Below are 47,797 nucleotides of genomic sequence, written 5' to 3' on the forward strand. Positions count from 1 at the left end.
GGCGGCTGGAACCCGCTCCGCTCCGGCCTGAACCGACTTGAATCCCCCTTTGCCCGGAAAGGAGCTGGCCGTGGTCAGGATCCCTTCTGGAACCGCTTGCTCACATCCGCGCACGAAAGCTCGCGCCAGTTGCAAAGCAGATAGGGGATCCTCCGCCAAAGCCAGCTCCCCCAGTGGCTCTGCCACCGGGTTGAGCAGCCAATTGATGCCGATGGCTGCCGCCTCCCGCGCCGTAATCCGACCCCACTGTTCCGCCCAGCGTTCTGCCTCTGATCCCAGACGGCTCAACCCCAGGGGATGGGGAAAAGAGGTAGCCCCCTGTAGGGCCAGCCCACGACCGGCCTCGGCTGCCACCAAAAGGGGCAGAGCCGCCCAAGACTGGGCCTCCTCGATCAGCAGCAGGGCCTCGGCCACGTGGCCATCCGTGAGCCAGATGCCCCCGATCCCCACCTCCTGGATAAGCCGTTTGAGGATCTCTCGGGGAGGAGACTGGGATCCCAGACGGGCCGAGACCGGCACCACCAACAGTTGCGCCACCTGCCGGGCTAGGGACAAGGGTCGGTCAAGTTCCTCGAGCGGAGATCCGGAAACACTCATAGGCACAGCCGAAAGTTCGTCAGCAAGGGGAACTGCTCCCTTTGCAGAAACGCAGATCATGATAGCCACTCCTGCCGGTTGCGGCTCGCAGCGGGCTGTTGAGGGCTAACGAGAAAGCCGACAACGGTCACAGGTGCCACAAGGCAGGCCGGGCTGCTCCCCAGGGTAGCCAAAATAGGGCAAGATCGCCTGCCACCGACAGCCGCGAGTGTGGATCAGATCCTCTATACCCCGCCAGGGATCCTCTCGTCTTAAAGGCTGCCAACGGCGGTGTAACACCTGAAAGCGAAAGGGATCCGGCCACCGCAAACAGCCCATCTCCTGCAGCAGACCCAAGGCCACCCGTGCCTCTCCGGGGGGCAGATCGGCGTAGGATCCCTGCTGGGGTAGGGTTTGGAGCAGGTGGCGTGCTCGGGCCTGAAGGCGCTCCTGCTGGGAATAGAAATAGGCTTGGCGCCGGCGATCGCTGGGATCCAGCATGCCCGTCGGCTCCGAGACCAGCATCAGGGCCCGACAAGGGCCACCATCCCGACCGCCTCGTCCCACCTCTTGCAAATAATCCATCAAGGTGGGCGGGGGATGAAAGTGCAGTACCCAACGCACGTCCGGCTTGTTGATGCCCATGCCAAAGGCGTTGGTGCAGACCAGAAAGCGCAGTTCCCCCTGCAGCCAGGCCCGTTCCAGCCGACGGCGGGATCCCGCTTCCAGTCCCCCATGGTAGGTGGCGGTTTTTAGGTTCTGTCGGCCCAGCCACTCGGCCAGCTCTTCCCCATCCCGCCGGGTGCGCACATACACCAGACCCGAGCCGGGATTTTCCCCCAGGAATCGCAGCAGACGGCGACGACGATGCGCCGGGCTCCAGGCTATCGCGACATTGAGGGAGATATTGGCCCGCAGGGGATCGGCGCGAATGCACTCCGGATCCCGCAGCTCTAGGATTTGGCTGAGGCGGCTGCAGGTTTGGGGGTCAGCCGTGGCGGTAAAAGCGGCAATGGGAAAGGAGGACTTCACCGGGGCCAGAGCCGGGCGCAGCAATCCCAGACGGCGGTAGTCGGGCCGGAAGGATCCCCCCCAATGCACCAACGTGTGGGCCTCATCCACGATCAGGCCGTTGATTTGCACCTGAGGCTGTTGCAGCCGTTGCCAAACGGGGGGGCTGAATAGGGTCTCCGGCCCCAGATAGAGCAGGCGCAGTCGGTTTTCCTCAAGGGCCTTCAACACCCGCTTGCGCAGGGCTGGATCCAGTTCGCTGTGGAGACAGGCTGCCGGCAGCTTGCGTTTCCAGAGATCCTGAACTTGGTCTTCCATCAGGGCGATTAGGGGTGAAACCACCAGCATCACCCCCCTTTGCAGCAGAGCTACTAGCTGAAAGCACAGGGATTTGCCAAACCCCGTCGGCAACACCACCAGCGCGTCGCGCTTGTCCAGCAGAGCGCGGATCACCTGATCCTGGGGTGGGCGCAGCCTCTCGTAACCCCAGTGTTGCTTGAGGGCGCGCTGAATCTGCTGCCAATCTTGCAAACGGCAACCCCCTTTTCAACAATTTCCTTCAGCAATCTACAGCGATTTCGGGAGAAGCTGTCTTATAGGCTATTTCAAATCCCGCTGAACCTGCTAGCTCCCCTCTCCCAAGGGGTGAGGGCGCAGAGGATCGGCCCCACCGGCTTGCCTGTAGGGGATCCCTGTCACACCTATCCCCGTGTCCAGGGGGCTGGGATCAGGATCCCCGGCAGAGAAGGGATTCTCACCTGCTGCATGGGTGAAGGTGTCGATGGCGGCGGGCTTGTGCGATCCTAGAGCTGGGACTTCCCGCCTGCTTCGATACTTTTCCCATGACTGCCCTCGACTCCTCGCGCCTGCTCCAGCCCAGAACGGCCTCTGTTCACCGTCGCACTGGAGAAACGGATGTCCAAATTCATCTGAACCTGGATGGCAGCGGGCGCCATGAGATCGATACTGGGATCCCCTTTTTGGATCACATGCTGGCCCAGCTCAGCACCCACGGGCTGATCGACCTGCAGATCAAGGCCATAGGGGATCTGCACATCGACGATCACCACACCAACGAAGATGTGGGCATCACGCTGGGACAAGCCCTGGCGCAGGCTCTGCAGGATCGGCGTGGCATTCATCGCTTCGGCCATTTTTGGGCACCTTTGGATGAAGCTTTGGTGCAGGTGGTGCTGGATTTCTCCGGGCGTCCTCACCTCAGCTATGGCCTGGAGCTGCCCACGGAGCGCATTGGCCGCTACGAAACCCAGTTGGTGCGGGAGTTTTATCAGGCGGTGGTCAACCACGCCCAGCTTACCTTGCACATTCGCCAAGCTGCCGGTCTCAACGCCCACCACATTGTCGAGGCCAGTTTTAAGGCGTTTGCCCGTGCCCTGCGCATGGCTGTAGAACGGGATCCCCGCCGACAAGAAGGGATCCCCAGTTCGAAGGGAGTACTCTAGGCATGAACTGGCCACGGAGACTGTTGGCCTTGGCTCTGGGATTGGGGACAGTTTTCTTCGGTCTGGGCCAGATGGGGGGTGCAGAGCGCTTGGGGGTGTTTCTGCCGCCTTTGTTTGATTGAGTTCTCCTTGCCCGTGGAGGATCTGGCCCAGTTTGCTCACAATGGCACGGTGAGCCGGCAGTTGGATTTTTATCTGCGGCGGCTTACGCCAGAGCAGCAGGCAGCTTTGGCAGATTTGCTCACACGCGATTTTGATCCCAGCACCTCTGCGCACTACTTTGATTCGAGACCTGAGGCCAGAACAGATCCAACTGGCCTTGTCCGCAGCAGAGGTGCGGAACACTTTCCCGTGAGAAGTGTCTTGAGCTGAGGAGCTGAGAAGAGGGCTGGCTGCTATCTTTGTCGGATGGCCCTCCTTGGTCTTGTTGAATCTCTGCCCATGCTGCTGTTGCTGACCAATCTGATTGCCGTTTTGCTGTTTTTGCTCTGCCCCTGGTGGGTGCTGAGGCGGGAGTTCGGCGGCACAGGGGTGCTGGCAGGAACCTTTGGCCTCATCGACCCGCAGCAGTTGGGGATCCCGGATACTTTGGCGGTGGGTTGGATCCCAGGGTTGAGCTGGGCCTGGGTGCTGTTGGCGCTGTTGTCGTGTCTGGCCCTGGGGATCAAAGAGCGGCAAGTGCGGGCCCGCTGGCTGTACAGCTTGGGGGTGGGCGGTCTAGTTCTGTTTGGGCTGGGCTTGCTCTGGTTTTATGGGGCAGTGGGGGCGGTGAACAGGGCGGCCCTGGCGGAAGGGATCCCGCCAACTCGGTTGCCGTTGCGGCGGTTCAGCCCTTCTTTGGCCAGCTATGCCAGCTTTGCCTATGCCCTGCTGCTGTTGCTGCTGGGGCGGCTGCAGTTGCCGGGGGGAAAAGCCTTTTTGGTGCGGCGGCGGCAGATCATCGTCCCCCTGACTGCCTTGGGGGCGGCGGTGGCAGCAGGGGCGGTGGTGGTGGGGTTGCTGCGGCCCGGCCTGGGCTCCTCGCCCGATTCGCCTTTTTTTGTAAAGCTAAGCACCAAACTGGACTTGATCACCTACACCTTTCAGGTGCTGTTTAGCCCCATCACTCATCTGCCCGGGTTGTTCCAGAGTTTGCTGCTGGCCACTCCTCTGATTTTTACGGGGTTGGCGGTGGCCTTTGGCTTTCACGCGGGCTTGTTCAACATCGGCGCGCCGGGACAACTGACGATGGGAGCCATTGCCACCATGCTGGTGGGGGTATACCTGCCGGGGCCAGGTTGGCTGACTTTGCCCCTCTCGGTTTTGGCGGCGGCTGCCGGTGGAGCCCTTTGGGGTGGGATCCCCGGTTGGCTCAAGGCCCGCTTCGGCACCCACGAGGTCATCAACACGATCATGATGAACTACATTGCCGCCTCAATCTTCTTGTTTTTAATTTCGGCCAACCAGTACCGTTTTTTCGGCTATCCGGTCACTTTGCCCTTCAAGGCCCCCGGCCCAGAAGCCCGTAGCTACGAAATTCGCCCCGAATCGCGGCTGCCCTCGCTGCTGGAGTTGCTGGGGCTACAGGGATCCGGCCCCGGGACGCTGTCTTGGGCTTGGCCCTTGGCCCTGTTGGCCGGGGTGGGGTTTTACCTGCTCTGCAGAGGCTGGCCCCTGCAAAGACGATGCATCGGATCCCTGGCGGCAGGGCTGGGGGGATATCTGCTGGGGGGCATCTTGCCCGGTTGGCCGGTGGAGGTGCCCACAGGGTTGGCCGCCATCCGCTTGAACGGGGCCTTTTTGATTGCGCTGCTGGCGGTGGCAGTGGTGAATGTCTATCTGTGGGGAACCTTGGAGGGCTATGAGCTGCGGGCCATGGGCTTTTCTCCCAGAGCGGCAGAATATGCCGGGGTGGACTTGGGCCAAAAGCAAATCTGGGCCATGGCCATCTCCGGCGCCTTGGCGGGGCTGGCTGCAACCCACTATGTTCTGGGGGCCGGCCTCGAAGAATACCGCCTCAAGCAATCCTTGCCTGCCCAGGTCGGTTTTGATGGCATTGCGGTGGCCCTGATGGGGCAAAACTCTCCTCTGGGCATCGTCCTCACAGCACTGCTGTTTGGGGTACTCTTGACGGGGGGGCTGCGGCTCAATCTGGAATTGGGGATCAGCCGAGAATTGGTGACCGCTCTACAAGCTTTGATCGTCTTGTTCATTGCAGCAGGTGGCCTGTTGCCCGGCTATTTCACGGATCCCTTGCAGGCAGCCCAGGTAGAAATGGACTGCGATGAACGCTCAACTTGAGTACCCCTGAGCGGAGATCTCGCTTGCGCTGGCGTTGCAGAGCACTATGGCAACTCTGTTTTGGGCTTTGATCCCGGCTACCCTGCGCTCCACCACCCCTCTGTTGCTCACGGCCTTGGGGGGCATGTACTCGGAACGCAGTGGCGTGGTCAATATTGCCCTGGAAGGGATCATCTTGTTTGGGGCTTTGGCGGCGGCGGTAACCACCCAACGCCTGGAAGCTTCCCTTCTGGCCCAGACTCCAGCAGCTCAGGTGGGTTGGATCCCTTGGGTGGGTCTGTTGGCCGGCGCCTTAGGGGGGGTGGCCATTGCCTTTGTGCATGCGCTGATGTGCATCCGCTACAGAGCCGATCAAATTGTCAGCGGCACCGCCATCAACCTGTTGGCCATGAGCGTGCCTTCGCTGGTGCTGCAATCCTTCTACGGCAACACCACCAACTCTCAAGAAATTGTCAATCGGCTGCCGCTGTGGCATGGGTTTAGCCCCTTGGTGTACCTGGCCTTTCTGTTGGTGCCGATCTCCTGGTGGTTGCTGTTCAAAACGCCCTGGGGCTTGCGGCTGCGAGCGGTGGGAGAGCATCCTCAGGCTGCTGCCACCATGGGGGTGGATGTCCTGGGTATGCGCTACGCGGCGGTGCTGCTCTCCGGCTTGTTGGGGGGCCTGGCGGGGGCTTATCTTTCCATCGGCTTTTTGAACCAGTTTGTCCGCAACATGTCAGCAGGAAAGGGCTTTATCGCCTTGGCAGCGATGATCTTCGGCAAGTGGCATCCCTTCGGGATCTTGGGCGCAACGCTGTTGTTTGGAGCCACCGACGCCCTGGCCATCCAACTGCAGGGAGGAGATGTGATGCCGCCCGTGTTGATCCAGGCTTTGCCCTTTGTGTTGACGATGGGGGTTCTATCGGGAGTGCTGAGCCGCACCCGCCAAACCCGCCCGCCGGCTGCCCTGGGCAAAATCTACAGCAACTGAAAGAGAGCCGAGAGACAACCCTTTCTAGCGCACAGTCATGATGGTCATCTCGATTCAAACTAGGACACTGCACCCACACCTAAAACGTTGGTCGCGTCGGCGTTGCGGAACAGTAATGCACTCGGCCAAAGGCTTTCCTCAATGGCCCAGGCATCTCACCCTAGACTGAACACCGCAGTCTAGAAATGGTCTAGAAACAGCTTAGAAACCCTCGGAAAGGCAGAGGGGCGCCAAGATGGGCTCCGGGGAACTCCCCAAAACAGGGATCCTCTCATGGGCAGCAATATCAAACTGGCTCGGTTGCTGGCTTTGGCGGCAGTTAGCGGTTGATCGGGGTCGATTGTACGCCCCTGCTGGGTACGCTAGTTCTGGACGCGATTCTCGGTGTGGGCCTGTTGGCTCCCGCCTCAGCAGTCCAGATGGGGCAAAGTCTGTCCGGTAGGGATCCCCATTTAGGTTTATTCTGGACTTAGCCATCTTTCCAGAGTTGCACCTCAGCTTGTGCGGGATCCAGAGTCGAAAATGGTTTCACCCTATCGGGATTCCGGCAGTTGCCAACCCTGGAGGCTCTTGTTCCGAGCAGTCGGTAAATCTATGTTAGGGGGGGATGAAAACCATGGACATTGATCTTCGTCCGCTGATCGTTTTGTCGCCCATTGTTTTGGTGGTTGCCTGGGCTGCTTACAACATCATCAAGGCTGCCATCAAGGGGGAGGCCAAGCTCTTCGGCGAAAGAGGCAACAACCCCTTTGGCAGAGGCGGGAGCTGAACGTGCGGATCCGCTCACAGCCGGCAGGCTCAGTATGCTAGGTGAGGAGACCCAGGCAGCGGTAACGCCCTCCGAGGGGACAAGCCCAAAATCCGCTGATGTGATTGTTATTGGGGCCGGAGTGGCCGGCTTGGTGTGTGCAAGGCAACTGCTGCGGGCAGGGCTCCAGGTTCTGGTGCTGGAAAAATCGGCAGGCTTGGGCGGGCGCATGGCCACCCGTCGAGTTGAACATGCTGGACAAACGGTGCCGGTGGATCATGGAGCTCAATACCTGACCGCCGACTCGGATGGCTTTCATCGCTGGGTGAAGGAGCTGCTGGGCCTGGGGCTGCTGACGGAATGGACACGCTCGCTGCATGTGCTGGATCGAGAAGGGCTGCGCCCAGAGGATCCCAACGACGAGAAACCACGCTACGCTTGCCCCCAGGGCATGACAATGCTGGCCAAACACTTGGCTGCCCCGCTGTCGGTACACACCCAAACTCGTGTGGTCAGCCTCAAACCTTTGGCAACCACCTGGCAATTGAAAGCGGAGAACGGCCAATGCTACGAGGCTGCTGCCCTGGTGGCGACAATTCCGGCCCCCCAGTTGCTGCCCCTGCTCCGGGAAGGGATCCCTTCGGCTGAAAACCTGTTGCCTCTGCTGGAATCCGCCCAGTATCAACCCTGCCTTGCGGTTTTGGCGGGCTACTCCGAGAACATACCGCCACCGCCCTGGAAGGGGATCAAGTGCTTGGAAGATCCAATGTTGGCCTGGCTGGGACTGGACAGCAGCAAGCGCCTACAGCCACTCTCGCCCGTGGTGGTCTTGCATGGGGGGGCGGAGTGGTCATCTCTGTACCTGGAGGCCAGCCCACCTGAGCTGGAAAAGGCCGGTCGAGAATTGCTGGCCCACGCGGCCCAACGGCTGGATCCCTGGCTGGCTTCGCCACAATGGATGCAGGTGCACCGTTGGCGCTACGCATTGCCTTTGGAAACCACGGGATTGGCCAGCCTAAGCACCCGTATTCCCGCCGCTGAGGGATTGCCTTTGGTTTGTGCCGGCGATTGGTGCGCCGGGGGTCGCATAGAGGGGGCTTGGCTCTCAGGGCAAGACGCTGCCAAAACCCTGCTTGGAATGCTTTCCGGGAAATGAGGGGATGCAGAGGGTATGCACGGGCCGACTCGGTCGGCAGGGGAAATGCCTGGCCTGGCGCAGGACGGAGATGACGGCAAGACCACTGGGAGGGCAGGCTGAGGGCCGCCGAGAATTTCCACCCTCTGGGCCGGGGAGTGTGCCAAGCTGAAAGGGTGGATCCCCTGGCAGGTACTCTCCTCTCCATTTATGCCCAGAACCTGCACAATCTACCGTCGGGCGCAATTTGCCGCCAGCCACCGGTACTGGTTGCCCGAGCTCTCAGAAGCCGAGAACTTGGCCCGCTTTGGCCCCAATGCCCGTTTTCCCGGCCACGGCCACAACTACGTGCTGGAGGTGGGCATGAGTGGCGAGGTGGATGACTACGGGATGGTGCTCAACCTCTCGGATGTAAAGCAAGTGATCCGGCAGCGGGTGATTCAAGATCTCAACTTTGCCTATCTGAATCAAGCTTGGCCGGAATTTGCCCAAACCTTGCCCACCACCGAGTTTATCGCCTACGCGATTTGGCAACGCCTGGCCGAGGCTCTGCCCCTGACCAGCGTCCGTCTGTACGAGGATCCCGAACTTTGGGCCGATTACCGAGGAGAAGCCATGCAAGCCTACCTGACGGTTGCCACCCATTTCAGCGCTGCCCACCGTTTGGCTCTGGATCACCTGAGTTTTGAAGAAAACAGCGCCATTTACGGCCTCTGTGCCCGTCCCCACGGCCACGGCCACAACTACGGCCTGGAAATTACCGTCAAGGGATCCATCCATCCGCGCACGGGGATGATCGTGGACTTGGCAGCCTTGCAGCAGGTGATCGACGAGTGGGTGGTGAAGCCTCTGGATCACACCTTTTTGAACAAAGACATCCCCTACTTTGCCCAGGTGGTGCCCACCGCCGAAAACATTGCCCTCTACATCCAGCGGCTGCTGACTCTGCCCATTCGGGAGCTAGGGGTGCAGTTGCACCGGGTTCGCCTGCAGGAGAGCCCCAACAACAGCAGCGAGGTCTATGGGGAGTTTCCGCTGGAAGAGCTGCTCAACCCCTCAGCAGGGATCCTCCAGGGTGTGGCTCCCCCCGCTTCTGGCAGCCCTATTGCCACGCAACGCTGATGTGACCACCATGCTGGATCTGGTTAAGCTGAGCGGGCAAATTCCTGCCTTCACCCGGCACTTGCAACAGGAGTCGAAAGCCGGCCAAGAACGCCTGCGCCAAGCCTGGCAAGTTTTCGAGCGCTGGCAGCAGGAGCCGCAGGTTTGGCAGTCCCGCTGGGCCGAGTGGGGATCCCATCTGTCGTTTGTTTGCGCCAGCCCCGCCGAGCCGCCGGAAGCCTGGGGATCCCTGCCCAAGGTCGAGCCTCTGCAGGGGCGACACACGGTGGTGGCCACGGATGGATCCCAGATTTTGCCCAGTCACCACGAGATTGCCTACTGCTCGCTGATCAATGTTGGGCGCGTGGTTCTCCACTACGGCACCCAGGAGTGGCCGCTCCTGGACAGCCAGCCCCTGCTGCTGTATGGAGATGGGCCCCTTGCCCAGCAAAACCGCTCAGACTCCCCTCTCTCGGAACCGCGGGCAGAAGGGTTGCCGAGGGCCCCCCTTAACCGGCGAGACTCTCGCCCGCAGCGCGCTCCAGGTGAACGCAATCCTACCAGCGGCACGGAGTCCTCGTTGGGGCTGGAAGAGATACTGGCCTTACGACGCTCCCAAGCGGAACTGGAGGAGCTGGCTCGTTTGGCCCTGTCGGTGCCCCGTCGCCGCACCACGCTGGCGCTCCTGGATGGATCCCTAATCCCTTGGGGACTGGAGCCTCTGCCCCAGTCGGCCCGGCGCCCCTGGTTGGATCCCATTCTGGCGACCTTGGAGCAGTTGCGGGCGGCCCGCATTCCTCTCGTGGGTTACATCAGCGCCTCCCGCAGCAGCGAAACCCTCAACTACCTGCGCTTGGGGCTGTGCCCGTACCTGGGCTGTGACTGCTACCGCTACTGTCCCGGCGAGAAGTCTCCTCCCTGCCATCCCTTCGCCCCCCTGGCAGACCGCGTCTTTTGGGGATCCCTGCTGCAGCCGGGAGAGCGCAGCCCCCTTTGGCGCTGCGGAGCCAGCGTGCTGGACACCTTCGGGGAACACCACATCCACTGCTGTTATCTGAATGTCAGCGAGGGATCCCTGGGCGAACCCGAGGTTGCCCGCCTGGAGTTTCCCGCTTGGGTGGCCCAGGATGCGGAGTTGCTGCAGCGGGCCTTGGCAGGCGTGCTGAGCCAAGTGCACAAAGGCTTTGGCTACCCCATCGCCTTGGCAGAAGCCCATCATTTGGCGGTGGTGAGGAGCGGGGATCGGCAGCGGTTCTTTGCCCTGATCGAGCAGGAGCTGATCCGCACCGGCCTGCGCCACGTAGCCGTCTCTCGCAAGGAAGCCCAGAAGCGGAGTGGCATTGCCTGAGCCCGAGAAAGCCCGCACTGACCCTGGGGATCCCTGGCACCCAAGAAAAGGCTGTAGCCTATTGAGGGGATCCCCATTCAACGGTTAGGGTTGCCAAGGTGTCCCAATCCTGTCTCTGTTGCCAGCATGATGATCCGAACCCCTCTGCGCAGCATCATCTCCCCCCTCACCCACAACCCCCTCTGGTACAAAGACGCGATCATCTACGAGCTACCGGTGCGGGCTTTTGCCGACAGCGATGGCGACGGCGTGGGAGACTTCCAGGGCCTGACGGAAAAGCTGGACTACCTGCAGGATCTGGGCATCACGGCCATTTGGCTGCTGCCCTTTTTCCCCTCGCCCCTGCGGGATGACGGCTACGACGTCTCCGATTTCACCAACGTTAACCCCACCTTGGGCACCCTAGAAGACTTCAAAATCTTTCTGGATGCCGCCCATCAACGGGGGATCCGCGTCATCATCGAGCTGATCCTCAACCACACCTCAGATCAGCACCCGTGGTTTCAGCGGGCTCGGCGGGCTGCTCCCGGCACCCCAGAGCGAGACTTTTACGTTTGGAGCGATACGCCCGAAAAGTACAAAGAAGCCCGCATCATCTTTCAAGACTTTGAAACTTCCAACTGGGCCTGGGATCCGGTGGCCAAAGCCTACTATTGGCATCGCTTCTACTCCCACCAGCCGGATCTCAACTACGACAACCCCGCCGTGCAGAAAGCCATCTTTGAGGTGGTGGACTTCTGGCTGAGCATGGGGGTGGATGGCCTACGGCTGGATGCCGTGCCCTATCTCTACGAGCGGGAAGGCACCAACTGCGAGAACCTGCCGGAAACCCATGCCTTCCTCAAGGCCCTGCGCCAACACATCGACCGCAACTATCCCGACCGCATGTTGCTGGCCGAGGCCAACCAATGGCCGGAAGATGCCGTGGCCTACTTCGGCGACGGGGACGAATGCCACATGGACTTTCACTTCCCCCTCATGCCGCGGCTGTTCATGGCCATCCAGATGGAGGATCGCTTCCCCATCATTGACATCCTGCAGCAAACCCCGCCCATCCCCGAAACCTGCCAATGGGCCATCTTCCTGCGCAACCACGACGAGCTCACCTTGGAGATGGTCACCGACGAAGAGCGGGACTACATGTACCAGGTGTACGCCAAGGATCCCAACGCGCGGGTGAACCTGGGCATCCGTCGGCGCTTGGCCCCCCTGCTGGGCAACAGCCGCCGCCGCATCGAGCTGATGAACAGCCTGCTGTTTTCCCTGCCCGGCACCCCGGTCATCTACTACGGGGACGAGATCGGCATGGGAGACAACATCTACCTGGGGGATCGCAATAGCGTGCGCACCCCCATGCAGTGGAGCGCCGACCGCAACGCCGGCTTTTCCCGGGCCAACCCGCAAAAGCTTTATCTGCCCATTGTCATCGATGCCGAGTACCACTACGAAACCGTCAATGTCGAAGCGCAGCGGAACAACCCCTATTCCCTGTGGTGGACTATGAAGCGGCTCATCGCAGTGCGCAAGCGATTCCAAGCTTTTGGCCGCGGCTCCTTTGAGCTGCTCCACCCGGAAAATCGCAAGGTGCTTGCCTTTATGCGGGCCTTTGGCGATGAGCGCATCTTGGTGGTGGCCAACCTCTCCCGCTATGTGCAGTGCGTGGAGCTGGACTTGGCGGAGTGGGAAGGACTAATTCCGGTGGAGATCTTCGGGCGCACCGAGTTTCCCCCCATCGGACAACTGCCCTATTTTTTGACTCTAGGCCCCCATTCTTTCTATTGGTTCTCCCTTGAGCCCCAAACGGAGCGGATCCACCCCAGCCACAGCAAGCCGGAAGAGCTGGATCGTCTGCCCACCCTGATCCCCTCAAGCGGCACTTGGGAAAGCCTCTTTCAAGGGGAAAGCCAAAAGCAGGTGGAGGCGCTTTTGGGGGACTATCTCTACCGTTGTCGCTGGTTCGGCTCCAAAGCCCGCCAGATCCAGTCGGCCCAGATCTTGGATGCCATTCCCTGCAACCGGGAGGCAGATCCCCCCTTTCGGGGCCAGATCATTCTTCTGCAAACTGAGTTCACTCAGGGGGAAGCGGAAGTCTACTCCCTTCCGGTAGGCTACGCCACTCAGGAGATGGCTCTGCACCTGCGCAGGGAGATGCCGCAAGCGGTCATTGCCCCTGTGCAAGTGGCCGGGGATCCGCCGGGGGTTCTTTTCGACGCTTTGGCGGATAAAACCTTTTTGTCCCTAGCCTTGCAGATCATCGCCCAGCAGGGGCGCCTGCGCCACAGCTCCGGGGAGCTCTGGGCCACCACCTCTGGCGCTTTTGAGTATGACCCCAGCCTGGAACCCCGTATCCTCAAGGCCGAGCAGAGCAATACCTCTGTGGTCTACGGCAACCGGTACATCCTCAAGGTCTACCGCAAGGTGGCCGAAGGGGTGAATCCCGAGCTGGAGATTGGCCGCTACCTGCTGGAGCACCATCCCCAAGTGCGGGTGCCGCGGCTGCTGGGATCCCTGGAGTATCGCCGTCGTCGCGGGGCCCGTGGGTTTGATCCCGCCGATCAGCCCATTACCCTGGCCATTTTGCAGGAGTACATCCCCAACGAGGGAGATGCCTGGCACTACACCCTGGACAGCCTGGGGCAATTTTTTGAGGCGGTGCTGGTTCACTACCAAGAGGTGGATCCCGTGCCCGTGCCGCAGGGATCCTTCTTGGAGCTTTCCCAACAGCCCTTGCCGGAGCTGGCCTACGCCACCATCGGCAGCTACCTAGAATCGGTGCGGATCTTGGCCAAGCGCACCGCCGAGCTGCACATCGCCTTGGCTGCCGATACAGAGAACAAAGACTTTGCGCCGGAGCCTTTCTCCAGCCTTTACCAGCGCTCCATCTATCAATCGATGCGCAACTTGGTGGGGCAGGTGTTTCCGCTGCTGTTCGCGTCAGCGGGACGGAGTCCTTATAAGCAGCTCCCCAAGCTGCCGGAAGCAGAGGCCAACTTGGCTCGGGCTGTTTGCGACCAAGAAGGGGAAATCATGAGCCGCTTCCGCCTGATCCTAGAGCGGAAGATCACTGCCCTGCGTACCCGCTGCCACGGGGATTATCACCTGGGCCAGGTGCTGTTTACCGGCAAAGACTTTGTCATCATCGACTTTGAAGGGGAGCCGGCCCGCTCTTTGGGCGAACGGCGTCTCAAGCGTTGCCCCTTACGGGATGTGGCGGGGATGCTGCGATCCTTCCACTATGCTGTCCACACAGCTTTGCGCCAGCAACTGGAGAGCGGCTTGGTCTGCGCCGACCACTGCCCCGACATGATGCGGTGGGCCCAGTTTTGGCACCGCTGGGTCTGCGCGGGCTTTTTGGCCGAATATCTGCAGGTGGCTTCCCAAGCGGCTTTTTTGCCCCGCAGCCTGCAAGAGATAGAGGTGTTGTTGGACGCCTATCTGCTGGAAAAAGCCATTTACGAGCTGGGCTATGAGTTGAACCACCGCCCCGAGTGGGTGGAGATTCCCCTGCGCGGGATCTTGCAACTGCTGGGCATTTCCACCAAGGTTTAGGGGATCCTGTCGGCAGGCCATTTGGGGTGAGCGACTGGGGGACAAACATGTGTGGACGGTTTAGCCTGGGAGTGGCGCCAGAAGTGCTGAGGCAGCATTTTGGCTTGCCGGCGGCAGCCCAAGAAAGGGCAGCTGTCCCCCGGTATAACATCGCTCCTTCTCAGCCGGTGCTGGCGGTGGTGGCGGGATCCCTTCAGCGCGAGGCAACCCATTTTTGCTGGGGCTTGATCCCCAGCTGGAGCCGAGCTCCTCAGGCCGGCTGGATCAATGCCCGAGCTGAGACAGTAGCTGAGAAGCCTTCTTTCCGCGAAGCTTTCCGCCGTCGTCGCTGCTTGATCCCGGCCGATGGTTTCTACGAGTGGGCCGACTCAGGTACGGCCAAGAAGGGCAGACAACCCTACTGGTTTCACCTGCTGGATCGACCGGTATTTGCCTTTGCCGGCATTTGGGAACGCTGGCGCAGTCCAGAGGGGGTGGAGGTGGAAACCTGTGCCATCCTCAACACTGCCGCCAACCGTCTGATGCAGCTTTTTCACGAGCGGATGCCCGTGATTTTGACGGAAAACGACTACGACCTCTGGCTGGATCCCCAGGTGCAGGATCCCAAGCTGCTTTTGCCCTTGCTCCGCCCCTACCCAGCAGAAGCCATGGCGGCTTATCCGGTCAGCACCTATGTGAACAACCCCCGCCACGAGGATCCCGCTTGCCGTGCTCCTATCGGAGAAGCAGTGCAGGGATCCAGCCTCAGCGAGCCCGCTGGTAGCGCATCCCCGGCAGTTGTACCAGCCAGCCTTCCAATTCCATAAGCAGCAGGGTACTGGAAAGGGTGGCAATATCCATCTGGCTAGCCTGGGCCAGGGCATCGAGGCTGAGGATGCCCTCCCCTAGCAGCTGCCAGAGCAGTTGCTGTTGGGGATCGCTGGGGCCAGTGGACGAGGGCTGCTTTAGCACAGGGGATCCCTGGAGGAGGCCCAAGTCTTTCAACAGCTCCTCGATCCCCAGGATCATGCCGGCGCCGTCGCGGATGAGCTGCAGGCAGCCGCGGGCTGCTGCCGTGTCGATGTTCCCCGGCAGGGCATACACTTCCCGACCGTAGTGGTTGGCCAGGTGAGCAGTAATTAGCGCTCCCGAGGTTTCCGGAGCCTCCATCACCAAAGTGGCGCGGCAGAGGCCGGCAATGATGCGGTTGCGCTGGGGAAAATGCTCCTTGGCCGGTGGCGTGCCGGGGGGATATTCGCTGAGGATGGCCCCTTGGGCCAGGATGCGCCGGTAGAGAGCTTGATGGTGAGCTGGGTAAACTTTGTCCACCCCCGTTCCCACCACGGCCACCGTCTTGCCGCCGGCATCCAGACAGGCCTGGTGGGCAATGCCGTCGATCCCCGTTGCCAGCCCCGAGACCACCACACAGCCAGCTTCCGCCAGGGCAGCGCTGACTTTCTGGGTCCACTGTCGACCGTAGGCCGTAGGGGCGCGGGTGCCGACGATGGCAATAGCCGGCTGTTGCCAGTCAGGACATTCTCCCAGGACGTAGAGAATAGGCGGCGGATCCGGCAGCTCCCACAGCAGCGGCGGATAGCCAGGATCCGCAGGGGTTAGGAAGGGGATCCCCGGCTTTTGAGTTTGCTCCAGGATCTCCCCAGGGTCGAGGGCGGGACGGGCGGAAACAATCGCCTCTGCCAGGGTGGGGCCAATGCCTTCCACCTGCCGCAGGGCCGGGGCATCCGCTTGCCAAGCCCGCTCCAGGGATCCAAAAAACTCCGCCAGCCGCTTGAGCCGGTGGGGGCCAATCCCTTTGATGCGGGCCCAAGCTAGCCAGTAGGGCCGCTCCCGTTCTTCATGGCCTGGCCCACGGGAAGGCTCCCTCTTGCCAACAGGATCTGAAGGGGAAAGGGGAAAAGACAATTTAGCTCTGCGCAGTAGTGGCTGTATCTTAAGTGATTGGCAAAAGGAACGCTTGGCAAAAAAGCAGGAGATGGGTAGATGTCAGGGTTGGATCCCGCCGGTAACCTTCAAGGATCAAGGCAGCTGCGGTTTGGGCGGATGCGCCAAGCTTGGGTGTGGGGGGCCTATCCCCTGCTGTGGCTGTTGACCTGGGTGGGATCCCGCTCGGCCCAGCCCCAGTTTTTGGGGATCCCGGCCTGGTATTGGCTGGCGGGATTGGCTGTCCTGCTGTTGGTACCTCTTAACTTCTACATTGTGCGCGTTTGCTGGCCGAGAGGCGGAGATGAGTAACACGGTTTTGAGTCTGGGTGTGGTGGGGGCATACTTGCTGCTGCTGGCGGCCATTGGCTTCTGGAGCTATCGCCACAGCGGCCAGGATCCGGTGAGCTATTTTTTGGCAGGGCGGGGGTTGGGATCCCTGGCTCTAACCTTGACGACGCTGGCGACGCTGCTCAGTGCCTTTACCTTCATTGGGGTGCCAGCGGATGCCTATACCCACGGCCTAGGGATCTTCCTGGGGGTGGGAGTGACCACCGCCTTCATTTCGGGGCTGTTTTTGTGGGTGGGCTACCGGGTATGGCTAGCAGCCCAACACTTTGGCTTCATCACCCCTTCCGAGTTTTTCGGCCACCGCTTCAACAGCCCTCTTTTGGCTCTACTCTACTGCCTTAGCGCCCTGACGTTTACCGCCCCCTACATCAGCATCCAGATCATTGGCGGAGCCCGCACCCTGGCGGCGGTGTTGGGGGAGGGGATCCCCTACTGGCCCTTGGCGGTGGTGGTGGCGCTGGTGATCTTGGGGTATGTGCTCTTTGGCGGATCCCAGGCGGTGGTCTGGACGGACGTGGTGCAGGGGATCATCCTGATTTTGGGGATGGGGGTGGCCTTTGTTGCCCTAGCCTTGGGGGTGGAGGAGGCTGCCGGGCAGTTGGATCCCTGGCTGAGCTTGCCCGGCCCCAATGGGCGCTGGAGCTGGCAGGGGCTATTTGGCAACCAGTTGCTGTTTTTCATGGCCACGCCCCTTTTCCCGCAATTTTTCCAGCGCTTCTACATGGCCAAAAGTGCCCGGCCCTTCCAGACCCTGATGGTAGTCTGGCCGCTGCTGATTCTGCTGGTCTTTTTCCCAGCAGCTCTGCTGGGGGTTTGGGGCCGCCTGGCTTTTCCCAGCCTGGAGAAAACGGATCAGATTATGCCCATGATGTTGCAAACCCTGCCCAGCGGCGTAGCAGCGGTGGTGATTACGGCGGCCCTGGCTGCTCTCATGTCTACAGCTGACTCCCAGCTTCTCACCGCCAGCTCCCTAGTGACGCGGGATCTGGTGGTTACCTTCTTCAGGCGCCAGCTTTCCCCCCACCAAGAAGAGTTGCTAGGCCGCTGGGTGGTGCTGGGGATCGGCCTAGCTTCCTTTGTGATTGCTCTTAACCCGCCGGGGCTGATTGTGGAGATTGCCACCTGGAGCTTTCAGGGCAACGCCATGCTGTTCCCTGTCTTAATTGCCGGCCTGTACTGGAAGCGGGCTACCCGCGCCGGGGCAGTAGCCGGGGCCCTCGTCTCCAGCGGCCTTACCCTAGGGTGGCTAGCGGGCCTGTTGCCCAAAGCTTGGACAGGGGGCTGGTTACCCGTAATCCCGGCAGTGGTGATCGGCAGTGGGGTGTTAATTGGCGTAAGCTTGCTTACCCAGCCGCCCAAGGAGCAGGTGACCGCCTACTACGAGGAAGGGCCTTGGGGAGAGTAGGTTATTCTTTATCGATCAGCTCAATCAACGCTTTTCCAGGTCTGCCGGTAGCCAGCCAGCTTGAGCCAGGCCGTTGAGAAATGCGAAAGTCCCTCCTAGAAAAAGCAAGCCCATCAGGCCCGCCAAGGGGTTGCCACCAATCCCCGTTAGCCACGCTGGCGCCCTGCCGGTGTAGTCTATCCAGGCCAAGTTGTTGACCCAGGCCATGCCCCATACCCAACCCGCGTGCAGCCCTAGGCTAAGGCCCAGCTTGTTTTGGTTCCAGACCCTCGCCTGCACCAGCAGCAGCCCCATCAGCCACAGTCCGGGAAATTGCGGCCAGGTGGCGAGAATCTCAGGCAAAGGCTTGAGGAAATGGGCCACAGCAAAGAGGAAGCTGGATCCCCACACCGCAGTGCTGCAACCGTAGTCCAGCAGCATCTCCTGCAGCAGCCAGCCGCGAAAAAACAGCTCCTCCGCCAGCGCCACCCCCAAGCCCAAAAGCAACCCCAGCAACCCATAGACCAGCAGGGATCCCCCTCCTACCGCCCTCCAACTCAGCCAACCCAGGGATCCCTCCAGGCCCAAAAGCAAGAAAAGCCCCCCGACCCCGATCCCCAGGCCCCACAGGATCCCGCCTCGGCAAGGCCAACTGCCATCCAGTCCATAGGCGGCAAACCCGGATCCCCACAGCCCCAGCCAGACCAGCAGCAAGGCATACAGGGGCAGCCACAGGTAGGCTCGCGCTTCCGGAAAAAACCACCCCCCCAGCCCGACCCACGGCAGCCAGGCTAGGAGGGGGATCCCCAAAAACAGCAACAGCCGCAGCGGCAAGGGCAAAGCCTTGAGTTTTGCAATCAGCAGGCCCACCCCAACCGCTCCTGCTTAGCGTTCCGGCTCAATGGAGCTGGTGAGGCCGTGCTGACGCAACTGCTCACAGTAAAACTCCGCGTGCTCCCGCGGCACCACGATCACCACAGCAACGCCGTTGTGGTGGGCCTCTAGCATGATCTCGGTGGCTTGCGGCGGCATCATGGATGGGATCACCTTCACCAGCACCTGAACCACGTACTCCATGGTGTTGACATCGTCGTTGTGCAGCAACACCCGGTACATGGGCATGTGCTTTGGGGTTACAGAAGGCTTGACCAGGGTCTCTGTAGCCACAACGATCCCTCCTTCGGCAGGGTCAAAAGAAGTCTAAGGAACGCAAAACCGCAAAAATGGGGCAAAAGCAGGAAAAACTGTAATGAAATTTTAGCCTTCTCAGCAAGCTCTGTGAAAAGGCCGTGGGGAACCTGGGCGCAGGGGTCAGAGCCGTTAAACCAACCCTAACCCAGCCTTCACCTGCCCACAACCTCAGCTTGGGGGCAAAAGTGCTTGACTAAAAAGGCGATTGGCCTTTGTTGCGGATCCCTTTACATTTGCCTGCGTCCCTGAGGTGGGTCTCATGAGTTCCCTGCGTTCCCGTCGCTTTTTCCTGCAGTTGCTGATGTTTGGGGGTGGGGCAGCCGCCCTGGCTGCCTGTGGAGGCACCTCCAGTTCCTCCATTCCCCCCCTGGGAGAGCCTGGATTTCCCCAAGGGGTATTTGCCGGGGATCCCACCTCGGAAGGGGCGGTGCTTTCCACGCGGGTGATCCCGGCCAGTGCAACAGACACGGTTGCGGTGACGTTGCAGGTGGCTGAGAATTCCGAGTTCAACCCCATTTCGCAACAAGTTTCGCTTACTGCTCGCCGTGTGGCGGGCCGCAACTACCGCACTGAGCCAGGCGACTACATTGCTCGTGCCGTCGTCACCGGCTTGAGGCCAGCGCAGCGCTACTTCTACCGGTTTGTCAGCGAGGGGTTTACCAGTCCCGTGGGACAGTTCCGCACCCTGCCGGCTCCTGGGGATGGGCGGCCTGTTCGTTTTCTGCACATTAGCTGCGCCAACGAGCCTCCCTTTCCTATTGGGGCAGCCATGTTGGCAGAAGTTAGCCGCGGCGACATCGATTTCATTTCCTTTAACGGCGATACCGTCTACGCCGATCGCTTCTGGCTGGGGTTAGATCCCATCGGCAATCTGGAGTTCTACCGCAGCCTCTATCGGGATCAGCGGGATCCCAACTATGCCGGGCGGGAGTTCGCGCAACTGTTTGGCCGGACTTCCTTTGTTGTCAACTGGGACGATCACGAGGTGATTGACAACTACAGTGGCCAGAAGGCCCGCGGTGGCCGGGCCACTCAGCTCAACGACACCACCGGGCAAACCCGCGATGTGGAAGATCTCAAGGTGCTCGGCTACCAAGCCTTTTTTGAATACAACCCCATTACCCCCAACCTGACAGATGTGGCCGGTGTGGATAGCCGGGATCGGCTGTTTCGCAGCTTCCGCTACGGGGCCAATGCCGAAGTCTTTATCCTGGATCTGCGCCAGTACCGGGATTTGGCGGCGGTCACCCCCATTTTGCCCATTTTGCCCCCCGGCCTGACCCGTCAGCGTTTTTTGGAGCTGGCCGGCATTCGCCTCACGCCCGAACAGGAAACCCTTTTCTTCGGCCCACCCGGCTCCGAGCAAGCCCTGTTTAACCTGCTGCGCCGCACGCCCCGTACCCTCTTGGGCAATCCGCAGAAGCAGTGGCTGTTCAACGGCCTGCGCAACTCCACCGCCACCTACAAGTTCATCGTCAGCGAGTTTCCCATCACGGTGACCTACTTCCGCTCCAACGATGTTTGGGAAGGCTACTGGCTGGAGCGGCAGGAAGTCATTGACTTTATTGAGAGCAACAACATCCGCAACGTGGTGTTCCTGACGGGCAACAACCACGCCGGCTTCATCGGCCAGGTCAACCCCGGCAGCAGCAACCCTATCTGGGAGGTGTGGACCGGCCCCACCGGGCGGAGCGTTACGGCCCTGAGCATTGACGAGCTGGGCAATCAACTGGGGATCCCCAATGCCAGCCGCCTGTATTACCGGATTGTGAACGGCTTTTTGGCACCGGTGAACCCGGCCAATCCCCAGGTGAGCGGGATCCCAGGGGTAACGACGGGCAACTTGCGCTTTTTGGAGCTGGCGGTGCCCAACTACAACGTTATTGAAGTCTCCGGCAGCCGCTGCACCATTCAAATCAAAGGCCCTACCGGCAGTGTTTTGACGGATCCCTTAGGGCGAAGGGGGGAACTGAATTTGCCGCAATGAGAAGTCGGCCAGACCGATGCGGGAGCTTCGCCGGATTTCTGGTCAGAATTGAGGGATCCCTGCTCTACTCGGGATCCCTTTTTTTGTAACTCTTTTTCGCGATTTTCAGCATGAGATTCTTAAGATCCTTAACGTGATCTGAATCATTCGGGAGAAACGGATCTGGGTGCTAGAGTGTGGGCGTTGAGGTGGATCCCTGTAGAAAATCTATTCTTTCTCCGTTTTTCAGTAGGGAGGGCAGTCTTATGGCTTCGGTGCGGGGCTGGTTGATGGCAAGCTTAATAGGGGCAGCCACGGTTGTTGGGGGCGCTGCCGCTTGGGCTCAGAGCCGTAGTTTGTGGCTTTTTAATGGACAATCGACCGTAGTTACAGGCTATTTCTACCGAGGTGAAAACATCTGGGCGCAGTGCGACCAGGATTGCTTCGATGTGGATCTGGTGCTTTACGATGCCAGCGGTCAGGTGGTGGCTGCAGACGAACTGTTGGACGATTTCCCCATCGTGCAGGCGCCCTACGAGGGCAACTTTTCTGTCAAGGTGATCATGGCTAGCTGTCTCCACCCCAGTGGTTGTGCTGTGATCGTAGACTCGGACTACAGCTTCTAGAAGGGTGCTGGCTGTCCTCACTTCGTCGCCACTGCTTGGGAAACCGATTCAGTAGCCTAGGCTGCTTTGTGAGCAGCTTCCTGGACTTTGGCATGGGTAAACTTGCTCAGCCCGTGGATGGTCTTTTCCCAGTAGAAGGGCTTGGTGAAAAGCTGCCACAGAGCCATGTAAGCTGCCATAGAGTGCAGTTGCCAGTAGATGGGGTTGAGCAGGGCATAGAAGGCCAGATCGTAGTACCCTCGCCGGAAAACGGCCACCAAGTTGAGGTAAATCCCAATGGCATTGCCCACCAGGAGGTTAAACAAGCCCAGATAAACCAGCCAACTGGGGAAAATGTTTTGCAGCCAATGAGCACGGGTGAGCAGCCAGTAGAAAAAGAGCAGCCACATAATGGGGCTGGTGAGGAAGGTGAAGAAGCTGCCCCCGATGAAAAATTGGTAGGCCAGCCAGTTTTTGAGGCCCAGTTTGCGCAACGAGCGCAGGGGGTGGCGGTTGTGGACTAGCCAAGTCTGCATGTAGCCCTTAATCCAGCGAGAGCGCTGCCGGATCCAGTTTTTAACAGCGCAGTTGGCCTCTTCATAAGTGGTGGAGTTGATCACCCCCACCGTATAGCCGTGCTGGCTGGCGCGGATGCCTAGATCTGCGTCTTCGGTGACGTTAAAGGGATCCCATCCCTGCAGCTCCCGCAGGCGGTCAGTGCGAAAGTGGTTGCTGGTGCCACCCAAGGGGATCGGCATTCTGAGAGTTTCCAAACCCGGCAGCAGATAGTCGAACCAATAGGAATACTCCAAGGTGAACATGCGGGCGAGGAAGTTCTCGTTGCGGTTGAAATAGTTGAGGGCGGCCTGGACGCAGACCAAGCTGGGATCCCCTTTTCGGAAGGCAATGACTGCTTTTTTGAGTTGGTCTGGATCCGGAATGTCTTCAGCGTCGTAGATGGTGAGGTATTCGCCACGGGCAAAAGCCAGGCCGTAGTTGCAGGCTTTGGGTTTGGTCTTGGGCTTGCTATCCGGTACCAGCAGCAGGCGCACGTAGCGGGGGGGCTTGGCAGCCCGGGCCGCCTCAATGGTGTCTCGGTCGTTTTCCTCCAACAGAATAAGCACATCCAACCGCTCGTGGGGGTAATCCAGCTTGGAGAGGGAGTTGATGAGAATCGGCATCACTTCCGGCTCTTTGTAGACCGGCACCAGGATGGTATAGATAGGCAAGTCGCGATCATCCAAAGCGGCTACTTCCTCATCGGTAATCTGGTGGAAGCGATCGGCGGATCCCACTAGGCTGAGCAGCAGTTTGAACAGGATCGAAGCGACGTAAAAAAGATTGATCAGCAGCACCAAAATGGTCAGAGTCGTCCAGGGAGCAGTGGCCAACCCCAATAGAAATAGCAGCAGCAGGCCGTAGCCCACTGCAATCTGAGAAGGAGTAAATACCCGCGAGGCCGATTCCTCCGGCAGGCGGGCCATGAGCTTGTACACAGCTTCTTGGCTCAGCTTAGGTCCTTGATCCTGGCTGAGAAGCTGCGTGATATCCTGCTCGGTGCCCAGAACTTTTTCAATACGCAAGCCTGGCCGCCAAGCGTAGAGGATCTCATCCACCTTCCAGTCCAGGGGGTCATTCACCATCACCATCAGAGCATTTTCATCTGCCCAGGCTAGGGGGTAGAACAGGTGGCGCATCATCAGCTCAGGATCAAACTGTTGGCTCAGATCCTCCTCCCGATGAAGCAGCCCCGTTCCCATCAGTTGCGAGACCGTTGGGTAGCCCAGCAAATGGGCTAGGATGCTGAGATACTCGGGGGTGGAGAGGTAGCTCAGCCGGGTCAGCACCTGCCCCAGGCTGGAGCCGGTGCGGCGGCGGATCTCCAAAGCCTGCTGCCACTGCTCTAAGGTAAGACGGCTGCCCAGCAGATCGGCGGCCAGCTTGCGTTCAATGAGGGCGGTCAGAATCTGTTTTTCGGTGGCCGGGATCTCCCAAATCCGATCGGCTTCGGGGCAGAGGCGCTTGACATTTTGCCAGACAATGGGATGGCCCGGCTCCTCGGTAGCAACCACTACGGTTTGCGGGTCGAGCCAGCCACAGGGCAGAAAGCGCACCGGCACCAGATCGATAGGCTCGATCAGCCAAGGCAGCTCTAGGTCGAGGGGATGCCCGAGCAACCAGCTCCTCAGCTTGGGCCGCTCCAAGATCTGACAGCAGAGGCGAGCAAACTGACGGGGGTGCATTGCCCTCAAGCTCCAGAGGGCCCGCGGCAGGGAACAAGCAGCTTGTTTTTGATAGCGATAAGCCTTTGCCAACTGCTCCTGGGTTAGACAGCCTGTGCGCACCAACCAGTATTCGATCAGCGTTAACATAAGCTCAAAATCAGGTTAATTCTAGGCGAATCTTAGGTTCTCGCTTGGCTTAAGAGGGGGTTGGCGACTCAGGGCGGCGGGCCAAGCGTTGGTAGGTATTCCAGGCTCCTACTGCCAGCAAAAGGGCCAGCAGCAGCACTAACCAATAGCGGTATTGCCACAACAAAAGCTGCCAACTGAAGCGACCGGGGTAGCGCACTCGATAGCCTGCCGGCGTGAGATCCCAGCTCTGTACTTGGGTGAGATCGGGGGCAGCGGCATAGGCGGTGAGCACGTTTCCCTGTAGCTGGTTGGCCAGGCGGGTGCGCGGATCGGCAAGGCCGCGGCTGAGGCGCTCTGCCAAAGCCGGGTCAGATCCCCACCAGGAAAGCCAAAGGTTCGGCTTACCTTTCAGGAGAAAGTACTGCAAAAGGCCGAGGTTTTCTTGAGGCTGAGCGGCCAAGGCCACCTGCTGGTTGAGGGGATTGATGATTTCAAACTGGGATCCCAGCCGGATGGGGCTATTAAGCTCCACCTGATCTGGCCCAGCCACGATCACCTGCCAGGCAAAGTTCCCCGTCTCCAGGTTGGCTTCCTCTTTGGGCAAAACCTCAAGGGTGGGCAGCAGGGGTCGGGCAGCCAGCCGGCTGAGGGCACCGACCAGGTAGGCGGCAGCCGGCAGCAGTTGGGGATCCCCCAGCCCAACCCGTCCGGATCCCTGCAGCACCGCCGGGATCTCCTGCAGCTCGCCGCTAGGGGCTTGGTAGCCGCTCCAGAGAAGGCCAGAGCTATCGGAACGCACTTGCAAAGTCAGCGGGGTCAGGGATCCCTGGCAATTACCGGGGCTGGCGCCATAGTCAAAGCGGAGCTCCAGTTGATTAAAGCGGCGCAGCAGGCGGGTGGGCAGGGTCACAGTTTCGTTGAGCTGGGTGCGCCCGGTTAGGTTGTAGGTGCGCAACAGAACGCCATTTAAGAACACGTAGCCGGTGAGACGATCCCCCACCCGGCCATCGACCGGGTTCATGATCACATCCAGTTGCGCCGCCAGATCCCGCGGTCGTCCCCCTAATTGGGACAGGCTGAAGTTGAAGACCAAAGACTGGCTGCCAAACCCCCGCAGCAGCGGATCCACAATACCCAACTCCCGCAAGCTAAGGCGGTTGGCCCTGGCCGAGGTTTCCAGCTCCGGCACTGCAGCCACCTGGATCCCTCGGCTCACCAGCCCTGCTCGCTTCCACTCTTCATACAAAGCTCGAATGGCCTCTGGGCGAGCCGCCACCCGCAGTCGGGATCCCTCTGGAGTAACCTGATGCTGCAAGTGGGGGGTGAAGTCCGCCGGCTCCAAGATCACCTGTGGCCCTTGCGCCGGACGATTGCTCCACAGGATAGGCGTTTGCGGAAACAGATGAGAAAGCAAGCTGTAGAGCCAAAGGGCTGCTTCCGCCGCTTCAGGAGTGAGGTCAGCCGGCACTACCAAAGTAACCTGAGGATACAGCCGGCCCAGAAAACCGGCCACCGTGGCATCAGGAACGAGGGGCGCCAGCTCAAAGAAACTGTCCCGCCCCACCGTCAGCAGCAAATTGCCGGTATTCAAGTCGGCGCAAATATCGTCGCTGATGCTCAGGAAAGGCTGCACCGACAAGGTGATAAAGCGCTCGCCAGCGGCCAAGCTGGGGATGGGCACCCGCACCACCGGCTCCTGCCGCAGATCTTGCACCAGGAAGATACCCGCCAGCTCGTCATTGATCAGCACCCGCACCGTGGACGTAGGTTTCAACACCGGCGAGGGATCCAGGCGCAACTGCACAAAGCTGGCCTCGGGGTCAAGGCCGTTGAGGGGGGCAGGGACAGTAACATCCAGGCGCGGGTTAGCTCCTTGCAGCAGCACCGAGCGGTCGTAGCCCAGCCTTTGCAGAGAAATGACTTCCGCTGCGTGGACAGCCGTCGGCCCGCAACACCAAAGCAAACTGGCAACCCACAAAGCCCACTGCCTTGCCTTCTGCGTCACCTTGACCCCCTCTTGCTTATCCCTCACTTGTCTAGTGCAGGCAAGCCCCTTGGCCTACCTGACCCAAGTTTGCCCAACATGCAGAAATCTGTAAGCTTTCGGGGTCTGTACGCACAAATCGTGGATTCGGATGCCCAGGGGATCCCTTTACTGGCGGGCGTAGTCGTCCTCAAAGCGCACGATGTCGTCTTCCCCGAGGTATTCCCCGTTTTGCACCTCGATCAACACCAAGGGAAGGGTGCCGGGGTTTTCCAGGCGGTGCTTGGTGCAGGGGGGAATGTAGGTGGACTCGTTGGAGCTCAGCAGCATCACCTCTTCTCCACGGGTAACCTTCGCTGTGCCCCTGACCACGATCCAGTGCTCGCTGCGGTGGTAGTGCATCTGCAGGCTGAGCCGATGGCCAGGCTTCACCTCGATGCGCTTGATCTTGTACATCGGGCCTTCATCCAAAACCCAGAAGGATCCCCAGGGACGGGTCTCTGCTTGAGAGGGCACCAGCTCAAGCGCTGGAACTGCTGCATCATTCACGCCCCGCACAGCCTGCAACATAAGATCATGTCCTTGCAAAGTCGTCCCCATCCTCTCTCAGAATCCGAGACCTCCTCATCGACAATATGGCTGAATTGGCCTACGCCAAAACTCGTAGATAAAGTCTCTCAGGCCAGGGAATGCTAATCTAGCCCTGTGTCCAGTTCCCAGACACGTCAGCCCATCCCCATACTTTTTCTGAAACTTGTTCTCATCAGACAACTCTTAAGGCTTGATTCGCTGTTGAATGAGTTGCCTTCTAACTTCTTGAAGTCGTTAAAGCAACCCATGTTTCTCACCAAGCTCAGGGCTTTCTTGCGGCTCTTCGCGTCTACCGGGATCCCGTTTCTGCTGCTGGCTGGCCTTCTGTGGGGTTTGAAGGAAGGCTGGAGCTGGGTGAGCTTGGAGATGCAGTTTCTCGGCTACAAGGGATCCGTGGCCGCCTTGGGGCCGGATCCGCGCCTGCCCATTGTGGGCACCACCTTTCCTCCCTTGCTGGTGCTGGCTACGGCCATTCTGGGACAATCCCCGCTGTTGTTGCAGACTGTCTTCGGCTCTCTGGTGCTGGGCTGGGTGTGGCGGCAGTTACGCCGTTTGCCGGTGGAGGTGGGATGGTGCTGGCTGTGGGGTTTGTTGATGGTGGTGCAGCCGACTTTGATCTTGATGCTGCTGCGCAGCCCTGTTTGGACAGCCACAGCAGGGTTGGTGGGGGTGAACATGGCCCTGCTGTTTCCCTTGAGTAAAGAGGAGCAGGCCAGGGCAGAGACTGGGGCGGATTCTGGCGAGCTGCCCATTGCGCTGCGGCTACTGCTCATTGGGCTGGCGCTGGGGCCCCTGATGGTGCTGCGTTGGGAAAGTGGGTGGCTGCTGCCCTGGGTGGCAGGGATGCTGCTGTTGGCTTTTCGCAAACAGTCCTGGGGTTTCCGGCTGACGGCGGTGCTGGTGGCGGGGTTTATCAGCCTGACCCTGATGTTGAGCTGGCTGTATGTGAACTGGCTGTCGGTGGGGGATCCCTGGGCTTTTACCTACCAGGTGGACAGCGGTCTGCGGCTACCCCAATTCCGGGAAGCTTTACAGCAGGCCGGGGGATGGCAAGGTCTGGTGCAGGCCCTGCAGTGGTTGGGGATGTTGGCGCCCGCTTATTTCATCCTGGGTGTTGGAACCCTCCTGGGCTTTGGGGCTGGCCGCTGGGTTTGGGCCTTGACCTGGGGAATACCCCTGGTGATCTTGCTGGCCTCCCTGGGGCAGGGGCTGTTTTTGCCGGAGCTGAGCCGGTTTGGCCTCTTCTGGCTGCCGCTGCCTTTGCTGATGGGCGCTTACCTCCACAAGGGACTCGGGCCAGGTTGGGCCAAACGCTTGGTCATCACCGCTCTGCTGGGGTTGAACTGCCTGACCAGCGGCTATGTGCTCACCCAGGAACCGGGGTTCTTACCTCCCCTGGTGGCCGAGGAGCGGGATCTCTGGGAGCGGCTGGTGGCAGGGGTAGTGCCCCTTAGTGGCGAGTTGGAAGCTGCCCAAAACCTGTATGAAGTAACCTCTGCTGGGCAAGCCCTAGAAGACTGGCGGAGGCTGCGGCAGGAAAAGCGCCAGGTTGGGCAGTATCTCTATCGCCACCTGTTGCCCGGGCAAAAAGTGCTGGTGGACGACGACATCCACTTTGAGGCTATCTTTTGGGCAAGGGATCCGCGTCCTTTCCTCACCCCTCACCAGTACGAGTTTTCCAAAGCGCTGCAAATCCCCCAGGAGGAGGTGGACTATCTCTTGGTGGCAGGGTCGGCGGATCCATTGCAGAGGTCGGATCGTCTCCTGCAATTCTGGCCGCAACTGGCTTTTGAAGGGCTGCCCAACTTCGTGGAGGTTTACAGCTCCCCACAAGTGCGGCTGTGGGCACGCCGGGAGAAAACGGAGAGCGTTGAGAGCAGTTGGTGTCATGAACATGCGGCAGCAATTCCATCGGATCTTGGGCCGGCGGCGGGTTCTACAGATGGGGGGATCCCTTCTGGCTGCCTGGGGAATGGCCGGCTGTGGCCAGGGGGGGTTTTGGCCGCAAGAGAGGCGGAGTTCTGACAGCCCTGAGACGGGGAACATGGCTTTGCGAGAGCTGCTGGCCCGCTGGCAGGTGGGCATAGGGGAGGATCCGGGCCGGTTTCTCTGGGAGATCGAGTCGGATCCGCAGGTGGCAGCGGTGGCGCAGGGATGGGATCCCCATTTCCTGAGCGGCTGGCTCAACAGCTTTGATCACCGCCAGGGAGATCTCTCCTTTTGGCGCAACTGGCACCAGGCCGGGCTTTTGCGGCAGTGGTTTGAGCGGGGCTATACCCTCCACATCATCACCTGGGAAGACGACACCCACCGCCCCTGCGGCGATTACCACATCTCCAAGCAGTTTGTCCAGGATGTAGCCGAATTGGCCGGCTATATCGCTCAAGCCAACCCCCAAGGCCGCCCTACCTATTGGAGCCTGGCCACGGAGTTTTCCTATTGGCGGATCCCAGCAGATACCTACAACGCCGACACTGCTTTCTACTACCAAGCCCTAATGCGCAATGTCCTCACAGCCCGCCAAGCCATCAAGGAGCGGCTGCCGGCAGCCGAAGTAGCCCTGTGCTGGGGGGGCTGGATTGCCACCTTTGACGACCCTTCCCGGGGGGCAGGCCGCAGCATGGTGGAGCCCTTTGCCGAGACCCTGAGCCGGATGGACGGGATCGCCTTCCAGTCGATGCGCCAGCGGCGGCCAGGGGAGTTTAACCCAGAGCTGAACGGCCCGGATCCCGGTAACCCAGAGCAAATCCGCCTCTGTTGCCGCCTGTTTTCCCCTATCCACTCCAACCTGATGTTGGCCCACTACGAGCCCTCCATCAAAGACAAGCACCCCAGTGGCGGACGGGCCGACACTGTCCATACAGACTTTCAGCTCATGAGCCAGCCGGAGTGGCTGCAGGAAGTGTCTCAACTGGGGCTGCGGCGCTTTTCCCTCATGCACTACGGCCTCTACAAAGGGGATCCCTATGGGGCGCTGACGGCAGCGCGGCAATTCCGGGCCCGGGTGGGCTTGCCGGCTGCCACCGCCAGTTAGCAGTCGTTCTAGAGCTGGTTTTGTCCCGGATCTTGACCCAAATCTTGATCCTAGGGATACAATCCCCCTGAAGCTGCCGGGATCCCTGCCATGGAGAAGCTGAGATTTCTAAGGGCAAGCCTGCTGGCGAGTCTAGTGGTTAGTGCAATGCCGCCGGAGCTGCCGGCCTGGGCAGGATGCGGTTTTCCCCGCGGTGCCGGCAAGACTTTTTTTTCGCTGCAGCCGGAGGTCTATCGGCCTCGCACCCGCTTTGATCAGGGGGGACGCCTGCAGCCGGCCCTTTCGGAGTACGGAGAAACCCGCCTCAACCTTTTCGCCGAGACTGGCCTTAGCGATCAGCTCACTCTCAACCTCAACACCAGCTACGTTTTCATCGAAAATCGCTTTGCCAGCGGGGCTGACACCGTTACCCAGCGCAACCAGGGCCTACGGGATCTGGAGCTGGGCCTACGTCATACTTGGGGAAACGGGGATCCCTTCTTCTCGGCTCAGCTAACGGCCTTGATCCCGCCCGGATATGCCACCCAAGACATTCCCCTGCCCTTGGGGTACGGCGTCTTCGGCTATGATCTCAAAGTTGGGGCGGCAGCCAATACCCAGTTGGGATCCCTGCCCGCCTTTTTCGACTCCTGCCTCACGTTCCGAGATTACTTGGGCTATCCCGGGGATCGGGTCAAGGCCAACCTGACCTTCGGGGCAGACCTGACTCCTGAGCTGCAGGCCATCCTGGCCCTGGATGGGGATTTTACGTTGGGCAACGGCGCGCCTTTGTTGTTCGGGGATTTGGCCGTTCAGGATCCCGACTACGACAACCTCAAGCTTTCGGGCCAGCTCAACTGGCGGTTGGAGGGAGGGTTAACGCTGGGCTTGGGAGGGTTTCAATTCTTGACCGGCCGCAACACCAATGCCGGCGGCGGCTTTACCGGCTATGTGTGGCTAAGTTACTGAAACCAAACAAAATGTTGCAGGATATCCCCTACGGTAACAGGGATCCGCAGGGGCAGATCTAGGATGAGTCTTGGCAAACTACGGCCCGGAGAACGGATCCCATGTCTCGATTTGAGAACCTCATTGCCGCCATCGATGGCAGCGGCCCCACTGAGCAAATGGTGCATACCCTTCTGTCTCTGCCGGCCTTTGCCCAGTGCCACGTGACATTGCTGCATGCGGTGCCTTCCCAGACCTCTGCCGAGGAGATGCGGGCTGCCTGGCAAAAGGGGCAGGAACTGCTGGCCCAAACCCTGCAGACTTTCCCCCCCCGCCCAGGGCTAAAGATCAGCACGCAACTGGTGGAAGGGGATCCCAAGGTGGTGGTGCTGCAGGTGGCCGAGTCCCTGCCCAATCCGCTGATTGTCATGGGATCCCGGGGGCGCAACCGCATCATGGCCATTTTGCAGAACTCGGTGAGCCAATATGTGTTCCAGCTCGCCTCCTGCCCAATGCTGCTGGTCAAAGACGACGCCTACGTCAAATACCCCAGCCATGTCATGGTGGCCCTCAACAACTCCCCCGCTGCCCAGGCCGCCTTTGCCACGGCCCTTGACTTGATCTCCGGCATTCAAGGGGCCCAGATCTTCCTGGCCTCTGTGCAGTTGGATGCCGACAACCCAGGCAGAGATGAGGCTCTAGATCGGGCAATCGATACCCTCAAAAACCGGCAAATCGGCCACCAGGTGTTGACGGCTGTCGGGGATCCGGCTACGGAGATTGTCCGCCTGGCTGAAGAAAGCAAGGCCGATCTGCTGGTGATGGGATCCCCTGACCGCCGACCTACCATTGCCCGCAGCATTCCCGATTTGGATCGGCTGTTGGGGCGTTCCATCTCTGACTATGTGCGGGTGCACATCGGCTGCCCAGTGCTGATGGTGCGTTCCGTCCAAGACAGCGACTGAGCCAGGCTTCAAGGCAGTATGGAGCGGCGCTCTGTAACTCGGTCACTCTGCTGCTGACGATCCGGGCTGACGGCCCAAGCTTCAAAGATCAGCTCAGGGACTCCGGGAGGGATGGTCATGCGGGTGAGGGCTTGCCACTGCCCCTGCTCGTCACGGGAGAAGTCCAGCAACCAGCGGGGGCCATCCACCAACGAGCGGGTGCGGCCATGCTTGACCCAAAACTTGATCCAAAAAGGGGCTTGATGGCCTGCAGCAGGGTTGGTCGTGGGGGGCAAGCGCAACACCACATCGAAATTGTCTCCGGCTCGGAGTTGCTCGGGCACCACCAGTTGGGGAGTTGGACAAACCCCAGGCGGAGCGGGGGGCAGCAGCGAGTTTTCAGAGGGAGCTACAGGGCTACTCGGGATCCCGGCTGCCGCTTGCGTTGGCAAGATGGCCTCAGCTTGGGGTGGTGGGGAAGGGGAGGAGATGGGCGATGGCAACTCTGCCGTCTCTGCTTCGGGTAGGGGCTGAGCGGAGGGGTTGGGCGCAGATGGCAGGGGATCCTTTTCCGGGAAGGAGCGGAGGGCTTGGGTCTCGGCGGGCTGAACGGGCGAAGCTGAGTCCTCCTCTCGCTGTTGCTCGGCAACGCTGACGGAAATGGGGGCGCTGTGTTGCCAGATGCGCAACAGCTTTTGCAGGGTGCGTTCGGGAGACAGCAAGGTTAAGGGGGGGTCTTCCCGCAACCGGGCCAGTGGGATGTTTGTTGCTCCCCAATACTGACGCGGAGGGGAGGCGGGAGGCAGCTCTCCGCCTTGTTGCTCCGCAACGCTGACGCGAAGGTCTCGACAGCGGACGGAAAACGGAATCGTCAAGGGCTGGGAAGGCCGGTCTGCATCCCGCCAGGAAGAGGGAGTGAGGGCCAGTTCTCCCCGCAAAGGACGGGCCCACACTTGGCTGGGCAGGGTGATGGGGATGCTGAACACCGCCGTCCGCGCCCCCGCCGGGAGTTGAATTTGCCGTTGTCCCTGGAAAAGCGGCCTCTCCTCCCCTTCTGGCCAAACCTGTACCCGCAGCTCGCCGCTGCAGCCGATCCGCCCCGTCAACACCAGCACCTCATCCGGGGATCCCTCCAATTCACTGTGCATTAGGGAAAACAGCTCTGGCGGGATGGCGACCTCTTTTTTCTGGGGGGGCTCAAACCCGGCCTCTTCAGCCACCGGGGCGGGGATCCCTCGTTCCGGCTCCAGAGGGGCAGGCACAACCTGAAAACGGAGACAATTGTTTAACTCGGTTTCGCCGAACAGTTCTGCGATCAAGTCGGCATCTCGACAGTGCAATTCCCAAAACCCAGGGGTGAGGTGGCTGGCGGGCAAAATAATGCCGATCCCTTCATCGTTGGTGCGCACAGAACGGGTTTGGACTTGTGGGGGAGTCGGGGCGGTGTCAGGGCCCTGATTCTGCGACGACAGAGGACGCTGCCGGACTTCCACCGTGATGGTGAAGTGGGGCTGAGGCGAACGGGCAACAATGGTGTAGGTATCTTCTTCCAGAACTGCGCCCTCGGCTGGTACCGGCTGCCAGTCTTCTTGGCCGTCGCGCCGAACCCAAAAATTCAACATGGCTCCATCACCTTAGGTGCTCCGCACTGCTGACCCGAATGGGATGCCAGATACTTAACCAGATCGGCTTGCAAAAGGGTTTGCTGTTGCCCTGTAGGCAGGTGCTTAAGCTGTACCTCTCCGGCCACAGCTTCTGCATCCCCCAGCGTAACAGCCCAAGTTGCGCCGCTGCGGCTGGCCCGTTTGAACTGCTTGCCAAAGGCGCTTCCGCTCAGATCCAGCTCGGTGCAGAAACCGGCTCGGCGCAGCGCTTGAGCGATCCGGAGGGATTGGGCCTCAGCCTTCGCCCCACGGGAGATCACGTAAACCTCGACCGATGTTGGCGGGATCTCCCCTTGCTTCTTTTGCAACAGCAGCACCAGCCGCTCCATGCCGATGGCCCAGCCCACCGCTGGGGTTGAAGGCCCGCCCAGCTCTTCCACCAAGCCGTCGTAGCGACCGCCCCCACAGACGGTACTCTGGGATCCCAAGTCAGGTGAGACGATCTCAAAGGCGGTGTCGGTGTAGTAGTCCAGGCCCCGCACCAAGTAGGGATCCAACTGGTAGGGAATATCCAACATCTGCAGGTGAGCTTGCACCTGCTCGAAGAAAGCCCGCGATTCTGGGCTGAGGTAATCTGGCAGCTTGGGGGCCCCCTCGGCAATCTCGCGGGTGCGGGGATCCTTGCTATCCAGAATGCGCAGCGGGTTGCGGGTGAGGCGCTCTTGGGAGTCGGGATCCAGCTTTTCCCGCAAGGGAGTGAGGTAGTCCACCAGGGCCTGGCGATAGGCCCGCCGATCCTGCAGATCCCCCAGGGAATTGAGCCGCAAGCTCAGGTTCTCCGCCCCCACCGCTTGCAACAGCTCCCAGGCCAAGGCGATGACTTCCGCATCGGCGCGGGGATCCCGGCTGCCCAGCAGCTCTACCCCCAACTGGTGGAACTGGCGTTGCCGCCCCGCCTGGGGACGCTCATAGCGAAACATCGGCCCACAATACCAGAGGCGTTGCACATCTCCAGCCGTTTGCAGCCCGTGCTGGATGTAGGCCCGCACCACACCTGCTGTGTTCTCTGGGCGCAGGCTCACCTCTTGCTCGCCACGGGTGCTGAAGGAGTACATCTCCTTGCCCACCACGTCGGTGGCACTGCCAATGCTGCGGGCAAAGAGCTCCGTCAACTCCAGGATGGGGGTGCGAATTTCTTGGTAGTTGGCCCGTCCCAGGATCTCTCGGGCGCTGGCTTCCACCTGCTGCCAGAGCCGCACCTCCTGCGGCAGAATATCTCGGGTGCCCCGCACCGCCTGGATCATCTCCATTCTCGTTCTCCCTCCCTGGGGTGGGCCTGGCCGCCTGCTATGCCAATGGCTGTTCTCGTCAAAGGACTCCGTCCCGCTGACGCAAACGGCCTAGTTATTGATTATCGGCGACAACACTCCCCGTCGCTAACGAAGCCCAAGGGCTCTGAATCCAAGCTCCAGTCCAAAAAGGACTCCGTCCGAGTGGCGCGAAAGGAGTAGGTGGCAGCAATTTGGCTGGTGGCAACAACAGCGGCGGTGGTAGCTCGCAAGATGGTAGGGCCAAGGGAGACGGACACTCCCCCATATTCCTCAGCCTGCCGACGTTCGGCAACCGTCCAGCCCCCCTCTGGGCCGATGGCTATGGCCAAGACGGGATCCCTGAGCTTTGGCAGGGCTTGCACCAGCGGGGGCGCTTTGTGCCGAGCCACGGCTATACCCCACCAAAAGGACTCCGTCCGAGTAGCGCGAACGGCTTGTAGCTCCGCCAGCCAACTTGTCCAAGGGGTGGGGGGATCGACCTGAGGCCAGCGCAACCGCTCACATTGTTCTGCGGCCTCCCGCACAATTTTTTGCCAGCGTTCCTGCCGCCCAGATCCCGGTTCCAACACGGTGCGCTCCGTCAGCAGGGGAGTAATGCGCGCCGCCCCCAGCTCGGTAACCTGGCGGAGCACCTCGTCAAACCCCTGCCCTTTGACCACCGCCAAGCCCAGATGCAAAAAAACGGGCAATTCCCGCGGCAGCACCTCCACCTCGCCCACAATTTGGGATCCCTGAGCCTGCCAATGGGCCGCCCACAGCTTGCCTGAGCCGTCCAAAACCAAAAAGAGATCCCCTGGCCTGAGGCGGCGCACCCGCTGCAAGTAGTGCTGTTGCAGACCAGTTAAATGGAGAACACCGCTGGGATCCCGCTGCGCTGGGTCAATCGCCAATCGGGGCAAAGCGCTCAGGTCATGCGTGCGTTCAGACAACACCATTCCCCCCGTCGCCAGAGGGCTGCCACCACCCATTCGTTGGCCTCCAGCATCTCCGCCACCAACTTGGCCTGCTCGATGAGGATGCCGCTGAGGATCAGCCATCCCCCCTCCTTCACCACCAGCCGAAACTCCGGGATCATATCCAGGATCACATCTGCCAGGATGTTGCACACCAGCCCATCCACCATTTCGGGAATATGCTCCAGGCTGCCCTGAGCGACCACAATGCGATCCGTCAGGCCGTTGAGATCGCGGTTGTGCATCGTGGCCTGCACCGCCAGGGGGTCGATGTCCACCGCAAATACCCGCTTCACCCCCAGCAGGGCCGCCGCCAACGACAAAATGCCGGATCCACAGCCCACATCCGCCAGCGTCGCCGCCGGGGGATCCCCTCCCCAGCTCTCCAGACGCATTTCCAGCGACTCCAGACAGAGCTGCGTGGTGGGGTGAGTGCCCGTGCCGAAGGCCATACCGGGATCCAGCCGCAACAGGTGCCGACCGGGGTGAGGGGGCGGATCCAGCCAGGCCGGACAAATGAGCAACTTATCCCCGATGGGTTGGGGCTGCCAGTGCTGCTTCCAACTGCTGCTCCAATCTTCCGCCTCTATGCGTTCCCAGCGCAGCTTCGGAACCCGCTGACCGGCAATGAGGGCATCTTGCTGCAGGCGCAGGGAGAGGGCTGCCAAATCCAAGAGGCTGACGTGAGGCCAAGGCAGATAGGCGTGAATGCAGACCTGATCTTCGCCGTGGGCTTGGCTGGTCATGCCCCGACAGCCAAAATTCTCCAGCCGCCAAAAGATCAGGTCTTCTTGGGCAGGGGAGGCGATGAGACTGAGATCCCACCAAGCACCAGCGGGGTCCAGCGCTTGTGCGGGCGAAAACGGAGTGGGATTGGCAACAGTTCTGCTCACAGGGATCCCTTCACAAACCTAAAGGAAAACCAAAGTGATGGCTAACAAGATGGCGCTCCAAGTCGCTAAGCCAGCTACACACAATGCGGTACTTTATATCAAAAATTGCAGCACTCTACTCAATCCATAGTTTAGGCTTTAAGAGCCTACTCCAGCTATCCCGGCTATCCTAGGATTTGAAGGCTTACGCCGTCGGTTCAGCAGCGAAAAAAGGGGGGGAGCCCCCCCAATTGGGGGATGACCCTCAGCGGCTCTTTGGATGACCAGCTCAGCCCTGTGAGATAGATTAAGTCCAAAAGCATTGAACAAGAATTGGATGCAGCGTTGACATTCGTTCCGAGCCTCAGTGATTTTGCGGATAGATGGGGTTTGGCTAGGGCGTACTGAGCAACGATGTAAGGATGAAGAAAGAGCAATGCAGGTGGCGAGGTCGATGTCAATTGAGCAGTCAGGGCAGCAGCCGAAGGTAGCTCCTTGGGGGATTACCAGAGGGGAAAGGGCTGCCCATGAGGATCCCCAGCCGCTCAAAGTCAGCACCCGCAAGGACTCCGTCCCGCTGACGCGATCCGCTCTGATGCGGCGTTTTAACCAGAGCTTTCCGCCTTTTTACAGCCAGTTTGTCAGCAGCGAGGTGCAGGCCCAAAATCTGCGCTTGGCCTACGCCCTCTACCAAACCCGCAAGGCGGTGGTACAGATGCAGGACGAATGTCGCAAGACGGTGGTTTGTCTGGCCTACCGTAATCGACCTTCCCTGCTCAGCGATCTGTTTGGGGTGTTCACCGCTTTTAATCTCTCGGTGCACGGCATCCATCTCTATGGGCAAATCTACTCACCTCACCTGGTGTTTATCCGCACCATCGTCTCCCGCGATGGCCACAGCCTATCTTCCCAAACCAAGCTCAGTCTAGAACGGGCTATTCACGAATGCCTGGCGGGTGTGTTTCGCGTTCATGAAACCTTGGCGCTGGAGTTTGATCTCAAGGCCGGACTAAAAGACGTGCAGGTTTCTTTTTATTTTGACCCGGTGTTTCATTTGCCCACACTTTTGGTGGATGTGGACAACCAGCCGGGCGTGTTCTACCGGGTGATGACGGTTCTTGCGCAGGAGGATTTGACCGTTGTTAACCTCAATTTGATGCTCCGCCGCAAGCAAACGCGCTTCATTTTTTACTTGCTAGGGCCGGATTCAACTCCAACCATGCCGGAGTTCTTAGGGCAAAAATTGGCCTTGAGCATCCAGCAGCGGCTGCAAGGGGATCCCGCCTAGATCTGCACGGGACTGGGAGGCAAGTCAAAAAGGACGGTGTTCATGTAGCGCTCTGCCCAGGCGGGGCCAAAAGCTTTTTCCAAAACGCGGCGGGTGCGGTCGTTCTGCTGTTGCTGGCTGCAATAGCGCTGCTGCCCCTGGTAGTGGGCCAAAATCTGGCCGGGATCCGTCTGTGGGGGGATCTGCTGCGCCAGCCGGCAGTGAATTTCCAGGAAACGGCAGGCAAAGTGTAAAAAGCGCTCGGCCTCTGCTTCGTCGGCAGGACGCACGAACAGACAGTAGGGAGAAAAAATCGTGCCCCACTCCGGCAACCGGCGCCGGTGTTGGAAAGGGACGAGATGGGATCCCAACGCTTCCAGCTCCTGGATATAGAGATCGGGCAAGCTGGGGGTCACCGGCGAGAGATCGACAATGGCGGCGCTCACCTGTCCGCGACCGACCACAATGTCGCAACCGAACAGCGGCAGCGGGTACTGCGGCTGCGGAAACATAACGCAATGGAGAATGTCCAGGCTTTGCCCGGCCTGGGCCAGCTCCAGGTGCAGTTTGCGAAAGGGATCCCCTTGGTAGCAGCGGTTTTCAATTTGCAATTTCTCACCCTCTAGGCGGCCTTCCACGTAGCCCAGATCTTCAGGCAGAGGATAGGGGGCTAGGGTGAGGGTAGATCCCCAAACGTTCAGGATTGCCTCAGATAAGCCCTGAATGAGCGGATGCAGTTGGGCAGAGAGAGCAGGAGCGGTGAACATAAGACCCCAAAAGAAAGGCTGAGAAACCCGTCCACGCTTGAGGGGTGGCCCCCTTCAATTCTTCAAAAGTGTCAAAAGTGCTGTGCCCAAGGCAGGGGAACTGCACCGCTGACCTGAAGGGATTGGGCGAAAGCTTCGACCCATTAAGCATCACCTCCAAGTACAGCCCATCTCTGTCCGATAGCCGGTACGTTATCGGATTACATGGTAACGGAAGGGGTGGGATTCGAACCCACGGTGACCTTGCAGTCACAACGCTTTTCGAGAGCGTCACAATCAACCACTCTGTCACCCTTCCAGTCTGCTGTAGGGCTTTACTATCTTAACGGCAAACCGAGTGTCGCGCTCTGCCCCAGCCTCAAAGCCAAGCTTGTCTCCTCCCGCGGGATCCGGTTGATGGGAAAGTGCTCCGCACCGCTGGCGGGAACGCCCAGATGAGATCATAGGGATATGGCTGCTCTATCCATTCACCACTTTCGCCAGGCCAAACAGGCGGGTCAACCTTTGGTGGCCCTCACGGCTGCCGACTACGCCACCGCTCAGATTTTGGATCAGGCTGGGATCGACTTGATCCTGGTGGGCGACAGCTTGGCCATGACCCACTTGGGGTATACCAGCACCCTGCCCCTGACGCTGGAACAGATGCTCCATCACGCCCAGGCGGTGCGCCGCGGGGTAGAACGGGCCTTTTTGGTGGCCGACTTGCCCTTCTTGACTTATCAAGTCCACAAAGAACAAGCTCTCCTCTCAGCAGGGCGGTTGATGAAGGAGGCAGGAGTCAACGGGGTCAAGCTGGAGGGGGGCTACCCCGACATGGTGGAAACGGTGGCCTTTCTGGTGCAGCGGGGGATCCCGGTTTTGGGTCATATCGGCCTCACTCCGCAGGCCAAACATCAACTGGGGGGCTATCGCCAGCAGGGAAAAAACCCTCCAGAGGCCGAGCGTCTGCGGCAAGAAGCCCTCAGCCTGGAGCAAGCAGGAGCATTTGCCCTGGTTTTGGAGCACATGCCGGCGGAATTGGCTGCCCAAATCTCAGCCCAGGTGGGGATCCCAACCCTGGGCATTGGAGCCGGGCCGGCTTGCGATGGTCAGATTTTGGTCACCCACGACCTGCTGGGGCTGAGCGAGCGGCTCCCCCCTTTTGCCAAGGCCTATACCAATTTGAGACAGGCGATCCGAGAAGCAGTGGAAGCTTTCGCCGACGATGTTCGCCAAAAAGTATTTCCCCCCCGCTGAAGGGATCCCTTACCCATTCAAAGCTTGGGCAGAGGTGCTATGCCTACGGCACCTCATACTGCTACCTACTGCTACGCAATGCTTATGGGAACGGGAACCGCACCGCTTCCGTCAAGGCTGGGCAAGGATAGGGCGACCTCAGGGATCCCTGAGCAGCACCGTCCCGGTCACCGCAGCACTTTGACCCAACCGGTCGAAGACCCGCAAGCTGAGCAGGTAGGAGCCGGGCACCAAGCTCAGGGGAGGGCGAATGCGGAAGCGGGTTGTACAGAACACCTCTCCAGACACACAATTCACCTGGGCTGCCGATAGCGTCTGCACCTCGATCCCTGACCACGACACCTGAAACGCCAGCTCCGCCGGGATCCGGCCCGGCACCGATACCGAAACCCCCAGCTCCAAAAAGCCGTTCCGATGTACCACAGAAGGGATATCGCTGCTGGTGATCAAAGGCGGCGGCGGAGTACTGGCCGTCAGCGCATCGGCACCACAACCGACCAAGGCCACACCCAGCAGGCCCAGCACCCATCCCCAAGGTTTGGATCCCAGCTTCATCACAGGGTTCATCTGAAAACTCACCTTCTCAGTATAGAGGGCGGGGGCAACAGAGTTAGTGTTGGTTCTGGGAAAAGCTAAAAATTTACACTACAGATAGTGGCGAGCTGGATTTTCATCCAGACCATCTGCTACAGTAAGGCCCATAACCTGTCGAGCAGCCTGGATATGGAAGGGGAAGAGGAGCTAAAAGCCTTGCGGGCGCGGGTGCGCAACCTAGAGCGATCCCTCGCCGAATCGGAAGCGCTGTCGCTGCAGCAGATTGAGTGCATCCATCGCCTGGAACATCAACTGCTGGAAGCACAGGCCCAGATTCAAGAGCGGGATCAAGCTTTGCAAGCGTGTCAAGAGGAGAAAGCGCGGCTGGCCCAGCGCCCTACCCCAGAGGCTTTTCAGCTTCAGCAACAGCACATCGAAGAACTGCAGAATCTCCTGTGGGAAATGGAGCGCCGTCCAACGCTGGAGCACTACCACATTCTGCAGCAGCAGTTGCAAACCAGTCAGACGGAAATTGAAACCCTCAAGGCGGAATTGCAGCGGCGCGTCGATCCGGCCCGATTTTACCAACTGCAGCAGGAGCTCCTGGAGCTGAAACAGCAGGCCAACCAATTGGGAGAATACGCCGTCAAGTTGCCGCAGGTGCAGCTTTTGCAAGCCCAACTGCAGCTCCGTGTACAGCAGCTAGAGGAGGAAAAAGCACAATTGCAAGCGCAAATCCAAGAGTTGGCTGCTCGACCTTCTGCACAAGAACTGGAAACCCTACGGGCGGAGCTAGAGGCTGCCCACCGCCAAGCGGAAGCCGAATGGCAGCGTTTGAAGACCCATCTGGAAACCGAAAAGGCACACATGGAAGCTGACCTGAACACCGCCCGGAAACGTATTCGCGAACTGGAAGAGCGTCCTACCCCAGAGCAATGGGCACGCTTGCAGGCGGAGCTGGATCATCTGCGCCAACAGGCCTCTTTTGCCAAGGCCGAGCGGGCCACCTTGCTGGAAGAGCTGCAGCAGAGTCAGCGGCAGCAGGCCGAGCAAGCCCAACAGATTGCCAAGCTGGAAGCGGAAGCAGCCCAGGCCGCCCACCTCAGGGAAACAGAGTCCTCACAGGCGCAGCGAATCCTTGCCCTGGAGGAGCAGGTGCAGGCTTTGACCCGCGAGCTTGGTGCTTTGCGAGCCGAGCGGGATCAGCTCATGCAAGAGTTGGCCCAGCGTCCCACCCTTGCCCAGTGGCAGGAAGTTCAGCAGCAGGTGCAGGACACCCGAGAAAGCCTGGAAGCAGCCCGGCGGGGGCGAGAACTGGCCGAGGCCCATCATCTGGTCAGCCAAAAGCAAATCGAGAAGTTGCAGCAGCAGGTGATGGCTTTGAAAACCGAGTGTGTGCAGGCCCACGCCTACGCGCAAACCCAAGAAAAGGAAGTGGCCCTGCTGCAGCAGCGCAATCAAGAACTGGAAGAGCAACTGGCCACACTGCGTCAGTCGGCCTCCGCTTCCCCTCAGCCAGCGGTTGTCGAGCCCAGGTCGAATCATCGGGCCCAGGAACGGATTCCTGCCGCGGCTGACGAGTCTGCTCCTTCCCCGGCCACCACCTGGAGAACACCCACCCCAGGGATCCCGCCGCTCACCCTGGACGAGCGGGAAGAAAGTGCCCCGCTCGGCTGGCGCCAACGGACAGAAAGGCTCCTGAAACGCTCCGCTTTGGCCGCTTCACGGGCAGGAGGGGAAACGGGCAGTCGCAACCGGATTGAGTTGCCGACTTTTGTGCAGCGGCGGCCCTACTGAGCGCTCCATTCTCGGGGATCCAACCGTTCTCCAGCTTGAAAACGAGGCCAAGCCCAGCGCAACAGGGCTCCCAGCTGGGCATGAAACCGCTCTGGGGCAAATTGCAGAGCATGGGCCCGAATCCGCTGCGGATCCCATTCCTGTCGATCCGCCTGCCGCAGCCCTTCCACCAACGCTTCCACACTGGCTTCGGGGATGAGGATGCCGGTTTGGCCGTGGATGACCGTCTCCCGGACACCTCCCCGGTTGAGGGCAACCACAGGACGACCACAGGCTTGCACCTCCACCGGCACCAGGCCGAAATCCTCCTCCCACGGGAACAGCAGCACCCGGCAATGGGCCAACAGCTCCTGCAGACGGGCTTGCGGTTGATGGGGCAAAAACTCCACCTGCGGCCCCGCCAATCGCTTGAGCCGAGGGAGCTCCGGCCCTTCTCCCACAATCAGCAGACGACGACCCAGCCGTTCACAGGCGGCAATTGCCAGATCCACCCGTTTGTAGGGCACCAATCGGCCCGCCACCAGGTCGTAATCGCCACTGGGATCCGCCACCGGCTCAAACCCCTGCAGCGGAACGGGCGGGTAGATAACAACAGCCTCGCGGCGGTAGAGCTTGGCAATGCGGCGGCGAATGTGCTGGGAGTTGGCGATCAACAGATCTGGACGTTGAGCTGCCAGAAAATCCCACTGGCGCAGGCGGTGCAGCAGCCATTGGCTAATTGTGCGAATGGGCCCGATTCCCCCCAACCCTTCTCGCTGCAGATACAGCTCCCGGTTCTCCCACAGGTAACGGGTGGGGCTGTGGATATAGCTCAGGTGCAGGGTAGAGGCTCCCGTCAGGATCCCTTTGGCAAAGGCGTGGCTGCTGGAGATCACACAGTCATACCCCGAAAAGTCGAAGCTCTCGTAGGCCAACGGCATCCAGGGCAGCAGATACTTGAGGCGGGCGTGGTAGTCAGGGCGCAACACCCCCAGCCACTTGGCCCAGCCTTGCAAAAAAGAGGTGTGAATCGACAGCTCCTGCCAGCTCGGCGGCAGGGTGTGAGCCGAGAAGAGACTAACGTAAAGGGGGGCCTGTGGGGCAAAAGCCACCAGCTCCTGCAAAACCTTTTCCGATCCCCCCGGCCAGATCAGGTACTCATGCACCAGGGCCAGGCGCTCAGGCCAAGCGGGATCCCGGCTGGGAAGAGTGGGGACAGCCACAGGAAGGGATCCCCAAGGGTCAGGCACGGTCAGGACTGGGCAGAGCGGCGTTTTTTGCCAATTGGGCCGCTCACCTGCTTGGCCTTCTCGTCAATCCGCTCGTTGATGTAGTTGTAGATTTCCCGAAAGCGAGGCAAGGCCCGCATCTCCAGGCGACTGCCATCCTTGAGGGTGAGCACCATATCTCCCCACACGCCCAAGCCCCGTGGCACCATGACCACCTTGGCGATCTCGCTGTAGATCACGTCTGAGCGCTCCTTGCCGCCCCACCCCCCGATCACGGTGATGCGACGATTGGTAATCCGATAGTGTACCCACAGCTTGCGCACCAGTGCCCCCACAAACAGAGGCAAGCCGACAAGCGTAGCCCCAATGAAGGAGTTCAGCACCAAATCGCCGCTGTGGGGGCCACCCTCAAAAAAAACCTCCTCTTGCACCGCCATGCCGAGCACCACCCAGTTGTTCAGAGGGTTACCGTTAACGATCTTAAACGATTTCTCAGCTTTCCCCAACTGGGTCTAACGGCAGGTTCGGGATTGGTTGACATTCTCCCTGCCCCGGAGGGCAAGGGTTCTTTCCCAGGTCGCAGGATGACTCCCACTTCCTGGGCTACCTCATCCTTACGGATGAAGGGGGATGCCATGACCCCAACCACTGGGATGAACTCCCAGATACTTCTTCTGTTGACACTACGCCCTATTCAAGTTGGCGGAGTTTGCTCAGCACCACAGCACAAAGCCGACCTCAAGGGCGGGGCCTGCAACCCAGTTTTCTTGGTCAACCTGTTGTTGCCTTGGCACAGGAAATTTTCTGAAAATGCCGGGCCAACCCCGATAGGCTTAACTGCCTGGGTAGAGCGGTGTGCCACAGCGTTTGCAGAATTGGGCATCCCCATCGTGTTGGGACAAACCGCACCCTGGGCAGGCCCATTGCACCGAGTTGCCGCTTTTCACCAATTGTTTGATCAGCTCCCCCACTTGCCAGGGAATTAGAGCGATCCCCGTCAGGATCATCAGCACCGTCAGCAACCGACCCAGCTCAGAACTGGGGGTGAGATCCCCAAACCCCACCGTGGTCATGGTAACGACGGAAAAGTAGAAAGCATCCAAAAAGGTGGCAAAAACACCAGGATTCACTGGATGTTCTACCTGATAGATCAGCCCAGAGTAGACGAAAACAATGGCAAAGAGGGTGAAGAAAATGCGCAGCAAAATGCGGCTATCGGCGGAGATCACTTGCCCAAACAGGGTTTTGCCCTCTACCAGGCGCAGCAGCCGCAAAATGCGAAACCAACGGAAGATGCGAATGAAGCGAATATCGGTTAGCCCGGCAAAAAAAGGCAAAATGGCGAGCAAATCGATGAGCGAATACAAGCTCACGACATAGCGCAACTTCTGCGGGGCCGCTGCCAGTCGGAGCAGATATTCCACCACAAACAAGCCGAGAATGAGGCGATCCACCCGCTCCAGCCAAAGACGTACCTCAGGGGGAATGGGATAGGTTTCCACCACAAAGAAGGTGGATGAACAGAAAACCAACACCGCCACCAACAAATTCACCCAGCGGCTTTCCGGGGTGTCTTGATCCCCCCAATAGCGCCGAAGGATCCCGGAACGGGCAAGATCGAGATCAGTTGGGGTGGGGGCCTGTGAGGGTACAGTGGTCACAAACAGGATCCGGCTGGGAAGATATCGGGAGAGTTTCCTTTCGGCGCCCACTCGTCGGCGCATATCAGGCGCACACTAACTAAGCTAATGGAAACTAGCTCATGGAGCGAACTTCCATCCAGCAAACGTCCAGGCTTTGGGTGTTGAGTCGATGTTGCCTCCTATCGTACTGGCCTCGCAATCCGCTGCCCGCCGCCAATTGTTAAAGGCTGCCGGGATCCCCCATCGCGTTCAACCCAGCTACTTCGACGAAAGCCAAATCCAGAGCTCTAATCCGGTGGAGCTGGTGCAGAAGCTGGCCTCGGCGAAAGCCGAAGTGGTGGCGGCCCAGCAACGGGAGCCCGTCTTGGTTGTGGGGGCCGACTCTGTGCTCTACCTAAATGGCGAGATCCTAGGTAAGCCGCCCAATGCCCTAGAGGCGGAACGGCGCTTGCGGCAAATGCGGGGCGAAGTGGGAGAGCTCTACACAGGCCATGCCTTAATTGACACGAAGCAGAACCGTCGCCTCACCCACTATGCGGTGACGCGGGTGTTTTTTGCCAAGCCCAGCGACGAGGAGATCCGCGCCTATGTGGCCACCGGTGAGCCTTTGGCCTGTGCCGGCTGTTTTGCCATCGATGGTCGTGGCAGCCTGTTTGTGGAGCGGATCGAGGGGTGCCCTGGCAATGTGATCGGGCTGAGTTTGCCCCTGCTGCGGCGCATGATCCAGGAGTTGGGCTATTCCCTCACCGATGCTTGGAGCTAGCCGTCGAGGTGTTGCTTGAGCAGGTCGTTGGCCAGCTTTGGATCCGCCCGTCCCTGGGTTTTTTTCATCAATTGCCCGACAAAGTAGCCGAAGAGCTTGGTTTTGCCCCCCCGATACTGCTCCAGTTGCTCGGGGTTTTCTGCCAGCACCTCGGCGATCATCTGCCCCAGAAGATTGCTATCCGAGATTTGGGTCATGCCCTTAGCTTCCACCAGGGCGCGGGCCGATCCCCCTTTTTCCAGCAGTTCCGGCAGGATCTCCTTGGCGATTTTGCTGGAGATGGTGCCCCGCTCGATGAGGCCAATCAGCTCGGCCAGGGTTTCCGGCTTCAGGGCAATGTCGGGATAGTCCAGCTTGTGGGTGTTGAGGTAGCTGGCGATGTCGCTCATCATCCAGTTGGCGGCTGCTTTCGGGTCGGCACCGGCGGCGATCACGGCTTCAAAGTACTCGGCAGTATTGCGCTCGTCGCTGAGGTAGCGGGCATCGTACACCGAGAGACCGTACACCTCCTGGTAACGTCGCCGCTTCACACCGGGCAATTCCGGCAGCTCTGCCCTCCAGCGGGCCTTTTGCTCTTCGGTAACGCGAATCGGCGGCAGATCCGGCTCCGGGAAATACCGATAGTCGCTGGATCCCTCTTTCTTGCGCATGCTGATGGTGCGCTGGCTGTTTTCTTCCCAGAGGCGGGTCTCTTGCACGATCCGCTCGCCTGCCTCCACAGCCTTGACTTGGCGGTTGAACTCGTACTCGATGGCCCGTTGGATGGCGTTGAAGGAGTTCATGTTTTTAATTTCCACCTTCGTGCCAAAGGTCTCGCACCCCAGCGGACGTACCGAGATGTTCACATCACAGCGCAGGGATCCCTCCTGCAGGTTGCCATCGCACAGCCCGGCATAGCGCAGGATGCGGCGCAGCTCTTGCACGTACTCTGCCGCTTCTTCCCCGCTGCGGATGTCCGGCTCGCTGACGATCTCGATGAGGGGAACCCCCGCTCGGTTGAAATCCACCAAAGAATAGCTGGATCCCGACAGGCGATCGCTGCCAGCATGTACCAGTTTGCCCGCGTCTTCTTCCATGTGCAGACGGGTGATGCCGATGCGCTTGGTGCGACCGTCGCTGAGCTGGATCTCGATCCAGCCGTGGGTGGCAATTGGCAGGTCGTATTGCGAGATTTGGTAGTTTTTGGGCAAGTCGGGGTAAAAGTATTGCTTGCGGTCGAACTTGCTGTAGGGGGCAATGGTGCAATTCAAGGCCAAACCGGCTTTGACCGCGTACTCCAGCACCTTTTCGTTCAACACCGGCAGGGTGCCGGGCAAGCCCATACAAATCGGGTCGATATTCGTGTTGGGGGGAGCGCCAAATGCCGTCGCGCTGCTGGAAAAGATCTTGGAGCGGGTGCTGAGCTGGCAGTGAACTTCCAACCCGATCACAGCTTCATATTGCACTTTGGCGGGGGCAGCAACAGTCATGGGATGGGAAAAACTTGCGGTGTAACCATTCTAGTGCGACCTTGGGGGATCCCAGCTCATGGGCAGTTTCTGAGGACGGCAGCTCAGAACCAGCGGACGAAGCTGAAGTGCTGCAGGTCAAAGAAATCCTTGGAACAGCCAAACTCCTTCAAACGGTAGGGCGAATCTCAAAGGTGGCTAGACCTTCCGGCGGCTCAGAACGTTGCTCAACGGCCTCCACAACCGAACCGGGGCTGCCCTGTTGGCACCAGCGCAGCATCGCCTCCACTGCGGCAGGGGATCCTTCAAAAACAGCCTCTACACGACCATCCCGCAAATTGCGCACCCACCCTTGAACACCCGCATGGAGAGCCATCGCTTCGGTGTGGGCTCGAAACCCCACGCCCTGAACCCGCCCCCGTACCCAGACGTGAACGCGAACCCTGTCACTCATGCCGACGGGGATCCCTCCGTTGTGCTGCAGGGTTCTGGCGGCTCGGTCGGCTTCGCCGGGGTCTCTCGCCGATCCAGCCATTCCACGAGAACGTTGACAAGGACAATCAACCCCAGGATCCCCAGCGAGATCCCACAGGCATACCCAATCGCTTGCCACAGCACGGAAGACATGAACCCAACCTCACGAACGCTTGTGCAGAGGATCCCACCCTTCAAGCACCTTAACAGATGCCGGATCCCCAGCGACCTACGGCCCGCTTCGCGAGCATCCATTTTGACCCTTCCAATCCCAAAGGGTTCCCCGCCAGCTCAAAATCTCTGCGCTCGAAAGTTAACAAAACGCGCGGAATTCCCCACCCTCTGTAGGGTGGGGATGGATAGCGCCACTGGATTTGTGGAGCACTCAGAACTAGGACAGGTGGGGGTAGGATAACGCATATGGCAACCAGAAGGCAGACCTTTCGACTGTATCCCAGCAAAGCTCAG

42 protein-coding genes and 1 tRNA gene (1 of these 43 running past the window's edge) are annotated in these 47,797 nt (G+C 60.0%); 22 read left to right on the forward strand and 21 right to left on the reverse strand.

Annotated features, from left to right (window positions below):
* Positions 1 to 555, reverse strand: the beginning of a protein-coding gene (locus NW816_RS01005; RefSeq protein ID WP_414407923.1) for a glycoside hydrolase family 3 N-terminal domain-containing protein. The gene continues 1,281 nt to the left of window position 1, outside the view; the window shows 555 of its 1,836 coding nt (coding positions 1-555); its start codon is at positions 553 to 555; the stop codon falls past the left edge of the window.
* Positions 556 to 702: 147 nt separating this feature from the next.
* Positions 703 to 2,118 (reverse strand): RecQ family ATP-dependent DNA helicase, encoded by a 1,416-nt coding sequence (locus NW816_RS01010; RefSeq protein WP_414407924.1) that lies wholly within the window; start codon positions 2,116 to 2,118, stop codon positions 703 to 705.
* A 311-nt stretch (positions 2,119 to 2,429) separates the two neighbouring features.
* Between NW816_RS01010 and hisB the strand changes: the two genes are divergently transcribed.
* The 10 genes from hisB (at position 2,430) to NW816_RS01060 (ending at position 14,987) form a co-directional block, all read left to right on the forward strand.
* A complete protein-coding gene (gene hisB, locus NW816_RS01015) occupies positions 2,430 to 3,050 on the forward strand; it encodes an imidazoleglycerol-phosphate dehydratase HisB (protein ID WP_011432314.1) in 621 nt (206 codons plus the stop codon).
* A gap of 135 nt (positions 3,051 to 3,185) precedes the next feature.
* Positions 3,186 to 3,422 (forward strand): alpha/beta hydrolase, encoded by a 237-nt coding sequence (locus NW816_RS01020; RefSeq protein WP_414407962.1) that lies wholly within the window; start codon positions 3,186 to 3,188, stop codon positions 3,420 to 3,422.
* 36 nt (positions 3,423 to 3,458) lie between these two features.
* On the forward strand, positions 3,459 to 5,330 hold the full coding sequence (locus NW816_RS01025; RefSeq protein WP_414407925.1) for an ABC transporter permease: 1,872 nt from the start codon (positions 3,459 to 3,461) through the stop codon (positions 5,328 to 5,330).
* Between the two features lie 46 nt (positions 5,331 to 5,376).
* Positions 5,377 to 6,300 carry an ABC transporter permease gene (locus tag NW816_RS01030; protein ID WP_414407926.1) on the forward strand — a complete coding sequence of 308 codons (924 nt, stop codon included), beginning with the start codon at positions 5,377 to 5,379 and terminating at the stop codon, positions 6,298 to 6,300.
* Positions 6,301 to 6,916: 616 nt separating this feature from the next.
* Positions 6,917 to 7,069, forward strand: coding sequence for a photosystem II protein Y (locus NW816_RS01035; RefSeq protein ID WP_414330801.1), 153 nt, complete (start codon positions 6,917 to 6,919; stop codon positions 7,067 to 7,069).
* A gap of 34 nt (positions 7,070 to 7,103) precedes the next feature.
* On the forward strand, positions 7,104 to 8,204 hold the full coding sequence (locus tag NW816_RS01040) for an NAD(P)/FAD-dependent oxidoreductase (RefSeq protein ID WP_414407927.1): 1,101 nt from the start codon (positions 7,104 to 7,106) through the stop codon (positions 8,202 to 8,204).
* Between the two features lie 189 nt (positions 8,205 to 8,393).
* Complete coding sequence (locus tag NW816_RS01045; protein ID WP_414407928.1) at positions 8,394 to 9,305, forward strand: 6-carboxytetrahydropterin synthase; 912 nt, start codon at positions 8,394 to 8,396, stop codon at positions 9,303 to 9,305.
* Positions 9,289 to 10,632 (forward strand): DNA double-strand break repair nuclease NurA, encoded by a 1,344-nt coding sequence (locus NW816_RS01050; protein ID WP_414407929.1) that lies wholly within the window; start codon positions 9,289 to 9,291, stop codon positions 10,630 to 10,632. The genes NW816_RS01045 and NW816_RS01050 overlap by 17 nt, the downstream gene beginning before the upstream one ends.
* A gap of 126 nt (positions 10,633 to 10,758) precedes the next feature.
* Complete coding sequence (gene treS / locus NW816_RS01055) at positions 10,759 to 14,181, forward strand: maltose alpha-D-glucosyltransferase (protein WP_414407930.1); 3,423 nt, start codon at positions 10,759 to 10,761, stop codon at positions 14,179 to 14,181.
* Positions 14,182 to 14,228: 47 nt separating this feature from the next.
* Complete coding sequence (locus NW816_RS01060; protein ID WP_414407931.1) at positions 14,229 to 14,987, forward strand: SOS response-associated peptidase; 759 nt, start codon at positions 14,229 to 14,231, stop codon at positions 14,985 to 14,987.
* Here the strand turns inward: NW816_RS01060 and dprA are convergent.
* On the reverse strand, positions 14,926 to 16,083 hold the full coding sequence (gene dprA, locus NW816_RS01065) for a DNA-processing protein DprA (RefSeq protein ID WP_414407932.1): 1,158 nt from the start codon (positions 16,081 to 16,083) through the stop codon (positions 14,926 to 14,928). The two genes, NW816_RS01060 and dprA, sit on opposite strands and share 62 nt — an antisense overlap.
* Positions 16,084 to 16,221: 138 nt before the next feature.
* Between dprA and NW816_RS01070 the strand changes: the two genes are divergently transcribed.
* Together NW816_RS01070 and NW816_RS01075 are read left to right on the forward strand one after the other, a co-directional pair.
* Positions 16,222 to 16,413: a hypothetical protein gene (locus NW816_RS01070; protein ID WP_238376882.1), complete on the forward strand. Its 192-nt coding sequence runs from the start codon at positions 16,222 to 16,224 to the stop codon at positions 16,411 to 16,413.
* The gene (locus NW816_RS01075) at positions 16,406 to 17,857 is read left to right on the forward strand and encodes a sodium:solute symporter family protein (protein WP_414407933.1); all 1,452 of its coding nucleotides are present in this window, start codon (positions 16,406 to 16,408) and stop codon (positions 17,855 to 17,857) included. The genes NW816_RS01070 and NW816_RS01075 overlap by 8 nt, the downstream gene beginning before the upstream one ends.
* 24 nt (positions 17,858 to 17,881) lie before the next feature.
* Here NW816_RS01075 and NW816_RS01080 read toward each other — a convergent pair whose 3' ends face one another.
* Both NW816_RS01080 and clpS read right to left on the reverse strand, forming a co-directional pair.
* On the reverse strand, positions 17,882 to 18,706 hold the full coding sequence (locus NW816_RS01080) for a lysostaphin resistance A-like protein (protein ID WP_414407934.1): 825 nt from the start codon (positions 18,704 to 18,706) through the stop codon (positions 17,882 to 17,884).
* A gap of 15 nt (positions 18,707 to 18,721) precedes the next feature.
* A complete protein-coding gene (gene clpS / locus NW816_RS01085; RefSeq protein WP_414399792.1) occupies positions 18,722 to 19,003 on the reverse strand; it encodes an ATP-dependent Clp protease adapter ClpS in 282 nt (93 codons plus the stop codon).
* A gap of 283 nt (positions 19,004 to 19,286) precedes the next feature.
* Between clpS and NW816_RS01090 the strand changes: the two genes are divergently transcribed.
* Positions 19,287 to 21,014, forward strand: coding sequence for an alkaline phosphatase D family protein (locus tag NW816_RS01090; RefSeq protein WP_414382384.1), 1,728 nt, complete (start codon positions 19,287 to 19,289; stop codon positions 21,012 to 21,014).
* A 245-nt stretch (positions 21,015 to 21,259) separates the two neighbouring features.
* A complete protein-coding gene (locus tag NW816_RS01095) occupies positions 21,260 to 21,619 on the forward strand; it encodes a hypothetical protein (RefSeq protein ID WP_414407935.1) in 360 nt (119 codons plus the stop codon).
* A 56-nt stretch (positions 21,620 to 21,675) separates the two neighbouring features.
* Here the strand turns inward: NW816_RS01095 and NW816_RS01100 are convergent, their stop codons facing one another.
* The 3 genes from NW816_RS01100 to NW816_RS01110 form a co-directional block, all read right to left on the reverse strand.
* Positions 21,676 to 23,970, reverse strand: coding sequence for a glycosyltransferase family 2 protein (locus NW816_RS01100; RefSeq protein WP_414407936.1), 2,295 nt, complete (start codon positions 23,968 to 23,970; stop codon positions 21,676 to 21,678).
* 49 nt (positions 23,971 to 24,019) lie between these two features.
* On the reverse strand, positions 24,020 to 25,957 hold the full coding sequence (locus NW816_RS01105) for a cellulose biosynthesis cyclic di-GMP-binding regulatory protein BcsB (RefSeq protein ID WP_414407937.1): 1,938 nt from the start codon (positions 25,955 to 25,957) through the stop codon (positions 24,020 to 24,022).
* A gap of 147 nt (positions 25,958 to 26,104) precedes the next feature.
* Positions 26,105 to 26,506: a cupin domain-containing protein gene (locus tag NW816_RS01110; protein ID WP_414356659.1), complete on the reverse strand. Its 402-nt coding sequence runs from the start codon at positions 26,504 to 26,506 to the stop codon at positions 26,105 to 26,107.
* Between the two features lie 267 nt (positions 26,507 to 26,773).
* Here NW816_RS01110 and NW816_RS01115 point away from each other — a divergent pair, with 267 nt between their 5' ends.
* The 4 genes from NW816_RS01115 (at position 26,774) to NW816_RS01130 (ending at position 31,453) form a co-directional block, all read left to right on the forward strand.
* A complete protein-coding gene (locus NW816_RS01115; RefSeq protein WP_414407938.1) occupies positions 26,774 to 28,552 on the forward strand; it encodes a hypothetical protein in 1,779 nt (592 codons plus the stop codon).
* Positions 28,470 to 29,561 (forward strand): hypothetical protein, encoded by a 1,092-nt coding sequence (locus tag NW816_RS01120; protein ID WP_414407963.1) that lies wholly within the window; start codon positions 28,470 to 28,472, stop codon positions 29,559 to 29,561. The genes NW816_RS01115 and NW816_RS01120 overlap by 83 nt, the downstream gene beginning before the upstream one ends.
* A 135-nt stretch (positions 29,562 to 29,696) precedes the next feature.
* Positions 29,697 to 30,509, forward strand: coding sequence for a hypothetical protein (locus tag NW816_RS01125; RefSeq protein ID WP_414407939.1), 813 nt, complete (start codon positions 29,697 to 29,699; stop codon positions 30,507 to 30,509).
* A gap of 101 nt (positions 30,510 to 30,610) precedes the next feature.
* Positions 30,611 to 31,453 carry a universal stress protein gene (locus tag NW816_RS01130; RefSeq protein ID WP_414407940.1) on the forward strand — a complete coding sequence of 281 codons (843 nt, stop codon included), beginning with the start codon at positions 30,611 to 30,613 and terminating at the stop codon, positions 31,451 to 31,453.
* An 8-nt stretch (positions 31,454 to 31,461) separates the two neighbouring features.
* On the opposite strand, the gene NW816_RS01135 is transcribed toward NW816_RS01130, so the two are convergent.
* From NW816_RS01135 to prmA, 4 genes are all read right to left on the reverse strand, one after another.
* The gene (locus NW816_RS01135; protein WP_414407941.1) at positions 31,462 to 33,054 is read right to left on the reverse strand and encodes a hypothetical protein; all 1,593 of its coding nucleotides are present in this window, start codon (positions 33,052 to 33,054) and stop codon (positions 31,462 to 31,464) included.
* A complete protein-coding gene (gene hisS / locus NW816_RS01140; RefSeq protein ID WP_414407942.1) occupies positions 33,048 to 34,346 on the reverse strand; it encodes a histidine--tRNA ligase in 1,299 nt (432 codons plus the stop codon). Before hisS ends, NW816_RS01135 begins: the two co-directional genes overlap by 7 nt.
* A 101-nt stretch (positions 34,347 to 34,447) precedes the next feature.
* Positions 34,448 to 35,302, reverse strand: coding sequence for a 16S rRNA (uracil(1498)-N(3))-methyltransferase (locus NW816_RS01145; RefSeq protein WP_414407943.1), 855 nt, complete (start codon positions 35,300 to 35,302; stop codon positions 34,448 to 34,450).
* A complete protein-coding gene (gene prmA / locus NW816_RS01150) occupies positions 35,272 to 36,165 on the reverse strand; it encodes a 50S ribosomal protein L11 methyltransferase (RefSeq protein ID WP_414407964.1) in 894 nt (297 codons plus the stop codon). The genes NW816_RS01145 and prmA overlap by 31 nt, the downstream gene beginning before the upstream one ends.
* Positions 36,166 to 36,646: 481 nt before the next feature.
* Between prmA and NW816_RS01155 the strand changes: the two genes are divergently transcribed.
* Complete coding sequence (locus tag NW816_RS01155; protein ID WP_414407944.1) at positions 36,647 to 37,480, forward strand: hypothetical protein; 834 nt, start codon at positions 36,647 to 36,649, stop codon at positions 37,478 to 37,480.
* Here NW816_RS01155 and NW816_RS01160 read toward each other — a convergent pair.
* Positions 37,477 to 38,226: a phycocyanobilin:ferredoxin oxidoreductase gene (locus NW816_RS01160; protein ID WP_414344751.1), complete on the reverse strand. Its 750-nt coding sequence runs from the start codon at positions 38,224 to 38,226 to the stop codon at positions 37,477 to 37,479. The genes NW816_RS01155 and NW816_RS01160 overlap by 4 nt on opposite strands.
* 211 nt (positions 38,227 to 38,437) lie before the next feature.
* Positions 38,438 to 38,524: transfer RNA gene (locus NW816_RS01165), tRNA-Ser, on the reverse strand.
* Between the two features lie 152 nt (positions 38,525 to 38,676).
* Here NW816_RS01165 and panB point away from each other — a divergent pair.
* Positions 38,677 to 39,462 (forward strand): 3-methyl-2-oxobutanoate hydroxymethyltransferase, encoded by a 786-nt coding sequence (panB, locus tag NW816_RS01170; RefSeq protein WP_414382350.1) that lies wholly within the window; start codon positions 38,677 to 38,679, stop codon positions 39,460 to 39,462.
* Positions 39,463 to 39,600: 138 nt separating this feature from the next.
* Here panB and NW816_RS01175 read toward each other — a convergent pair whose 3' ends face one another.
* On the reverse strand, positions 39,601 to 40,029 hold the full coding sequence (locus NW816_RS01175; protein WP_414407945.1) for a hypothetical protein: 429 nt from the start codon (positions 40,027 to 40,029) through the stop codon (positions 39,601 to 39,603).
* Between the two features lie 156 nt (positions 40,030 to 40,185).
* On the opposite strand from NW816_RS01175, the gene NW816_RS01180 reads away from it, so the two are divergent.
* Positions 40,186 to 41,793 carry a hypothetical protein gene (locus tag NW816_RS01180; RefSeq protein WP_414407946.1) on the forward strand — a complete coding sequence of 536 codons (1,608 nt, stop codon included), beginning with the start codon at positions 40,186 to 40,188 and terminating at the stop codon, positions 41,791 to 41,793.
* Here NW816_RS01180 and NW816_RS01185 read toward each other — a convergent pair.
* From NW816_RS01185 to NW816_RS01195, 3 genes are all read right to left on the reverse strand, one after another.
* Positions 41,787 to 42,995, reverse strand: a complete 1,209-nt coding sequence (locus NW816_RS01185) for a glycosyltransferase (RefSeq protein ID WP_414407947.1) — start codon at positions 42,993 to 42,995, stop codon at positions 41,787 to 41,789. The genes NW816_RS01180 and NW816_RS01185 overlap by 7 nt on opposite strands.
* 29 nt (positions 42,996 to 43,024) lie before the next feature.
* Positions 43,025 to 43,438, reverse strand: coding sequence for a PH domain-containing protein (locus tag NW816_RS01190; protein WP_414407948.1), 414 nt, complete (start codon positions 43,436 to 43,438; stop codon positions 43,025 to 43,027).
* A 396-nt stretch (positions 43,439 to 43,834) separates the two neighbouring features.
* On the reverse strand, positions 43,835 to 44,662 hold the full coding sequence (locus NW816_RS01195; protein WP_414407949.1) for an ion transporter: 828 nt from the start codon (positions 44,660 to 44,662) through the stop codon (positions 43,835 to 43,837).
* A gap of 151 nt (positions 44,663 to 44,813) precedes the next feature.
* Between NW816_RS01195 and NW816_RS01200 the strand changes: the two genes are divergently transcribed.
* Positions 44,814 to 45,407 (forward strand): Maf family protein, encoded by a 594-nt coding sequence (locus NW816_RS01200; RefSeq protein WP_414407950.1) that lies wholly within the window; start codon positions 44,814 to 44,816, stop codon positions 45,405 to 45,407.
* Here the strand turns inward: NW816_RS01200 and gatB are convergent.
* The 3 genes from gatB to NW816_RS01215 all read right to left on the reverse strand — a co-directional run bounded on the left by gatB (position 45,404) and on the right by NW816_RS01215 (position 47,482).
* Positions 45,404 to 46,876, reverse strand: a complete 1,473-nt coding sequence (gatB, locus tag NW816_RS01205) for an Asp-tRNA(Asn)/Glu-tRNA(Gln) amidotransferase subunit GatB (protein ID WP_414407951.1) — start codon at positions 46,874 to 46,876, stop codon at positions 45,404 to 45,406. The genes NW816_RS01200 and gatB overlap by 4 nt on opposite strands.
* A 148-nt stretch (positions 46,877 to 47,024) precedes the next feature.
* A complete protein-coding gene (locus NW816_RS01210) occupies positions 47,025 to 47,309 on the reverse strand; it encodes an acylphosphatase (protein ID WP_414407952.1) in 285 nt (94 codons plus the stop codon).
* Positions 47,306 to 47,482 (reverse strand): hypothetical protein, encoded by a 177-nt coding sequence (locus tag NW816_RS01215; protein ID WP_414407953.1) that lies wholly within the window; start codon positions 47,480 to 47,482, stop codon positions 47,306 to 47,308. Before NW816_RS01215 ends, NW816_RS01210 begins: the two co-directional genes overlap by 4 nt.
* Positions 47,483 to 47,797 lie beyond the last annotated feature (315 nt).

The organism is Synechococcus sp. W55.1 (genome assembly GCF_047461655.1).
Classification (GTDB): domain Bacteria; phylum Cyanobacteriota; class Cyanobacteriia; order Thermostichales; family Thermostichaceae; genus Thermostichus.

Excerpts from the sequence above, each read along its gene's own strand:
- NW816_RS01160 (WP_414344751.1), bottom strand. The coding sequence starts at position 38,226 with ATGTTCACCGCTCCTGCTCTCTCTGCCCAACTGCATCCGCTCATTCAG.
- NW816_RS01075 (WP_414407933.1), top strand. The coding sequence starts at position 16,406 with ATGAGTAACACGGTTTTGAGTCTGGGTGTGGTGGGGGCATACTTGCTG.
- NW816_RS01130 (WP_414407940.1), top strand. The coding sequence starts at position 30,611 with ATGTCTCGATTTGAGAACCTCATTGCCGCCATCGATGGCAGCGGCCCC.
- NW816_RS01035 (WP_414330801.1), top strand. The coding sequence starts at position 6,917 with ATGGACATTGATCTTCGTCCGCTGATCGTTTTGTCGCCCATTGTTTTG.
- NW816_RS01025 (WP_414407925.1), top strand. The coding sequence starts at position 3,459 with ATGGCCCTCCTTGGTCTTGTTGAATCTCTGCCCATGCTGCTGTTGCTG.
- NW816_RS01175 (WP_414407945.1), bottom strand. The coding sequence starts at position 40,029 with ATGAACCCTGTGATGAAGCTGGGATCCAAACCTTGGGGATGGGTGCTG.
- NW816_RS01030 (WP_414407926.1), top strand. The coding sequence starts at position 5,377 with ATGGCAACTCTGTTTTGGGCTTTGATCCCGGCTACCCTGCGCTCCACC.
- NW816_RS01070 (WP_238376882.1), top strand. The coding sequence starts at position 16,222 with ATGCGCCAAGCTTGGGTGTGGGGGGCCTATCCCCTGCTGTGGCTGTTG.
- NW816_RS01180 (WP_414407946.1), top strand. The coding sequence starts at position 40,186 with ATGGAAGGGGAAGAGGAGCTAAAAGCCTTGCGGGCGCGGGTGCGCAAC.
- treS (WP_414407930.1), top strand. The coding sequence starts at position 10,759 with ATGATGATCCGAACCCCTCTGCGCAGCATCATCTCCCCCCTCACCCAC.
- gatB (WP_414407951.1), bottom strand. The coding sequence starts at position 46,876 with ATGACTGTTGCTGCCCCCGCCAAAGTGCAATATGAAGCTGTGATCGGG.
- NW816_RS01120 (WP_414407963.1), top strand. The coding sequence starts at position 28,470 with ATGGGGGGATCCCTTCTGGCTGCCTGGGGAATGGCCGGCTGTGGCCAG.
- NW816_RS01155 (WP_414407944.1), top strand. The coding sequence starts at position 36,647 with ATGTCAATTGAGCAGTCAGGGCAGCAGCCGAAGGTAGCTCCTTGGGGG.
- NW816_RS01190 (WP_414407948.1), bottom strand. The coding sequence starts at position 43,438 with ATGGCGGTGCAAGAGGAGGTTTTTTTTGAGGGTGGCCCCCACAGCGGC.
- NW816_RS01200 (WP_414407950.1), top strand. The coding sequence starts at position 44,814 with ATGTTGCCTCCTATCGTACTGGCCTCGCAATCCGCTGCCCGCCGCCAA.
- NW816_RS01210 (WP_414407952.1), bottom strand. The coding sequence starts at position 47,309 with ATGAGTGACAGGGTTCGCGTTCACGTCTGGGTACGGGGGCGGGTTCAG.
- NW816_RS01095 (WP_414407935.1), top strand. The coding sequence starts at position 21,260 with ATGGCTTCGGTGCGGGGCTGGTTGATGGCAAGCTTAATAGGGGCAGCC.
- NW816_RS01060 (WP_414407931.1), top strand. The coding sequence starts at position 14,229 with ATGTGTGGACGGTTTAGCCTGGGAGTGGCGCCAGAAGTGCTGAGGCAG.
- panB (WP_414382350.1), top strand. The coding sequence starts at position 38,677 with ATGGCTGCTCTATCCATTCACCACTTTCGCCAGGCCAAACAGGCGGGT.
- NW816_RS01135 (WP_414407941.1), bottom strand. The coding sequence starts at position 33,054 with ATGTTGAATTTTTGGGTTCGGCGCGACGGCCAAGAAGACTGGCAGCCG.
- NW816_RS01045 (WP_414407928.1), top strand. The coding sequence starts at position 8,394 with ATGCCCAGAACCTGCACAATCTACCGTCGGGCGCAATTTGCCGCCAGC.
- NW816_RS01215 (WP_414407953.1), bottom strand. The coding sequence starts at position 47,482 with ATGTCTTCCGTGCTGTGGCAAGCGATTGGGTATGCCTGTGGGATCTCG.
- NW816_RS01040 (WP_414407927.1), top strand. The coding sequence starts at position 7,104 with ATGCTAGGTGAGGAGACCCAGGCAGCGGTAACGCCCTCCGAGGGGACA.
- NW816_RS01115 (WP_414407938.1), top strand. The coding sequence starts at position 26,774 with ATGTTTCTCACCAAGCTCAGGGCTTTCTTGCGGCTCTTCGCGTCTACC.
- hisB (WP_011432314.1), top strand. The coding sequence starts at position 2,430 with ATGACTGCCCTCGACTCCTCGCGCCTGCTCCAGCCCAGAACGGCCTCT.
- hisS (WP_414407942.1), bottom strand. The coding sequence starts at position 34,346 with ATGGAGATGATCCAGGCGGTGCGGGGCACCCGAGATATTCTGCCGCAG.
- NW816_RS01090 (WP_414382384.1), top strand. The coding sequence starts at position 19,287 with ATGAGTTCCCTGCGTTCCCGTCGCTTTTTCCTGCAGTTGCTGATGTTT.
- NW816_RS01100 (WP_414407936.1), bottom strand. The coding sequence starts at position 23,970 with ATGTTAACGCTGATCGAATACTGGTTGGTGCGCACAGGCTGTCTAACC.
- NW816_RS01110 (WP_414356659.1), bottom strand. The coding sequence starts at position 26,506 with ATGTTGCAGGCTGTGCGGGGCGTGAATGATGCAGCAGTTCCAGCGCTT.
- NW816_RS01145 (WP_414407943.1), bottom strand. The coding sequence starts at position 35,302 with ATGGTGTTGTCTGAACGCACGCATGACCTGAGCGCTTTGCCCCGATTG.